The organism is Nonomuraea sp. NPDC000554, assembly GCF_040300065.1.
In the GTDB taxonomy this organism is placed as follows: Bacteria; Actinomycetota; Actinomycetes; order Streptosporangiales; family Streptosporangiaceae; genus Nonomuraea.
Genome location: NZ_JBEPDC010000013.1, coordinates 1 through 57,671, shown reverse-complemented (window position 1 = coordinate 57,671; position 57,671 = coordinate 1). Strand labels below are relative to the sequence as shown.

Sequence of the window (57,671 nt, the reverse complement as noted above, 5' to 3'; positions counted from 1 at the left end):
TGCACGCGGCCGCCGCCGTGGCGGGCGCCGACGAGGTCGTCGCCGACCTGCCCCACGGCTACCGCACCCTGCTCGACAGGCGGTTCAAGGACGGCCACGAGCTGTCGGGCGGCCAGTGGCAGCGCATCGCGGTGGCCCGCGGCTTCCACCGCGACGCTCCCCTGCTCATCTGCGACGAACCCACGGCCGCGCTCGACGCCCGAGCCGAACACGCCCTGTTCGAACGCATCCGCAGCCACTCCGACGGCCGCACGGTCGTCCTGATCACCCACCGCCTGGCGAGCGTCAGGTACGCCGACCGCATCTACGTCCTCGACCACGGCAAGATCGTCGAACAGGGCGACCACGAGACCCTGATGACGCTCGACGGCCTCTACGCCGACCTCTACACCCTGCAGTCCTCGGCCTACCGCTGACCCGGGCCGTCGGGGCCCGCCGCAGGTCGGGGAGCAGTGCACCCCGCGGCGGGTCGGGGCCGTCAGAGCGGTCTGCCCCCGGCCGGCCGTCGAGGCCGGACGTCAGGCGAGGGCGGCCTCCAGGATGCCGCGGACGAGCAGCTCGGCCGACGTCGAGCCGCCGTCCTCCAGCACCACCGCCACCGCCACCTGCGGCGCACCCGCCGGGGCGAAGGCGGTGACGAGGGTGTGGCCGCCCTCCGTGGTGGCCGCCCTGGCCGCCACGGCCACGTCCGGCACCGCCGCCGACGCGCCCGCCCACGCCGGGCCGGCGCCCGCCGACATCATCGCGGCGAGCTTCCCGGCCTGGTCCGGCTGGAGAACGGTGCGGTAGGGGGCCGGGTCGGCGCGGTTGATGATCGAGCCGTCCGCGAGGCGCACCTCCTCCACGAGGTACGGGCGCATCAGCACGCCGTCGTTCGCCACGGCCGCCGACATCATCGCGGCCATCAGCGGGGTGACGCTGTCGTCGTGCCGGCCGATGGCCGACATCGCGGTCTGCGGCCTGTCCAGGGAGTTGGCGGGGTAGGTGCTCGGCGCCACCTCCAGGGGGATGCGCAGGTCGTCGTTGAAGGCGAACGCCTCGGCCTGCTCGCGGATCGTGTCCTGGCCCAGCTGGAGACCGACCGAGGCGAACGCGGTGTCGCAGGAGAGCCGGAAGGCGGCGGCGAGCGACGGACGGCCGCTGCCGCACGGGCGGCCGTCCGGGCTCCACAGGCGCTCGTCGGTGCCGGGGAGCGGCAGGGCCGCGGGGGCGTCCAGCCTGGTGGTGGGGGCGTACTCGCCCGAGGTCAGCGCGGCGGCGGCCGTGACGATCTCGAAGGCGGCGCCCGGCGGGTAGGTCTGGTCGATCGCGCGGTTGACCAGGGGACGCGACGGGTCCCCGCTGAGCCGGGCGTCCGCCTGCGCCAGCGCCTTGGGGTCGAAGGTGGTGAAGGCGTTGGGGTCGTAGGACGGGTAGCTGGCCATGGCGAGGATCGCGCCGGTCGCCGGGTTGACGGCCACCGCGGCCCCGGAGCGTCCCGAAGCCTGGAGCCCCTGGTAGGCGGCCCACTGGACGCGGTCGCTGATCGTCAGCATGACGTCCGCGCCCCGCACGGTGCCGTCCGTGACCATCGACCGCACCCGCACCCGGGGGTCGTCGCCCAGCAGCGCGGCGTCCTGCGCCTGCTCGACGCCGGTCGTCCGGTAGAGGGAGTCGTAGCCGGTGACGGGCGCGTACATCTCGCCGCCGAGGTAGGTCCGCACGTACGGGTACGGGCCGGACGTCCGGAGGCTCCTTGCGATGGTCGTGCCGTCGTAGGTGAGGATGTCGCCGCGCGGGTGGTCGAACCGGCCGATCAGCGTCCGCTGGTTGCGCGGATCGGCGTTGAGGCTCGGCGCCTTGAACCCCTGGAGGTAGGTGGCGTTGGCCAGCAGGGCGAACAGCATCACGGCGCACAGCCGCGCGACCCGGCGCAGCAGGATGTTGATCCGTTTCGCCCTCGGTCCGGCCATGCTGCTGGTCTAACAACCGGACCTCAAAGGCAGGGCTACAGGACGCTGCGGTAGTAGGAAATCTTGTGATGGATGTACCGCTGGCGCTCGGCGAGCTTGGCGATCTGGCCCTGGACCCGGCGGTCATGCTCCTCGAGCAGCTTGATCCGGTCGGGCAGGGTGTGCTCGCCCTCCCGGGTGAGCTGGGCGAACCGCACCATCTCCGCGATCGGCATCCCGGTGTCGCGCAGGCACCGGACCATGCCCAGCCAGCCCACGTCCTGATCGCTGAACCGGCGCTGCCCTGCCGCGTTGCGTTCGACGGGCGCCAGCAGGCCGATCTTCTCGTAGTAGCGCAGCGTGTCGATGCTGAAACCGGTCTCCTCGACCACTTCGGCGGGTGTGTAGACACTCACGCGAACCAGCATCGCACCTGGAGCGCGCTCCAGGTCAACCGGTTGACATGGAATGTGCTCAGGTCGCACAGTCATCGGCTGCGCGCCCGCCTGGACGAGCCGCGCTGACCGCCCCGCGTCAGCCCTCTAGGACAGGTGCTCGGAGAGGTAGCGGCGGACGAGCCGCTTGGTCTCGACGATCAGGTCGGGGTCGCCGTCGGGGTGGACGCGGAAGGCGAGCTTGAGGACGGCGTCGGTGGCTTCGACCGCGACCAGGATCGCGCGGTCGAGGCTCGGCCCCGTCGGCACGTCGCCCGCGCTGGAGACGAGGTCGAGCACGAGGGACCTGAGCCGGTCGGCGACGATGACGTTGTTGTCGAGCGCCGCGTCCAGGGAGCGCTTGGTGCCTTCGAGCGGAGGCCCGCCGGGGGTGGGCAGCACCTCGCCGAAGTCCACCACGGCGAACCCGGGGGTGGTGCGCTTCATCTCGACGAACTCGTCGACGGCCAGGTCGACCAGGTCGGTCCAGTGGGCGAGGTCGGCGGTGGCGATCCGCTCGGTCACCCTGGTGAGGAAGGCCTCCAGGTTGCGCACCGCGAGGGCCCGTACCAGCCCCTGCTTGTCGGAGAAGAACTGATAGAACGTGCCGATCGGGACCTCGGCCCGGCGGGCCACCTCCTTGGTGGTCAGCGCGTCGTATCCGACCTGGTCGAGCAGCAGGGCACACTCGTCGAGCATCCGCTCGACCCTCTCCACGCTGCGGCGCTGGGCCGGACGGCGGCGCAAGGTACTCGTCATGCGACCATCCTCGCCTATTACCAGCTGGTACAGTCCGGGACTTTCCGGTCCGTTAACATGAGCCATACTCACAACGGAGGTGCTGGATGTTCCTGTGGGGCACGGCCACGGCCGCGTACCAGATCGAAGGGGCCGTCACGGAGGACGGCAGGGGCGTCTCCATCTGGGACACCTTCTCGCACGAGCCGGGACGCACCCGCGACGGGCACACCGGCGACGTCGCCTGCGACCACTACCACCGCTGGCCGGAGGACATCGCGCTGATGTCCGGACTCGGGGTGAACGCCTACCGCTTCTCGATCGCCTGGCCGCGCGTCCAGCCCACCGGCACCGGCGAGGCCAACCCGAAGGGGCTCGACTTCTACGAGCGGCTGGTGGACGGGCTGCTCGACGCGGGCATCACCCCCGCGCCCACCCTGTTCCACTGGGACCTGCCGCAGGCGCTCCAGGACCGCGGTGGATGGATGAACCGCGACACTTCCCAATATTTCGCCGAATACGCGGCGATTGTGGCCGACCGGCTGTCCGACCGGGTGAAGATGTGGATCACGCTCAACGAGCCGTTCATCCACATGGCCTACGGCTACGGCCTGGGCATCCACGCCCCCGGCCAGGCCCTGCTGCTCGACGCGCTCCCGGTGGCCCACCACCAGCTGCTCGGCCACGGGCTGGCCGTCCAGGCGCTGCGGGCGTCGGGCGCCGAGCAGGTGCTGATCACCAACAACTGCACCCCCGTCCGGCCCGGATCCGATTCCGAGGCCGACCGGGCCGCCGCCGACGCCTACGACGCCCTGCACAACCGCCTCTTCAACGACCCCGTCCTGCTGGGGACGTACCCCGACTTGTCGGCGTACGGGGTGGAGATGGACGTCCGCGACGGCGACCTCGACGTGATCTCCGCCCCCCTCGACGGGCTGGGCGTCAACTACTACAACCCCACCCGGATCGGCGCCCCCACGGACGACGGCCTGCCCTTCACCGACCTCGGCATCACCGGCCACCCCACCACCGCCTTCGGCTGGCCGGTGGTGCCCGACGGGCTGCGCGAGCTGCTGGTGGGCCTGCGCGACCGGTACGGCGCGGCGCTCCCGCCGATCCACATCACCGAGAACGGCTGCTCGACGGAGGACACCCTGGACGACCAGGACAGGATCGCCTTCCTCGACGGCCACCTCACCGCCCTCGACCAGGCCGGCGCCGAGGGGGTGGACGTGCGGGGCTACTTCGTCTGGTCGCTGCTGGACAACTTCGAATGGGCCGAGGGGTATCACCAGCGCTTCGGCCTCGTCCAGGTCGACTTCGACACCCAGCGCCGCACCCCGCGAGCCTCCTACACCTGGCTCCGCAACCGCCTCTCCCCCGACGCCTCCTGACCCGACGCCCCCTTCCGCTCCTTCACACCCGTTCGCGCAGCGGTGAGGGGGTGTCATAGGGCAGCCTGGCCGGGGTGATGGAGTCAGCAGCGGCAGTCGAAGGCGGCGGGGAGCGATGCGTGCGCCCGCCGCCACTCCTCCTCCGGTCGGCGGGCGCGGGACGGCCCGCCGTCAGAAGACGGAGACGTGCACGTGGTCGTAGTGGTTGGCCGTCACGCCGCCCCGGTCGGACATCGGGTCCCAGCCGCCGCCCGAGCGGATGTCGTAGTACCGCTGCTTCCAGATGATGTACATCACCCCGATGCGCGCCCCGTTCTGGATCAGCCACTCGGCCAGCGCGTCGCCGCGGTCGGCGTCGGCGCCGGTGGCCATCGTCCCGCCGCGGGACATCATGAAGTCGCAGGCCCGCCCCTTGCCGTGCTCTCCCGGGTCACCGGCGCGGAGGCAGCCGACGCCGTACAGCATGGGGAACTTCCCCATGATCTCGGCCCGCACCGCGATCATGCGCGGCGTCAGACCCTCGGACCCGCCGGGTTTCTGGATCCCGAACTTGGCGAGCAGGCGCTCGATCTCGCGCCGCTTGCCCTGCATGTTCTTGATCTCTTTTTTCAGCTTGTCGATCTTGTCGTCGGCGGCGGCCCTGGCCTTCTTGGCGTCTTCGACCAGGGTCTGGATGCGTCGCACCCGTCCGGCGCGCTCGTCGGCCAGGTACTGCAGGACGGCCGCGTGCCCGAGCATCTGGGACGGGTCGCCCGGGGAGGAGAAGAGCTGCATGCCGTCGAGGGGCCCGGTCATGTAGGAGTTCCGCGCGATCGTGGCGACGTCGGCCTTGGCCTGGACGAGGTCTTTCTGCAGCGAGGCGGACTTGTCGGTGGCCTTCTTGACCTGGATGCGGATCTCCTCCAGGCTCTGGATCGACCCGCGGTAGAGCACGTTGAGCTTGGCGGCCTGCTTGGTGAGCTTGCGCACCTCGCCGACGTCGGGGTCGGCGGCGGCGGGGAGGGGGAGCCCGAGCAGCCCGGCAAGGACGGCGACGATCACGGCGAAGCGCCCGAGTCTCACGCCCGTCCTCCCCTCATCGACGCTGCGCAACTATAGAAGATGATCTTGATAGCTGCCACCCGAACCATGGAACTCGTGCACCTTTGGCGACTTATCTGACACTTTGTGAGCTACCTGCCACTCCGAGAGGATTAAGGCACACATAAAGTTTGGGTCTTGTCGGGATCGCGGCCCCGGGTGAGATTTCGAGGAACTCGACTCTGCGAAGGGGCAGACCGTGTCTCGATTACTGACGCTCATCCCGGCCGTGACCCTGGGCCTGTGCACGTCCCTCGTCGCCCTGGAGGCCGGGGCCACGGTGGCCCCGCCGCCACCCGCCGACCGGATCGAGCTCTACCAGTTGGACGGTTCCCCGGGCACCGGCCAGGCGCTCAGGGAGAAGGGCTTCGACGTCGTCCAGCAGGAGACGGCGGGCGGCAAGGAGCACGTCGAACTGACCGCCGCCCAGGCCGACCTCGACGGCCTGCGCAAGCTCGGCCACCAACCCGAGCCCGTACGCAACCCGCAGGGCCAGACCCAGCTTGAGGCGACCACGGCGCAGGCCGCGGGCGGCTACACCGTCTGGAGGTCCTACTCCGAGCCGGGCGGCATCGCCGACCAGCTCAGGGCCATCGCCAACGCCAACAAGGACCTGGTCAAGATCCAGTCGATCGGCAGGACGCTGAAGGGCCAGGACATCCTGGCCGTCAAGGTCACCACGCTGGCCAGGGCGCTGCCCGACGGCGTCAAGCCCGCCACCCTGTTCTCCGCCACCCAGCACGCCCGCGAGTGGATCTCCACCGAGGTGGACATGCGGCTGCTGAAGTACGTGCTCGCCAACAGGACGGCGCTGAAGGACCTGCTCACCAGGACGGAGCTGTGGTTCGTCCCCGTCGCCAACCCCGACGGCTACGACTTCACCTTCACCGAGGGCAACCGCCTGTGGCGGAAGAACCTGCGCGACGTGGACGGCGACGGCAAGATCACCGTCGGCGACGGCGTGGACCCGAACAGGAACTTCCCCACGAACTTCCACTACGACGAGGAGGGCTCCTCGTCGATCCCCAGCAGCGAGACCTACCGCGGCGCCGGGCCCGCCAGCGAGCCCGAGACCGTCGCCATGGACGGCCTGCTCAAGAGGATCAGGTTCAAGGGCCAGATCAACTACCACTCCTACGGCCCGCTGCTGCTCTACCCACAGGGCTGGCAGATCGCCACGAAGACCGCGGACGACCCGATCTACCAGGCCCTGTCGGGGAACGACGCCAAGCCCGCCATCGCCGGCTTCGACCCGGACCTGAGCGCCGAGCTCTACACCACCAACGGCGAGACCACCGACCACGCCCACTTCAGGTACGGGACGCTGGCCTGGACCCCGGAGCTGGACGAGGGCTGCGACGGCTGCGGTTTCGTCTTCCCCGACGACGAGGCCCTGGTGCAGGCGGAGTTCGAGAAGAACATCCCGTTCGCCCTGGACGTGGCCGAGTCCGCCACCAACCGCTCGGAACCGGTCAGCCACCTCGGCAACACCACGCCCGACTTCGTCCTGGACCCGTTCGAGGTCAGCTACGGACGCGACCAGGTGGTACAGGTCGACGCCAAGCGCAAGCTCGGCCCCGTCCTCCTCAACTACCAGGTCAACGGCGGCAGAACCAGGGTCGCGCCGACCAGCGAGTGGCGCGGCGGCGAGCGGTACGGCGACGGCTACGACACCTACTACCACTGGATGCGCGGCAAGATCACCGGCACCAGGCCGGGCGACAAGGTGAAGGTCTGGTTCACCTCGCTCGGCAGGAAGAGCGCCGACTTCACCTACACGGTCGCCTCCGACATCGGCGGCAAGGTCCTGGTGCTGGCCACCGAGGACGTCACCGGCATCAGCCCCGCCCAGGGCGCCACCGAGGCCAAGTACGCCGGCGACTACGTCAACGCCCTCGCCGAGGCTGGCTACACCTCGGACGTCTACGACATGGACAAGCTGGGACGCAAGGCCCCACACCCGCTCGGGGTCCTGAGCCACTACAAGGCCGTGGTCTGGGAGACGGGCGACGACATCATCCCCAGAAGCACCGGCCAGGTGCCCGGCACCACGTCCAAGGGCGGGGTCGACACCGAGCTGGCCGTCCGCGACTACCTGAACGAGGGCGGCAAGCTGCTGCACGCGGGCAAGTACCCGTCGTACGCGGCCAACGCCAACGGCCAGTACTACTTCCAGCCCGACCAACCGGCCCAGCCGGAGTGCGCGACGCCGACGGACCCGCCGTGCATCCAGGTGTTCAACGACTTCCAGCAGTACTGGCTCGGCGCGTACGTCTTCTTCGACGACGGCGGCACCGACCAGACGACAGGCCGGCCGTACGAGCTCAAGGGCGTGGGCGGCCGGTTCGACGGCTTCGCGGGCACGCTGGCGCCGAGCCACACCAACTCCTACGTGGCGACCTCGGCGATCCTGCCCGCGCGGCAGTTCCCCCGGTTCGCGAGCTCGGCCCCGGTCAAGTGGGCGCGTCCCGGCGGGCCGTTCGACCCGCACACCGGTTCCTGGGACGTCTACAGCGGCATCGCCGACGTGTCGTGGAAGCGGCTGACCAGGACGATCGACCTGACCGGCAAGACGGGCGGCGACCTGTCGTTCTGGACCTCGTACGACACCGAGTCCGGCTGGGACTTCCTGACCGTCGAGGCGCACACGGCGGGCCAGGACGACTGGACGACGCTCCCCGACGCCAACGGCCACACCACGCAGGACACAGGAAGCAGCTGCGCCCCGCCGAGCGGCGGCGCGGGCTGGCGGACGATCCACCCGTTCACCCAGCGCTACCAGGGCCCGGCCTGCGAGCCGACCGGCACCTCCGGGTCGTGGAACGCCGCCAGCGGCAACTCCGCCGGCTGGCAGCAGTGGAAGATCGACCTGACTCCGTACGCGGGTAAGAAGGTGGAGCTGTCGATCTCCTACGTCAGCGACTGGGGCACCCAGGGCGCGGGCGTCTTCCTGGACGACTTCGCGGTCACGCTGGACGGCGCGACCGCGGAGCAGAGCTCGTTCGAGGCCGACCTCGGCGGCTGGACCGTCGCGGATCCCCCGGCGGGCTCGTCCGTGTCGATCAACAACTGGTTCCGCACGGACCAGGTGTTCGAGGAGGGCGGCGGCCTGGCCACCAAGAACACCGTCTACCTGGGGTTCGGCGTCGAGAGCCTGACCAGCCAGGCGGCGCGCACGGACCTGGTCAAGCGGTCGATGCGGCACCTGCTCGGCTGACCACGCAAGAGGGGTGCGGCCCACCCGCCGCACCCCTTCCGGCCCCTCCCGCGCCCTCTCCGCAGCCCCTCCCGTGCGTCCCCGCAACCCCCTCACCGCGCCTGTCGGCGCCCTCTTGCGTGCTCGGACAGAAGATGGTTCGGTCTGCTTGAGGCAGTGCGGCAGCAAGCAAGCATTAGGTCAAGCAGGAGGGCTCACGACATGCGCCAGCACGACACGCTGTTCATCGGGGGCGAATGGGTGACCCCGGCGGGCACCGGAACGATCGACGTCATCTCTCCCCACACCGAGGAGGTCGTGGGACGGGTGCCCGACGGCACCACCGCCGACGTGGACCGCGCGGTCGCCGCGGCCCGCGTGGCGTTCGACCTCGGCCCCTGGCCGCGCCTGACGTTCGCCGAACGGGCCGAGGCCATCGCCAGGCTGGCCGAGATCTACACCGAGCGGCAGGCCGAGCTGGCCGAGCTGATCACGGAGGAGATGGGCTCGCCGATCACGTTCTCGAACCTCGCGCAGGCTCCGCAGCCCCTCGGCATGCTCCAGTTCTACGCCGAGTACGGAAAGACGTTCGCCCAGGAGGAGCAGCGCCCCGGCCTGTTCGGGCCGACCACCGTGCGCAGGGAGCCGGTCGGTGTGGTGGCGGCCGTGGTGCCGTGGAACGTCCCGCAGTTCGTCACGATGACCAAGGTCGCACCCGCGCTGCTGGCGGGCTGCGCCATCGTGCTCAAGCCCGCGCCGGAGACGCCGCTGGACGCGTACCTGCTGGCCGAGATGGCGCAGGAGGCCGGGATCCCGCGGGGCGTGCTCAACGTCGTGCCCGCCGGACGCGAGGTCAGCGAGTACCTGGTCGCACACCCCGGCGTGGACAAGGTCGCCTTCACGGGCTCGACCGCCGCGGGCCGCCGCATCGCCGCCATCTGCGGCGAGCAGCTCAAGCGGGTCAGCCTGGAGCTGGGCGGCAAGTCGGCGGCGATCATCCTGGACGACGCCGACCTCGCGTCCAACATGGGCATGCTGGCGATCGCCTCGCTGATGAACAACGGCCAGGCGTGCGTCGCGCAGACCCGCATCCTGGCCTCGCGCAACCGCTACGACGAGGTCGTGGACGCGGTCGCGGCCATGGTCACCTCGCAGCCCGTCGGCGACCCCGCCGACCCCGCCACCGGCATCGGCCCACTGGTCGCCAAGCGGCAGCAGGACCGGGTCGAGGGCTACATCAGGATCGGGATCGACGAGGGGGCCAAGGTCGTCGTCGGCGGCCTCGACCGGCCGTACGAGCGCGGCTGGTACGTCGCCCCGACGGTGTTCGCGGGCGTCACCAACAACATGCGCATCGCCCGCGAGGAGATCTTCGGCCCGGTGCTGACCGTCATCCCCTACGAGGACGAGGCCGACGCGATCCACATCGCCAACGACAGCGACTACGGCCTGGCGGGCACGGTCTGGACGGCCGACGCCGACCACGGCATGGACGTGGCCCGCCAGGTGCGCACCGGCACCTACGGCGTCAACTGCTTCATGCTGGAGGCGAACGTCCCCTTCGGCGGCTACAAGGCCAGCGGGATCGGCCGCGAGCTGGGCCCGGAAGGCCTGAACGGCTACCTGGAGTACAAGACGATCTCGCGCCTGGGCTGAGCACGACCGCACCGGGAGCGACCGAACCGGGAGCGGGGCGGCGAAACCGGGAGCAGCCGCGCCGAGAACGGGGCGGCCTGAAGAGGACAGCCGTGCCAGGAACAGGGCGGGCAGGCCCGGTTCCGGCTGGGATTTGGTCGGCCGGGAAACGACCGAGGGCTCCGGCCGTGCCGGAGCCCTCGTCACGGATGGGTACCCAGCGCGCCCCCGCGACGCTGGGCTACCGCCCGATTACATGAAGTATGTCCCACGTCCACCGCCTCGGCGGTTTCCTTCCCCTAGGACTTTCTCCCGGCGGATATCTCCCTTCCGCCCTAGGTAGACGTTCGTTACTCAGGAAAAGTTCGAGGTGATCCATTTTCCGATTCGCCGGATGAGTTCGGGCGTCGCGGCGGACTCCGCGTGGCCGTATCCCGGCTCGATCCAGAGCTGCCTGGGTTCGCGGGCGCTTGCGTACAGCTGGTGCGCGTGCTCGACGGGGAAGAACGCGTCGGCGTCGCCGTGCACGATCAGCAGCGGGGTGGGCGAGATCAGCGCGGCGGCCTCGTGCGGCGGCATCGGGACCGGGTCCCACTGGCCGCGGGCGATCCTGGTGCGCTTGGCCAGCCGGGCGGCCCAGCGCCCCAGCGGCCGCTCGATCGCCCAGTGCACCTGGCGCATCGGCTTGGTGCCGCGGTAGTACCAGCGGGCGGGGCCGCTGACCGCCACCACGGCGTCCACCCCGCTGTGCAGGGCCGCGTGCCGCACCGCGACCGCCGCCCCCATCGAGAAGCCGACCACGGCGATCCTGCGGTAGCCGACCACGCGGGCGTGCCGCACGGCGGCCTCGACGTCGAGCACCTCCAGGTCGCCGACGGTGCTCTCGCCGCCCGAGCGGCCGTGCCCGCGGAAGTCGAACGCGATCACGCCGCCGAACCCGCTGAACACGTGCGCGATGCGGCGCGCGGTGCGCTCCCGCCACGAGCCGGTGAATCCGTGCGCCATCACGATGCCCAGATCAAGACCCCGATCGAGGCCCAGGCCGACCCGTGTGGACGGGGTGTGCGCGGCGTCGATGCGGACCCCGTCGCCGGTCCTCAGCATGACGGGGAAGTGCGGTGCGAACGGCATACCGCCGAGCCTACGATCCCCCTGCCCGGAGCCCGCGCCCGACCGTCCCGCTCATACGATCCCCTGGCCGGAACCCGCGCGCGACCGTCCCGCTCAGCCGCAGTGCCCCTCCACGCCACGGTCACCCTCGCCCGCCAGGTCGCCGGCGCCAGGCCGGTGCTCGGCCGCCCAGACCGCGATCTGGGCGCGGGAGGCGAAGCCGAGCTTGTCCATCATGTTCGCGACGTGCCTGGCCACCGTCGCGGGGCTGATCACCAGATCCGCCGCGATGGCCCGGTTGCTCAGCCCGCGGGTGAGCAACCCGGCGATCTCCCACTCCCTGGGCGTCAGCGCCGAGCAGCGGCCCTCGGGCGCCGGCGCGAAGGACGGCGACGGAGGCGGGCTCTCCCTGTCGAGGATGCGCCGGGCCACCTCGTCGGGGTGCTGCTCCCGGCCGCGGGCCCAGAGCGCGGCCACGCGGGTCTCGCCCAGCCTGGCCCTGGCGAGGGTGAGCAGCTCGTGCGTCCTGGCGCGGTTGCCGTGCTGGCCGATGGACTCGCGCAGCGCGCTCGCCGCCGCCGCGGCCAGGACGGCGCCGTCGAGGTCGCCTTCTGACTGCGCCAGCACCGACAGGGCCACCAGGACGCGCACCATCTCCCTGCGCTGGCCCGTCTGCCTGCACAGCACCAGGCTGGCGGCCACGTTCTCCCTGGCGGTGGCGTGGTCGTGCAGCTGGGCCGCCACCCTGCCGAGCTTGGCCAGGCAGCGGGCCAGCTCGGCCCGGTTGTCGAGCTCACGCAGCAGCGGCAGCGCGGCCGTGTGGTGCGAGCGGGCCGCCTCCAGGTCGCCCCTCGCCTCCGCGACGGCCCCGAGGTGGGTCAGCGCCCTGGCGATGGTCCACCGGTGCCCGGACTCCTCGGCCAGCGCCAGCGCCTGCTCGCCGAGCCGCTGCGCCTGGCGCACCTGGCCCTGGAACAGCGCCAGGTTGAGCTGCGCCATGCGGGCGGTCGCCAGGTTGAACAGGTCGTCGTGCGCGGTGGCGGCCTCGTCCAGCTCCTGGAGGTAGCGCGCGGCCCGGTCGCCCTGGCCGGTACGCAGGAAGACGGTCACCGCGACCGCGTAGCTGACGCCCAGCCAGTGGCTGTAGGGGTGCCGCCGCTGCTCCTCGATGCTCTCCACGATGAGCTCGGCGGCGCGAGCCAGCTCGTCGCGGGCCTCCAGCGCGTAGGCCAGGCCGCCCTTGGCCACGCCGACGACGTCCGGCGGCACCTGCGACAGGTCCAGCCCGAGCAGCCGTTCCAGCCAGTCGACGGCCTCCGCCAGGTCGCCGCGCATCGCCAGGATCGTCACCGTGGCCCGGCACAGGCGCAGCCCGAGGGGCGCATTGCCCGACTCCATCGCCCAGTCGACGGCCGCCCTGCAGTCGTCGAGCAGCGCCCTGCCCCTGCCGAAGTAGGCGAAACGCGCCGGCCACGGCATGCGGTCGGCCAGCGAGCCGGCCGTGAAGCAGCGCTCCTGCGCCTCGCAGATCAGCCTCAGATGCCTGTCGCGCAGCCACGCCTCCTCCCCCACCTCCCGGGCCCGCTCGACCGCGTACTGCTTGATGGTCTCCAGCAGGTGGTAGCGCCCGCTGGCGTCGTGCCGCTGCACCAGGGACTTGTCGACCAGCCCGTTGAGCAGGTCGAGCACCTCGCAGGCCCGCACCATGCCGCCGTCGGCGCACACCTGCTCGGCCAGGTCGAGGTCGAAGTGCCCGGCGAACACCGACAGCCTGCGCAGCAGCATCCGCTCCTTGGGCCTGAGCAGCTCGTGGCTCCACTCGACGGTGGCCAGCAGCGTGCGCTGGCGCTCGGGGGCCGTCCTGTCGCCGGTGGTCAGCAGCTGGAAGCGGTTCTTCAGCCGGTCGGCGATCCGTCCGGGGCTGAGCAGGCTGGTACGGGCCGCCGCCAGCTCCAGTGCCAGCGGCAGCCCGTCGAGCGCCCGGCACAGCCGCACGATGTCGTCCATGTCGTCGGTCACCGCGCGGGCCCCGACGGCGAGCGCCCGGTCCACGAACAGCAGCACGGACTCGGCGTGCGGGTGCTCCTCGTCGGGCAGCTCCAGCGGCGGCACCCGCCAGATCAGCTCTCCAGGGATGCGCAGCGGCTCGCGGCTGGTGAGCAGGAACCGCACCCCTGGGCAGTCGGCCATGAGCGCCGCCACCAGCCGCGCGCACCTGTCGACCAGGTGCTCGCAGTTGTCGAGGACGAGCAGCGCGTCCGCCTGGCGCAGCCGGGCCCGCAGCCCGTCGAGCACCCGTCCCGGAACCTCGTCGCGGACCCCCAGCACCTCCGCGATCCGGTGCGCGATCAGCTCGGCGTTGCCGATGCGGGCCAGTTCGACCAGCCACACCCCACCGGCGAAGCGCTCCACCACCTCGGCCGCGACGTGCAGCGACAGCCGGGACTTGCCGATGCCGCCCACCCCGCAGAGCGTGATCACGCGCTGCTCGCGCAGCAGCGCGGACAGCTCGGCCACGTCGCGTGCCCGTCCGACGAAACGGTTCGGTTCGGCGGGGAGGTTGTGCTGGACGTGCGCGGTCATCGGGTGCCCAGGTGTCGGCGGGAGGCTCACGCCTGCTCAGTCTTCCCTGGTTCGGGGGCCCGCACGATCACTTTGCGTGCACATCTCGCCACCCAACGGGTATGGTTCCCCGGCGCTCAGGTCGGCCCTGAGGTCGGGGAGGCTCACCACGATCCTGACGCGCGACTCGTCGGCCGCGTCGAGCGCGTGCGGCAGGTCGGAGATCATCACCCGGGCCCGGCTGGCGAGGATGTGCTCGCGCAGGCTGCCCGCCTCCAGCTCCGCCGGAACCGGCCAGACCGTACCGCCCGCCGCGATCACCGCGTCGGTGGCCACCAGCAGGCCGGGGCCGACGGGCAGGCAGATGAGCACCGTGTCGCCCGTGCGCACGCCCCTGCGCCGGAGCTGGACGGCCGCCGCGGCCGACAGCTCGTCGAGCTGGCCCTGGGTGATGCCCAGGCCCGTACCCGAGTCCACCATGACAATCCGCTCATCCATGGGCCCACGGTAAAGAGGACATCTCGTGCGTACATCGGGCGGAATATGCAGATGGCTATGCAGAAGTTCCCGAGTGCTCGGCGGCCCACACGGCGATCTGCGCCCGCGAGGTGTAGCCGAGCTTCTCCATGATGTTGGCGATGTGCCGTGCCACGGTCGCCGGGCTGATCACCAGCTCCGCGGCGATGCCCCGGTTGGACAGGCCGCGCGTCAGCAGGGCGGCGACCTCCAGCTCGCGCGCGGTCAGCAGCGAGCGCCTGACCGGTTCGGCGGCCACGGGGCCGCTCACCCTCAGCCGCTCGCCTTCCAGGACGCGCCGGGCCGCGTCGTCGGGGTTCACCGCCGCGCCCCGCACCCAGAGGGAGGCGGTACGGCCGTCGCCGAGCTTGGCACGGGCGCGGGCGCGCAGTTCCCCGATCCTGATCGTGGCCGACTGCTGGCCGATCGACTCGCGCAGCGCCGCCGCGGCGGCGGCCGCCAGCACCGCGCCCTCCAGGTCGCCCTCGGCCTCCGCCAGCACCGACAGCCCGACGAGGCAGCGGGCCACCCCTTGGCGCTGCCCGGTCTCCCTGCTCAGCGCCAGGCTCGCGGCCAGCCGCTCCCTCGCCGGACCGAACTCGTGCAGCATCGCCGCGACCCTGCCGGTCCTGGCCATGCAGCGCGCCAGGTCGGCCCCGCTGCCCAGCTCCTCCAGCCAGGGGACGGCCAGCTCGTACTGGGCCATCGCCGTGACCAGATCCCCGCGGACCTCGGCCACCGACCCGAGCTGCATCGCGGTCCGCGCCAGGATCCAGCGGTGGCCGTGCGTGTGCGCCCGCTCCAGGGCCTCCTCGCCGTACCGCTGGGCGTCGCGCAGCCGCCCTCGCACCAGCGCCACCGCCGACAGCCCGGCCAGCCCGGCGGCCTGGTTCCACGTGTCGCCCTTGGCCGCGGCCAGGGCCATGCCCTTCTCCGCGTGGTGGAACGCCTCGTCGACCCGGCCCATGCGCAGCAGCAGCATGACCGCGAGGCTGTGGACGACGCACACGCAGAAGGAGTCGTCGTCGCGCAGGCCGTCCAGGCTCTGCATGGCGTACTCCAGGGCTCGGCTCAGCTCGTCACGCGCCTCCAGCCCGTAGGCCAGGTACGCCTTGGCACGGGCCACCTGCTGGTCGGTGACCTGGCCGAGGTCCAGCGCCAGCAGCCGCTCCAGCCAGCCGACGATCTCCGTCACGTTGCCGCTGACGGGCAGCAGACCCGTGCTGGACGCGCAGAGTCGCAGGCCCAGTGCGGCGTTGCCGGATTCGACCGCCCAGTCGAGCGCCGCCCGCAGGTCGTCGAGGTGGCCGCGGCTCAGCGTCAGGGCTGCCAGCCGTTCCCGCCACGGGATCCCCTGCTTGAGCAGCTCCGTGGCGAAGTGGCGTTCCTGAAGCGCGCACAGCACCTCCAGGTGGCGTTCGCGCAGCACCTCGCACTCGGCCGCCTCCGCCAGCCGTCCGGCCGCGAAGCTCCTGATCGTCTCCAGCATCCAGTAGCGCCTGCGGGCCTCGTCGCACAGCACGAGCGACTTGTCGACCAGGCCGCCGAGCAGATCGACGATCTCCGGCTCGGAGATGGGCCGCTCCGTGCAGACCTGCTCGGCCAGGTCGAGGTCGAAGGCCCCGGCGAAGACCGACAGCCTGCGCAGCAGCACCTGCTCCTTGACCGACAGCAGCTCGAAGCTCCACTCCACGGCGGCGAGCAGGGTGCGCTGCCTGGCGGGGGCCGTGCGGCCGCCCGTGGTGAGCAGCGAGAAGCGGTCGTCGATGCGGTCGGCGATCTGGCCGGGGCTGAGCAGGCTGGTACGGGCCGCGGCCAGCTCCAGCGCCAGCGGCAGCCCGTCGAGCGCCCGGCACAGGCGCACCACGTCGGGCAGGCTGTCGGGCCCCAGCCGGGTGCCCGCCGCGGCCGCCCTGTCGAGGAAGAGCTGCACGGACTCGACGTCGCCCGCGCCCGGGCCCGGCGGTTCTGACAGGCCGGGCAGGTCAAGCGGCGGCACCCGCCAGATCAGCTCGCTCGCGATGCGCAGCGGCTCCCGGCTGGTGGCCAGGATGTTCAGCCGTCCGCACGCCGCGACCAGCGCCGCCACCACCTCCGCGCACCTGTCGACCAGGTGCTCGCAGTTGTCGATCAGCAGCAGGCCGCGCGAGTCGCGCAGCCTGGCCGTCAGGGTGTCGAACAGCGCGCGGCTGCCCTCCTCGCTCACGCCGAGCGTTCTGGCGATCTCCTGCATGACCAACTCGGGACGGGTGATCCTGGCCAGCTCGACCAGCCACACGCCGTCGGGGTAGCGCGGCAGCAGCCTGACCGCCACCTGCTGCGCCAGCCGGGTCTTGCCGATGCCGCCGACACCGCACAGGGTCACCACGCGCGTCTCGCCGAGCAGTTCGCACAGGTCGTCGATGTCGCGCTCGCGACCTACGAACCGGTTCGGCTCCGCGGGGAGATTGTGCCGGAGGCCGTCTGCCATGACCTCACAGTGTCGTACTCGGCGCGCTCTGTCACCGGTTTCTCACCATGACCCGGAGGAAGCCCGTTCCGTCAGGGCCGGGGGAATCCAGGCCCCGCAAGGGTTGCCCCGACGGAGCCGGGACAACCCAGGGCGCGAAGCGCACATTACGTCACCTTCTCCCTTTCGCTGACGGATCTTTCTGTGCTGCGGCAGAATGCGAACGTGCGTACGGCGTACAAGGTGTGCGGGTCTACCCCACTCCCGAACAGGCTGCGGTGCTGAATCGCACGTTCGGCTGCGTACGCCTGGTGTGGAACAAGACGCTGGCGTGGCGGCGCCACCGCTACCGCGCCGACGGGGCCACGACGTCCTACGCGCAGAGCGACCGGTATCTGACCGAGTTGAAGCGCGACCCCGAGTTCGGGTTTCTGTTCGAGGTCTCCTGTGTGCCGTTGCAGCAGACGTTGCGGCACCAGTACACGCCGTTCGTGAACTTCTTCGCCGGACGCGCCCGCCATCCCCGGTTCAAGTCCCGGCACGGCAAGCAGTCGGCGACCTACACCCGCTCGGCGTTCCGCTGGAAGGACGGGCGGCTGTTCCTGGCGAAGATGGACGCGCCGCTCGCGTTCGTGTGGTCCTGGCCCGAGGTGGACCCTGCCACGCTGAACCCGACGACGGTGACCATCTCCCGCGACCCCGACGGCCGCTGGCACGCCTCCCTCGCCGTCGAAACCGCCGTCGAAACCGCCGACACGACCGCCGTCGAAACCGCCGACACGACCGCCGTCGAGACCGCCGACGAGACCGCCGGCGAAGGCGGGCAGGTCCCGGCTGCCGGTTCGGCGGTCGGTGTGGATCTGGGCGTCAAAGACTTCGCGGTCCTGTCCACCGGGCAGCGCATCGCCAACCCCCGTCATCTGGAACGCAAGGCGAAGAATCTGGCCCGCTACCAGCGGCGCATGGCCCGCAAACAGCGCGGCTCGAACAACAGGAACAAGGCGAAGGCGAAGGTCGCCCGCGCGCACACCAAGGTCCGTGACGCCCGCGCCGACTTCCTCCACAAGACCAGCGCCCGCCTGGTACGCGAGCACGACCTGATCGTGATCGAGGACCTGGCGGTGCAGAACATGGTCCGCAACCGCCGACTGGCGCGGGTCATCTCCGACTGCGGATGGGGCGAGTTCCGGCGGCAACTGCAGTACAAGGCAGCCAGGCACGGGCGGCACCTGATCGTGATCGACCGCTGGTACCCCTCCAGCAAGACCTGCTCGACGTGCGGGCACCTGCTCGCCGAACTCCCGCTCAACACCCGGACGTGGCACTGCCCGTCCTGCGGCACCCGGCACGACCGGGACATCAACGCCGCCAAGAACATTCTGGCCGCTGGTCAAGCGGTGTCCGCCTGTGGAGCTGACGTGAGACACTCCGGGCCCTCTCGGATGCGGTCGGCTGTGAAGCAGGAAACTTCACTCGTGAGGGTGGGAACCTCCCTCCGTTAGGAGGGGGAGGAAGTCAAAGACCGAGAGAGCTGACGATCGCCCGCTCGTCGACGACCCGTAGCACCGGGTCTCCGAGCAGCTTCCTGGCCAGTTCGTACGGGGCCACCACGAGCGTGGCGGCGCGCTCGCCGGCCAGCACCCGGGCGCCGATCAGCGTCGGCTCGTGCGCGATCACCACCTGGGCGCCCGCCATCATCGCCAGGTCGGCGACCCGCAACCCCGTGAACGGCTCGCTCACCGCGCTGAGCACCACGTCGTCCTTGCTGATCAGCAGGCGGCTCGCCAGCCTGCGCAGGTCGGTCGCCAGCTCGTCGTGGTCGAGCACCCGGTCGCCGTCGAGGCTGAGCGCGGGCCCGGCGAGCGGCCCGAACTCGACCGTGCGCCCCCCTATCAGGTCGGCGAACTGGATCGCGCCCGGTGTCCGCTCGAAGGTGAAGACACGCTGGACGTCCACCGCCTCGCGGGTGTGAGGCCCCTGGGTGATCATCATGAGGGCGGTGCCGGTGGCTCCGAGGACGGCGGTGCCGCCCGCCCAGGCCACCGCGTGCACCGCCACGGTGAGCCCGACGCCGAGGGGCAGGTCGACGAGCACGCGGTCGCCGTAGCGCAGGCCGAACCGCCGCAACCCGGCCGCCGCGTGCGTGACCCGCCGCGCGAACGACGCGTACGACAGCACCTCGCCCGTTCTCACGTCGCTCACCGCCGGCTGGTCGCCGCGCACAGAGGTCATGCCCATAACCAGCTCTGTCCAGGTCATGCCGTCAATGTAGGGACCCCAGGAGTCGCTGACATGCTCAGCAATGTGTAACCGGCTATGTACGTCCGGATCACGCTCGTCCGCCATATGCACGCCAGAGCGCCGGTTCCAGCCTCTGGACCTGGTCACGCTCCCGCCATGAGTGGGATCAACTAGACTTAGAAGGTCCGCGACTTCGCGCGGCCCGCCCCCACGATCACAGAGCGAGACGTCATCATGCCTTTGAACAGCCGCGACGACCTGCGGAACATCGCGATCATCGCGCACGTCGACCATGGCAAGACCACGCTGGTCGACGCCATGCTCTGGCAGTCCGGGGCGTTCCGCGCCAACCAGGACGTCGACGACCGCGTCATGGACTCCAACGACCTCGAGCGCGAGAAGGGCATCACCATTCTCGCCAAGAACACGGCGGTCAGCCACGGCGGCATGACCATCAACATCATCGACACCCCCGGCCACGCCGACTTCGGCGGCGAGGTCGAGCGCGGCCTGTCGATGGTCGACGGTGTCGTGCTGCTGGTCGACGCCTCCGAGGGCCCCCTGCCGCAGACCCGGTTCGTGCTGCGCAAGGCGCTGTCGGCCAAGATGCCGGTGATCCTCTGCATCAACAAGGTCGACCGGCCCGACGCGCGCATCAAGGAGGTCGTCGACGAGGTCTACGAGCTCTTCATGGACCTCGACGCCACCGAGGAGCAGATCGACTTCCCGATCGTGTACGCCTCGGCCAAGGCCGGCCGCGCCTCGATGAACCGTCCCGACGACGGCGGCATGCCCGACTCCGAAGACCTGGAGCCGCTGTTCGACATCATCAAGTCGACGATCCCGGCGCCCACCTACGACCCGAACGCGCCCCTCCAGGCCCACGTCACCAACCTCGACGCGTCGTCCTACCTGGGCCGTATCGCGCTGTGCCGGATCCACCAGGGCGTGCTGCGCAAGGGCCAGCAGGTCGCCTGGTGCCGCACCGACGGCTCCATCCAGAAGGTCCGCATCAGCGAGCTGCTGATGACCGAGGCGCTGGAGCGCAAGCCCGCCGAGGAGGCGGGCCCCGGCGACATCATCGCCATCGCCGGCATCCCCGACATCATGATCGGCGAGACGCTGGCCGACCCCGAGGACCCGCGCCCGCTGCCGCTCATCACCGTCGACGAGCCCGCCATCTCGATGACCATCGGCACCAACACCTCGCCGCTGGTCGGCAAGGTCAAGGGCGGCAAGGTCACCGCCCGCATGGTGAAGGACCGCCTCGACAAGGAGCTGGTCGGCAACGTCTCGCTGCGCGTGCTCCCCACCGACAGGCCCGACGCCTGGGAGGTGCAGGGCCGCGGCGAGCTGGCGCTGGCCATCCTGGTGGAGCAGATGCGCCGCGAGGGCTACGAGCTGACCGTCGGCAAGCCGCAGGTGGTCACCAAGACCATCGACGGCAAGGTGCACGAGCCCGTCGAGCGGCTCACCGTCGACTGCCCGGAGGAGTACCTGGGCGCGGTCACGCAGCTGCTGGCCGTCCGCAAGGGCCGCATGGAGCACATGACCAACCACGGCACCGGCTGGATCCGGATGGAGTTCGTGGTCCCGGCGCGCGGCCTGATCGGCTTCCGCACCGAGTTCCTCACCGAGACCCGGGGCACCGGCCTCGTCCACCACGTCTTCGACTCCTACGAGCCGTGGTTCGGCGAGCTGCGCACCCGTAACAACGGCTCCCTGGTGGCCGACCGGTCCGGCCCTGTCACCGCGTTCGCCATGCTCAACCTGCAGGAGCGCGGCACCCTGTTCGTCTCGCCGACGACCGAGGTGTACGAAGGCATGATCATCGGCGAGAACTCGCGGTCCGACGACATGGACGTCAACATCACCAAGGAGAAGAAGCTCACCAACATGCGCTCCTCCACCAGCGAGGAGACGGAGAAGGTGATCCCGCCGCGCCAGCTCTCGCTGGAGCAGGCCCTCGAGTTCATCCGCGAGGACGAGTGCGTGGAGATCACGCCCGACGCGGTCCGCATCCGCAAGGTCGTCCTCGACGCCGCCATCCGCGGCCGGGCCGCCGCCCGCGCCAAGCGCGCCTGACCGGCGGCGCAGTGACAGGACGGCCTGACACGCACGACGTGCCGGGCCGTCCCCATCCACCCAAGTGAAGGCCCGGTAAGTGACGGGCCGTCCGCTCCACCTCGATCACGGCCCGGTACCTGACGGGCCGTCTTCCTTACCCCGGCTCACGGCCCGATACGTAACGGGCCGTCGTCCTTTACCGCAGCGTGACGGGCCCGTCAGCGCGGTGCGGCGCGGCCGATACGGAAGTGTGGCGTCGCCGACAGGCGTGCCGCAGGTGTGATCACACCGTTACCGTTCGAGAGGGAACCCCACCCGGCTCGCGTGGATCATCCATTCTGTGGGGAAGCTCCGGATGGTGGTCGCGTTCGGGCTGGCTGCGGTCTCGGTGGCGGCGATCGTCTGGTGCGCCCTGGCAGCCAGGCCCGTGGCGATGCCTGCCCCGACGGCCGAGACGCCCGTGCCCGACCCGTGGGAGCTGACCGCCGGGCGGACCATGCCCACGGTCGAGTCCGACCGCGGGGCCACGACCGAGGTCGTCATCGCCAGGGCCACCCCGTCCGACCTGAGAGGGGTGCCCCAGGGGCGGCTGGACGAGCGGCAGCGCCAGGTGAAGGTGACCATCGTGCACCAGCTGCGGATGGACACGTCCGACGACCTGGCCGAGACCCTGCGGCAGGGCACGGGCTTCCCCGAGGGCATCAGGCGGTTCACCGACAACGGGTTCGGCGCGATCAAGGTCTCGGGCACCGAGCTGCTACCGACCACCCGGCAGGCGCCCGTGCTCACCACGTCCGGCAAGCAGACCACGGCGAAGTTCACCGTCACGCTGCTCCGCCAGTACAAGCCCGAGGAGCTCATGGCGCTGGCCTTCAACGCTCCCGTCGGCAGGCCCCTCGTGGTCGTGCGCCGCACCGTCGAGGTGGTCACCGGCGAGTGGACCGTGCTGCAGGTGAAGGGCGTCGAGCCCGACAAGGAGGAAGTGGAGCGGCTGGAGTTCACCGTCGGGCCGTACCCGGTGACCGTCACCCTGGCGCAGGACTCCTACGGCTTCCCCGACAAGCAGGAGGAGGACGACTTCTCCTGGGCGACCGCGCTCGGCGTGCTCACCGCGATCGCGCTCGCCGTCTTCCTGCTGCGCTCGCTGGGCACGGCCTGGTGGCAGCGGGTCCCCAACAGGCAGCTGGCCGTCGGCCTGGCGCTGGCCGCGCCCACGCTGGCGATCCCGCTGGTCGCGGAGGCGTTCACACCGTTCGCGTACGTGATCCTGTTCGGCGTGGTGCCCGCCCTCGTGCTGTGGCACGCGAACAGGGTCCTGCCGACCAGCCCCTACTGGACGCAGCGGGAGGTGCTCGGCGCGAGCGCGCTCGGCGTGCTCGTGGCCCTCGGCATGCTGTCGTGGTCCTTCCTGCACGGGCAGGTCCCCGCCCCGACGCTGTTCGCCGCCGGAAGTGTCGCCGTCCTGGCGGCGGCCGGGTCGGCGGTGGCCTTCAGCGTGGACCTCGGCGTGCGGGCGGTGGACACGCGGCTGTCCGCGCTGGCCGCCGGGGCGGCGATCGGCCTGCTGGCGCTCGCGCTGTGGGTCAGGGCGCTGCTGAACGGCGTCTACCCGCCCGACAGCGTCCGGCTGGCGCTGGCGGCCGGCTGGGCGCTGATCCCGATCGCCGCCATCGCGGTGACCACGAGAACGTGGTCGCGGGCCGCGATCCTGGTGTCGGTGGCCACCAGCCTGCTCGTCCAGGGCTGGCCCATCGAGTGGCTGGACGCGGGGTCGTGGAGCCTGCCCCTGCCCGGCCAGGACGTCCCGAAGATCGGCGCGGTGCCCCTCGACCCGCTCATGCGCGGCGTGCTCGGCCTGCTGCTGCTCGGGTTCGCGATGCTGGTGCTGCGGCTCAGACGGCTCGGCGGCGCGATCACGGCCGTCGACCACCAGAGGGCGCGGGCGACGATGATCGTCTGCCTGATGGTGCTCTACCTCACCCCCCGGGGGAGTTTCACGCTGGCCGACAGCAACGTGCCGCTGCCGCTGCTGTCGATCACCGCGCTCGTCGCCTGCCTCGCCGCCCTGTGGCTGCTCTCCGGCGCCCGTCCGGCGATCGTCGAGCCCGCCACGTCCGACGAGCACCGGGAGCTGGTCAGGGCGGCCCTGCACAAGCGGCTGCTGCTCATCGCCGAGCAGGAGCTCTACCGGCTCGGACGGGGCAAGCTCGGCGCGGGTGAGCTGAGCATGGCCGAGTTCGACGCCCGGCGGCACGACCTCGAGCAGTCGCTGCGCGCGCACGGCCGCCACCCCGAGACCGCGTTCGCCACGGCGGCGGGCTGCACGCCGTGGCACAACGGCGTGCAGGCGTTCGTCGTCAGCCTGCTGCTGAGCCTGCCGCTGCTGCTCGTGTACGGCTGGCCGTCGGGGCCCGACCTGACGAGCTTCCTGTTCGACGCGCGCTACCTGCTCACGCTGCCCGCCTTCGGCTTCCTGTTCGGCTACTTCTACCCGCGCATCCGCGGCACCCAGCCGATGACCAAGGCCCTGTACCTGATGGCGGCGGCGCTGCTCACGGAGCTGTCGGGGTACCTGTCGACGCTGGCCGCGCCCGACCTCGGGGCCCTGGACAAGCTGCAGGTGGTGGCGATCGTGGTGGGTGGAGGGGCGCTGGTCTGCATCGGGCTCGGGCTGTACTGGGAGTGGCGTGTCATGCACCTGGCCGGGGAGCCGTGGGCCCGGGTGCGCAACGTCCGCAGCGTCCGCAGCCTGGCCACGCCGCTGGTGGCGATCGTCATCGCGGCGGGCACCACGGCCGCCACGTCGGCGGCCGGGCAGACGGTCGACCGGATTCTCAAGGGCGACCAGGGGACGTCGAGCCTGTCTCGCCTGCCCTGAACAGGACCGTGTAGCCGTCGCGGGCGAACCTCACCTGGTAGCCGGCCGCCACCAGGGTACGGACGCGCTCCTGCTGCTCGGTGAGCTCCTTGAACGGGAAGGTCCGGCGGCCGATGTCGGCCACGACCCAGGGCGCCCAGCGGGGTGTCCGGTCCCACAGCAGCACGGTGGCGCGTCCGGACAGGTTCGGCGCGAGGTTGTTGGCCGCCTCCACGAGCACTCCGTCGGGCACCGCTGCGACGGCCGCCGCAGCGGCCCGCTCCCGCTGGTCCAGCCGGTACGCCCCCGGGTCGGCCAGGCCCCGGAGCGCGAAGAACGGCACGCTCGCCACCGCGAACGCCAGCACCCCGGCCGCCCACCAGCGCGCCCACCCGCCCCAGGCGGCCTCCCCGCGGCGCGCCCGGAGGCGCCGCACGCCGTCGACCCCGGCTGCGAAGACGACCACCACGACGAAGGCGTTGTAGTGGTACTCGGGCACCCACCAGTTGGGGAACGAGCTGGCCAGCATCCGTTCCGCGAGCAGCGGGACGGCCATCAGCGCCAGCGGCGACAGCAGCGCCGCCAGCAACGCGACGCCGAGCAGCAACGCCAGCGTGACGAGCTTGACCGGCGGGCTGCCGAGCTGGGCGAGCACCGCGACGGGGTCGGTCAGCGCGGTACGCGCCACCCCGGGCATGTCGGAGCCGAGCGCGCCGTACGCCCAGTAGTAGTCGGCCCTGCCCCCGAACAGCGGGATGAGCACCTGCGAGGCCAGCCAGGTGAAGGCGAGCCCGCCGACCGCGAACGCGCCTCCCAGGGCCCGCCAGCCGCGCTGGAGGAGCAGCACCAGCCCGAACCCCGCGACCAGCAGCCCCATGTCCTCCTTGACGCACAGCAGGCCGAGCGCCGCCAGTACGACGGGCACCCGCCTGCCCGCCTGCCACCGTTCGAGCAGCACGGCTGTCAGCAGCGGCGCGAAGGCGGCCTCGTGGAAGTCGAACGCGACCGTCTCCACGACCGGCCACGAGAGCGTGTACGCCACCGCGACCAGGTGCGCGGCTCCCGGGCCGAGCGACCGCCTGGTGAAGACCCACAGCGGGACCGCCGCGGCGGCCAGCAGCACGGCCTGGGCGACGAGCAGGGTCCGCGGGTCGTCGAACACCCAGTACAGCGGGGCGAGCAGGGCCAGGATCGGCGACCAGTGGTCGCCGAGGACGCTGAACCCCGGCCCGAAGTCGTTGTGCACGCCCTTGACGATCGCGACGGGCAGCCGGAACTGCGAGTACGACCGCACCGCCTGATCGAAGATCACCAGGTCGTACGCGCTGGCCTTGAAGTTCGCGAAACGCAGCAGCGACAGCACGGCGTAGACGGCGGCCGCGACGCCCGCGACCGACCCGATCACCACCCGCTCCCGCCTCCCCGGCCGCCCACGGCTCCCCGACCGGTCGCCCTCCCCGTCAGGCCGCACGCTCCCGCCGCGACTCCCCGACCTCCCACCGTCACCGTGAGCCCTCTCTCCGCGCCCGGCCGCCTGCTCGCGGGCCCCGCGCGATTCGGGGGGTTCAGGGAGTTCCGCGGTTCCGGAGCGGTCGGAAGGTCGCGGGGGCTCGTGGCGCTCCGGTGAGAGGGAAGGGGGGCGCGCGGAATCACCCGTCCCGCTCGATGGGGGCCGGGTTTCGCCGTTCGTTGTCAGCGCGTCTTCGTCGGGGTGTGTCACCGGCGCGGCAGCTCGCTCCCCCTGACGTGGGTGCACAGCCACGCCACCAGCGGCCCGTAAGCCCGCCAGCTTTCGCGCACCCTGCCACGGACCTCCTCCGTGTGCACCCACGGCTCCGGTTCCAGGCGCAGCCCCGCGTACAGCGACCTGTGACGCAGCAGCTCGATCCGCGGGTGGTCTTCGGGGACGCCGCGCGGCCTGGTCTTCAGCCGGTCGCCTTCCAGCGTGTAGCCCGCCGCCGTCAGCTCGGCCACGATCGACTGCAGCGGCTTGCCGGAGAGGTCCTCGTCGACGGCGGCGCGGTAGCGGGCCACCTGGTCGGCGGCCTGGGTGTAGATGCCGCCCGCGATGAACAGCCCCGCCGCGCTGACCTCGACGTACAGCCCGATGCCGGGCATCAGGTCGATGAACGCCCCCTGGTGGGTCTTGTACGGCGACTTGTCCTTGGCGAACCGCACGTCACGGTACGGACGGAACAGCTGCGCAGTGCCGAACTCGTCGGCCAGCTCGTCGGTGAGGGCGAGCATCGGCGCCCGCACCGCGTCCTCGTACAGGTGCTTGTGGCGGGTGAAGTACGTCTTGGAGTTGTCCGCTTCGAGGCCCTCGTAGAACACGAACGCCTCGTCGGGGAAACCGGTGAAACCCATGCCGTAAGAGTGCCACGGACGGGCGACGGTTCAGCGCCCGCTGTAGCGCCTGCCGGGCACCAGCGGGTGGTTGAACAGCTCCGACACGGTGACGAAGGTGAACCCCTTCTTGGTGAACGTGTCGAGGATCTTCGGCACGGCCTCTACGGTGGTGCGGTGGATGTCGTGCATCAGCACGATGGCTCCCGACCGGGCCGTGGTGGCGCGCCTGGCCACGATGGCGGGCACGTGGTCCTGCCAGTCGAGGGTGTCGACGCTCCACAGGATCTGGGCCAGCCCGTCGCGGCGGGCCTCGTCGGCGACCCTGGAGTCCGTCGATCCGTACGGCGGGCGCATGATCTGCATCCGCACGCCGGTCAGCTGCCGTACCAGGCGCTGGGTGAACCGCAGCTGGCGCCGCAGCACGCCGTCGGGCACCGCGGTGAGCTGCGGGTGGCTCCACGAGTGGTTGCCGAGCTCATGTCCGTCCCTGAAGATCCGGCGTACGAGGTGCTTCTTGTCGGCGGCCACCATCTGCCCCACGACGAAGAACGTCGCCCGGACGTGCCGGGCCTTCAGCAGGTCGAGCAGGTGGTCGGTGTAGTCGCCCGGGCCGTCGTCGAAGGTCAGCGCCACGCACTTGACCCGCCTGCAGTTGACGTGCTGACTCGGCCAGGAGGGTTGGATGGCCACCAGGCGCCTGGCCAGCACGCCGGGGTCGATCCTGGCCGGCGGTATGGCGACCACGGGCAACGGCGCCACAGGTTCCGGGCTCCCGGCACAACCCGCCAACATCAGCAAGGCCAGCGGCAACCCCCACGCGCGCATGCTTCCCCCTGAAAGCGTCGGCGGGGATCACGGGTAGTCCTGGGCCGGGCCTCCCCGCAGCTCCTTGGCCAGGTCATCCCACCAGAGTGGAATGTGTGCCTGTAGCTCTGCGTAACGACGCGCCACTCTCATGGCGCATCCAACCGGATCCGTACCCAAATGCCGACGTTTCACCGCTCCTTCCTGCCAACGGTAAAAGCCGTCACCGTAACGGACGACCAGACCGATCCATACGGAAAGGGTCGCCTCGTCCCCCACTTCGTAGGCGGTGGTGACACCGAGACCGTGAAGCTCCGCGTGGAGCTTCTCCGTCGCGGCACTGGCCTCACTCACACGCCACCCCCAGCCGACGATTCGCCGCACACACCGGGATGTACCCACCAACGGGCACCAGCCGTCAAGGACATGGAGTAATCATGAAACTCCAGATGGTGATCTGGAGGCCATTCGACGTTATTGGTCAGGCACCTGTCTCGGTTCCGCTACCACCATCACGAGCCTGAGTTCCTCCTGCCCGCGGTTGGCGTAGCGGTGCGGCCTGTCGGCGGTGAACAGGACCGCGTCGTCGGCTCTGACCAGGTGATCCTTTCCGTACACGGTCAGGGTCAGCTCTCCCGCCAGGACGGTGAGCATCTCGCGGGTTCCCGCCGGGTGGGCGTCGCCGTCGTGGTGCTCGCCGGGGGCCAGCCGCCAGTCCCACAGCTCCAGGATCGTCGGCCGTTCCGCGCCGACGAGCAGCCTGGCCCGCACCCCGCCCTGGTCGAAGGTGACGACGTCCGACCTGTCGATGACCCTGACCACGGGCACGTCGGAGACCTCGACCAGCCCGGCCACGGTCACGCCGAGCGCGGAGGCGATCCGGGTGAGGGTGGAGATGCTGGGGTTCGTCCGGCCCTGTTCGATCTGGACGAGCATTCCCCTGCTCACTCCCGACCTGGCGGCGAGCGCGTCGAGCGTCAACCCCCTGTGCGAGCGCTGGGCGCGGACGTTGTTCGCGATCGCCTGAGTGATCGTCGCCGGATCTTCCATGCAGTGCAGTGTAGTGAATCCGATTTGCAGTATGTTGCACCCTATGTGTTGTACTAAGGGTGCAACACAGTGAACTGGACGGTGGAACGTGACAGCGGTGATCCTCGCGACGGCCTGCGCGGTGGTGTACGGCACGGCCGACTTCTTCGGCGGGCTGGCCACCCGCCGCTCCCGCGTGCTCTCGGTCGTGTCGCTCTCGCAGCTCGCCGGGCTGGGGCTGATCCTCGCCCTTCTGCCGCTCCTACCGGGCCACCTCAGCGAGGGGGCGCTGCTCTGGGGGCTCGGCGCGGGGTTCGCGGGCGCCGCCGGACTGGTGCTCTTCTACCGGGCGCTGGCCGCGGGCGTGATGTCGGTGGTCGCGCCGACGACGGCGGTGACCTCGGCCACGCTGCCGGTCGTCTTCGGGCTGGCGACCGGCGATCGCCCCGAACCGGTGGCACTGGTCGGCGTGGCGCTGGCCCTCGGCTCGGTGCTGCTGGTCAGCCAGGACCGGTCCGCGGCGAAGCGCGGCTCGGCGGCCTCCGTGCTCGCCGCGCTGGCGGCGGGGGCGGGGTTCGGCGGCTTCTTCATCCTGCTGGCCATGGCCCCCGACGGGTCGGGGCTGTGGCCGCTGGTGGGGGCGCGAATGTCGTCGATCACCATGGTGGTGCTGCTGGCCGTGGTGACGCGGCGCTCGCTCAGGCCGGGCCCGGGGTCGCTGCACATCATCGTCGCGGCCGGCGTCCTGGACATGGCGGCCAACGTGCTCTACCTGCTGGCCCAGCAGCGCGGGCTGCTCAGCCTGGTGGCCGTGCTGGTGTCGCTGTACCCGGCGAGCACGCTGCTGCTGGCGAGACAGGTGCTCGGCGAGCGGCTGCAGGGAATCCAGGTGGCGGGGGTCGCCTGCGCCCTCGGAGCGGTGGCGCTGATAGCCGTCGCGTAGGGCGGCGAGGTCGCCTGCGAGGGACGATCCGGGCTACATATCACGGGAGCCCGAATCCCCTCGGGGATACGGGCTCTGGATCAGCAGGCGGACGGCGGGATGCTCCGCGTCCGCCCGCACATGGGGTGGGGAGACCGACTAGGCGGCGCGCTGCGCGGGAAGGCGCACGGCGCCCTCCTCGTGGGCGTACTCCTCGAGCATGCCGCGGAGCTGGCGGCGGCCGCGGTGCAGCCGCGACATCACCGTGCCGATCGGCGTGCCCATGCGCTCGGCGATCTCCTTGTAGGCGAAGCCCTCGACGTCGGCCAGGTAGACGGCCACCCGGAAGTCCTCCGGCAGCGAGCGCAGCGCGTTCATCACGACGTTGTCGGGGAGCCGCTCGAGCGCCTCGGTCTCGGCGGACTTCAGGCCCGTCGAGCTGTGCGACTCGGCGGCGTGCAGCTGCCAGTCCTCGATGTCCTCGGCGGCGGACAGCTTCGGCGAACGCTGCTTCTTGCGGTAGTCGTTGATGAAGTTGTTGGTGAGGATGCGGTGCAGCCACGCCTTGAGGTTGGTGCCCTCGCGGAACTGGTGGTAAGACGTGTACGCCTTGGCCACCGTCTCCTGCACCAGGTCCTCAGCGTCGGCCGTGTTACGGGTCAGGCGCATCGCGGACGCGAAGAGCTGCGAGGTCACGGGCACGACGTCGCGCTCGAACCAGTCCTGACGCTGCTCATCGGTCATGGTGATCAATTCATTCCCCCTTGCGCTTTCCCCCGTTTCGGCACGAAGCCGTCCGACGGCGTTCTCATCGTGACAGACCCTACGTAAGGGCCTTGTTAGCGGATCCCGCCTGGTCAGAGAGGTGAACAGTCCATCTGCTCGCGGCGTGCTTGATCACGTCCACGGCCGGACAAGTCTCGTAATCGTAACACTATTTACCCAATCCCGCAGGAAGAGTGGCCAGAGTCACACCCGATAGCGTATAGGCATGGATTTCGTTGACCGTCACGACACCGGCGCGCGTCACTGGGTGGCGGAGGCCATCCGCAAGGTCGAAGCCGACGCCAACCGGAGTTGTGATACTCATCTGCACGTCTTCCCGTTGCCCTCGCACTGGGGAGTAAACCTCTACCTGAAAGACGAGTCGGTGCACCCGACCGGTTCACTCAAGCACCGGCTTGCCCGCTCGCTGTTTCTCTACGGCCTGGCCAACGGCTGGATCGGCCCCTCGACCACGATCGTGGAGGCGTCGAGCGGCTCCACGGCGGTGAGCGAGGCGTACTTCGCGCGGCTGCTCGGCCTGCCGTTCATCGCGGTGATGCCCGCGTCCACCTCGCCGGAGAAGATCCACCTGATCGAGTTCTACGGCGGCAAGTGTCACCTGGTCACCGACGCCGGCGCCATCTACGACGAGTCGCACCGGCTCGCCGCCGAGACCGGCGGCCACTTCATGGACCAGTTCACCTACGCCGAGCGGGCCACCGACTGGCGCGGCAACAACAACATCGCCGAGTCGATCTACGCCCAGATGTCGCTGGAGCCGCACCCCGAGCCGGCCTGGATCGTGGTCGGCGCGGGCACCGGCGGCACCTCCTCGACCATCGGCCGCTACATCCGCTACCGCCGCCACCAGACCCGCCTGGCCGTCGTGGACCCCGAGGGCTCGGCCTTCTACCCCAGCTGGACGTCGGGCGACCTGTCCGCCACCGCGGCCGGCTCCCGCATCGAGGGCATCGGCCGGCCGCGCGTGGAGCCGTCGTTCCAGCCGACGGTCATCGACCGCATGATCGCCGTGCCGGACGCCCGCTCGATCGCCGCCATGCACTGGGTACGCGAGGCGACGGGCCGCGACGTGGGCGGTTCGACCGGCACCAACGTCGCGGCCTGCGTGGACCTCATCCGCGAGATGCGCGCGTCGGGCACCGAGGGCAGCGTCGTCACCCTGATCTGCGACAGCGGCGACCGCTACAGGGGGACGTACGGCGACCCCGGCTGGCTGGCCGACCAGGGCTTGGACCTCGCGCCGCACCTGGCCGACCTGCGGGCCTTCCTGCCGTCCTAGGACGCCGCCCTGGCCGGGTCCACCGCGAAGAGCTTGGCCACGTCGTCCAGGATGGCGTGGGCGCCCTGGATGCCGACGGCGCTCATCCAGGTCAGGTCGCTGACATCGTGCTTGTCGCCCTTGAGCTTGCCCCACAGCGGGTTGCCCAGGAACTTCTGCTTGGGCCCGTCGGAGGACGGGTCGGGGTAGGTGGAGACGAAGACGTGGTCGGCGTCGAGGTCGGCGATGCGCTCCTGGCTGACGTCCACCGCGATCGCGTCCTGCTTGGTGGGCTGGCCCTGGGGGCGGGGGAAGCCGACGTCCTTCAGCACCACGCCCGAGTAGGAGTTCTCCACGTACAGGCGGGTGGTCGGCTCGCCGGCGAAGCGGACGACGGAGACCGTCGGCAGCTTGCCGTCCTTCTCCTTGATCTCCGTGCCGATCTTGGCGGCCCGCTCCTCGTAGGACTTGATCGTGGTCTCGGCGAGCTGCTCCTTGCCCAGCGCCTGCCCCATGAGGCGGAGGTTGTCCTTCCAGATGGCGCCGGTCGTCTCGCTGAACACGGTGGGCGCGATCTTCGAGAGCTTGTCGTAGAGCGCCTCGTGCCGGACCTTGGCCGAGACGATCAGGTCGGGCTTGAGCGCGATGATCTTCTCCAGGCTGGGCTGCTCCAGCGTGCCGACCGGCGTGGCCTCCTTGCCGTACTGGGCGGCGACAGCGCCGAGGTAGTCGGGGAGCTTGGTGTCGATCGAGCGGTAGGTGGTATAGCCGACCACCGGCGTCTGCAGCGTGAGCACCGCGTCCACGAAGCTCTGGTCGAGGGCGACGACCCGCTTCGGCTGTGTGGGGATCTTCGTCTCGCCCATCGCGTGCTTGACGGTGCGGAACGGCTCCGCGGGCTGCGCCGGAGCGGCAGCCTTCCCGGCCGAGCCGCAGGCGGCCAGGCCGGCCAGCAGCACGGCGCCCACCAGCGCACGCAACGGTCTCATGGCGATCCCTTTCCAAAAGATCTTAGTTAGGCAACCCTAATTTAGGTTAGCCCTGCCTAACCTGGCATACTTCATGACGTTCGGGCAAACGCTGAGGAGGAGACGGTGAGCGCAACCGCCGTGGCGCCCCTGCGCGGCATCCACCACCGGCGGGTCCTCGTCCTCTGCGGCCTGCTCGCGGCCGTGCTCGTGGCCGTGGTGCTGAGCGTCACGATCGGCTCCAAGCCGGTGCCGCCCGCCGACGCCTGGCACGCGCTCACCGACCCGACCGGCACCGAGAACGACATCGTCATCCGCTCCCTGCGCATCCCCCGCACCGCCCTCGGCGTGCTGGCCGGGCTGGCGCTGGGCGTCGCCGGAGCGCTCATGCAGGGCCACACCCGCAACCCGCTCGCCGACCCCGGCCTCCTCGGCGTCACCCAGGGGGCCGCGTTCGCGATGGTGGCCTCGATCATCCTGCTCGGCGCGTCCAGCCTGCTCGGCTACATCTGGTTCGGCCTGGCGGGAGCGCTGGTCGCCAGCGTCGGCGTGTTCGCCCTCGGCATGGTCGGCGGCAGGGGCGGCCCGACCCCCGTCACGCTCGCCCTGGCCGGCACCGCCGTCAGCGCCTTCCTGTACGCGCTCACCTCGGCCATCGTCCTGCTGGACGAGCAGGCCATGGACGTCTTCAGGTTCTGGCAGGCCGGCTCGATCGCCGCCCGCGGCCCCGACGTGGTCTGGCAGGTGCTGCCGTTCATCCTGATCGGGCTGGTGCTCGCCCTGGTCAACGCGCCCGGCCTCAACGCGCTCTCCCTCGGCGAGGACGTCGCCCGCGGCCTCGGTCAGAACATCGCGCTCACCCGGGGCGTCGGCGTCGCCGCGGTGACCCTGCTGTCGGGCGCGTCGGTGGCCGCCTGCGGCGCGCTGGCGTTCGTCGGCCTGATCGTCCCCCACCTGACGCGCCCCCTGTCCGGCACCGACCACCGCTGGCTGCTGCCGTACTCGGGGCTGGTCGGCGCCGCGCTGCTGCTGCTCGCGGACGTGATCGGCAGGGTCGTCGCCCCTCCGGGGGAACTGGAGGTCGGCGTGGTGCTCGCGCTGCTCGGCGCGCCCTTCTTCGTCGCGCTGGTCCGCCGCAGGAAGCCGGTGCGGCTGTGAGCGCGACCGTCCCGCTGCGGGTGGCGGGCCTGTCCTGGCGCGTACGCCTGCGCGGCCTCGCCGTCACCGTGACGGGCCTGGTGCTGCTCGCCCTGCTCATGGCGCTGAACATGCGCATCGGCGACATCCCGATGAGCGTCGCCGAGGTCGTGACCGGCACCTTCGACGTCTCCAGCCAGAACCACTTCGTCATCATGGAGCTGCGTCTGCCCAGGGCGCTCACCGGCGCTCTGGTGGGCGCGGCGCTCGCGCTGTCCGGCGCGATCATCCAGTCCATCGCCCGCAACCCGCTAGCCAGCCCGGAGATCCTCGGCGTCACCACTGGCGCCTCCGTCACGGTCGTGGCGGGCGTGGTGGTCAGCGGCAGCGCGTACGGCGGAGTCAGCGGGCTGCTCTCGACGATCGGCATCCCCGCCCTCGCCCTGCTCGGCGGCCTGCTCGGCGCGACGATCGTGTACGCGCTGGCCTGGCGGCGCGGGCTCGACGGCTACCGGCTGGTGCTGGTCGGCATCGGCGTGGCGGCCGTGTTCACGAACGTCAAGTACTGGCTGCTGACCGTCGGCGACGTGAACGACACCAGCAGGGCCATGGTCTGGATCAGCGGCTCGCTCAACGGCAGGGGCTGGGAGCACGTCGTCCCGGCGGCGCTGGCGCTGGCCGTGCTGGTCCCGCTCACGCTGCTCGGCACCCGCTCGCTCGACGCGCTGCGCTTCGGCGACGACACGGTCACCGCGCTGGGGGTGCGGATGAACCTGTCGCGCGCGCTGATGATCCTCGCGGCCGTGCTGCTGGCCGCCGTGGCGACCGCCTCGGCCGGGCCGATCGCGTTCGTCGCGCTGGCCTCGCCGCAGATCGCGCTCCGGCTGACCCGCTGCGCCCAGCCGCCGCTGCTGTCGTCGGCGATCGTCGGGGCCGTGCTCACCGCCGGGGCCGACCTGATCGCCCGCGTCGCGTTCTCGCCGCTCGAACTGCCCGTGGGAGTGGTGACCGCGGTGCTCGGCGCGCCCTACCTGATCCACCTCATCTGGAAGGCCCGCAAATGAGGCTGCAAGCCGTGGACGTCCGGCTCGGGTACGGCGAGCGCACCATCATCGACGGGCTCGACCTCGGCATCGAGACGGGCACGGTCACCACGATCATCGGCCCGAACGGCTGCGGCAAGTCCACCCTGCTGCGCGCCCTCGGCCGCCTGCTGAAGCCGCGCGGCGGGGAGGTGCTGCTCGACGGCAAGCGCATCGACCGGACCCCGACCCGCGAGGTGGCCAAGGTGCTGGGCGTGCTGCCGCAGGCGCCCACCGCGCCGGAGGGGCTGACCGTGGCCGACCTGGTCGCCAGGGGCAGGCACCCGCACCAGACCTGGTACCGGCAGTGGTCGTCGGACGACGAGAGCGCGGTCGCCGCGGCGCTGGACATGACCGGCCTGGCCGACCTGGCGGAACGCCCGCTCGACGAGCTGTCGGGCGGGCAGCGGCAGCGCGCCTGGATCTCCATGGCCCTGGCCCAGGGCACCGACCTGCTGCTGCTCGACGAGCCCACCACGTTCCTGGACCTGGCGCACCAGGTGGAGGTGCTGGAGCTGGTGCGGCACCTGCACCAGGCCGCGGGCCGGACCATCGTCATGGTGCTGCACGACCTCAACCTGGCCGCCCGCTACGCCGACCGGCTGGTGGCCATGCGGGAGGGCCGGGTGGTCGCGGCGGGCACGCCGCACGACGTGCTGACCGAGGACCTGCTGGCCGAGGTGTTCGACCTGGACGCCAAGATCATCCCTGATCCGGTGGCGGGGACTCCGCTGGTCGTGCCCGTCGGCCCTCGCTCCCGTCCCTGAGCGCCTCCACGTCCCTGAGCGGTGACCTGGTCACCGCGCCCGCGACGGCCAGCCAGCTCAGCCCGGCGAACGCCATGACCACGTAGGCGTTCCTGACGGCCGACTCGAACAGCCCCGCCGCCAGCGCGGCCAGCGGGATGGACGAGAAAGCGATCATGCGGGCGGTGCCGAGCACCCGTCCGAGGAGGTGGTCGGGGATCAGCCGCTGGCGGACCGTCGCGATGGCCACGATCATCGTCCCCGCGCCCGCGAACTGCCCCATCCAGGCCAGCCCGACCAGCACCGGCCCGCGCGCCGGGATCATCGCCAGCATCGACACCCCGCCCGCGACGGCCGACCAGCTGATCAGGCGCGCCGGCGGGCACCTGCGTACCAGCCGACCGCCCAGCAGCGCCCCGGCCACCGCGCCCGCCCCCTGGAAGGCGTAGACGGCGCCGATCTCGCCGGGCGTGAACCCGTGGTAGGAGCTCAGGTAGTAGACGAGGTCCGCGAGCAGCAGCCAGACCCCGAAGTTGCAGGCCAGCGAGATGAGCGCGGTCGTCAGGACGGCTCGCCCGCCGTGGAGGAGGAACCGCAGCCCCTCGCCGATGTCCGCCCCCACGGACGCGCGGCGGGCCCCTGACTCGTCCTGCACCCTCCCGCTGGGCCCGCCTTCTTGCCTCCTGAACCTTCCGATGAGCGCGATCAGCAGCGCGGACAGCAGGAACGTCCCCGCGTCCGCGTAGACCGCGACCTGGTAGCCGAACGCCACCACGAGCGCGCCGCCGGCCACCGGGCCCGCCATGTTGACCGCGTGCTCACCGATGTGGATCCGCGCGTTGGCCTGCGGCAGCCGCTCCGGCCGCACCAGCGAGGGCACCATCGCCCGGAACGCCGGCTGGTAGAGCGGATCGACCGCGGCCAGCAGCAACGCCACCAGATAGATCGGCCAGAGCTGCCGCACCCGCACGCTGACCACGACCGCGAGCACGGCGCTGATCGCCCCGGAGAGCGTGTCCCCGAGCAGCAGGACGCGCCCGCGGTCGAACCGGTCGGCCAGCACCCCGCCGAACATCGCCAGCGCCAGGTACGGCAGGTACTCCATGACGTAGACCAGGCCCGTGCCGAGCGCCGAGCCCGTCAGGTCGTAGACCAGCAGCGGCAGGGCGAGCCGGTAGATCCAGGTGCCCAGCGACGAGGTCAGGAAGGCCGCCAGCAGGAGCCAGAAGCCGCCGTCCACGGGGGGTCAGGCCCTGGCGAGCTCCCGCGCGATGTCCGGGTCGTCAGGAGCCAGCTCGGCGGCCCTGAGCAGGTCCTGTCTGGCCTCCTCGGCACGTCCCGCGGCCCGGTGCACCAGGGCCCGGTTGAACAGCAGCTCCGCCGTCTCCGCGAGCTTCAGCGCCCTCGTCAGGTCGGACAGGGCGGCGACGTGGTCGCCGGAGTCGTAGGCCAGCGCGCCGCGGCTCGCCCAGGCGGCCACCAGGTCGGGGTCGAGGTCGAGGGCCGCGTCGAAGGCGGCCACGGCTTCCGCCTGCCTGCCCTCGGCGGCCTCCACCTGCCCGAGGACGCACATCAGGTGAGGGCTGCGCGGGTCGAGGGCCAGCCCGCGTTCCACGTCCTGCCTGGCCAGGTCGTACGCGCCCGCCGCCGCGTGCAGGCCGGACCTGTTCACGTACGCGGGGGCGAACTCCGGGTCGAGCTCCAGCGTGTGGTCCAGGTCGGCGCGGGCGCCGTCGAGGTCTCCGGTGGCGAACCTGACCTCCGCCCGGTTGTAGTACGCCTCGGGGAAGGGCGGGCTGAGGCGGATCACGGCCTCGAAGTCGGCCAGCGCGTTGTCGTACCTGCCGAGTTTGTGGAGGAGGTTGCCGCGGTCGAGGTAGTAGTCGGGGTAGCCGGGGTCGGCGCCGATGGCGATCGCGTAGTCGGCCAACGCCTCCTGGGTGCGGCCCGCCATGGACATCAGCTGGGCCCTGTTGGCGTACAGCACGAGCCGGTGGACGGGGTGCTCGCCGCGCAGGTCCTGCTCGGCCAGGTCGATGGCCTCCTGCACCAGGGCGAGCGCCTCGTCCCGGCGGCCCCTGCGGACCTCCACCAGGGCCTTGCCGTTGAGGTCGAACCCGAGGTGGAAGGCGCGATCGCGGGGATCGGGCAGCAGCGAGGTGAGGGCGACGGCCTCGTTGATCCAGGCCAGGGCCTGCTCGGCGTCGCGCTGGGCGGGGTCGTGGTGGCGTACCAGCAGCATGGCCGTGCCGTACGCGATCGTGGCGCGGTGCTTGGGGTCGGTGCTCTCGCGGCGGGCCCTGTCGTAGAGGGCGCGGGCCTCGTCCTCGCGTTCGATGGCCTCCAGCGCACCCGCCACCCGCTCGACGAGCCGGCGCCAGCCCTCCGGGTCGGCCTCGTACGCCATGCCGCGCAACGCCTCCAGGCCCGCTTCGGCCATGGCGTGGTGGAAGCCCTCGTCACGGAACCGGTCGAAGTCGGCGCGGAGCGGGCCGGTTCCCGGTGCCGACCGGCCGCGGACGATCCGCAGCAGGCCGGGGTCGAGCCGCCGCCCCAGCACCTCGGCGAGCTCGGTGTCGGTCGGGTCCGCCTCGTCGAGGTTGTCGACCGTCAGGGTCAGGGGCCGGCTCCTGCCCAGGTGGTCGCGGACGAACTCGGCCAGCCCGTTGGCGATCCTGAGCGTGCGGCGGGCCCCGGGGATCAGGATGCGCTGCGCCCTCGGCAGGCTGTCGGCGAGCGACCGCCTGCGCACCGGGATCTCCAGGTGCGGCGCGGCGGCGCGGATCTCGATGTCGTGCGCGGCGACCAGGTCGGGCCACCGGTCCAGCGCCTCGGGGACGAGGCGGTCCAGCAGCGCGGCGCCGAATGTGTAGGGGCCGTGGAGCCTGCGGTCGGCGTCCAGAACGATCGTGTCCACCCGATGCCTCTTCCGTGGTCCGTCTCCGGTGCTGTCACGGCCGGCGCCCCGTCAGGGGACGCCGGCCCGGCCGGAGTCAGTGGCCGTGTCGCGGCGCGGCGGCGCCGGAAGGCTTCACGGTTCCAGGCTTGTGAACGACGACCTTTTTCATCGGGACCCTTTCGCGGTGAGCATGCCGAGATCGCGAGAATGCCCACGCAGGCGATCTCGGTGGCAACCGGTTCATGTGAACACACGCAAACTCGGCGATCAAGGCTTGTTCCGGTAAGCGATATTTCCCGTCTTTTTTCGGAAAGGGCCGTAAATGTAGAAGACATATCCGAAAACAGCGGGTTTAGTCGCCCAGAATTGCGTCCACGAAGACCTCGGGGTCGAACGGCGCGAGATCGTCGGGGCCCTCGCCGAGACCGGCCAGCTTGACCGGAACCCCCAGCTCCCGCTGGACCGAGATGACGATGCCGCCCTTGGCCGTGCCGTCGAGCTTGGTCAGCGCGATGCCGGTGATGTTGACCACCTCGGCGAACACCTGGGCCTGGCGCATGCCGTTCTGGCCCGTGGTGGCGTCGAGCACCAGCAGCACCTCGTCGACGGTGGCCTTCTTCTCGATGACCCGCTTGACCTTGCCCAGCTCGTCCATCAGGCCGGTCTTGGTGTGCAGGCGGCCGGCCGTGTCGATGATGACGGCGTCGACCTTCTCCTCGATGCCCTTCGCGGTGGCGTCGAAGGCCACCGAGGCGGGGTCGCCGCCCTCGGGCCCCCGCACCACGTCGGCGCCGACCCGGTCGCCCCAGGTCTGCAGCTGGTCGGTGGCGGCGGCGCGGAAGGTGTCGGCCGCGCCGAGCACCACCTTCTTGCCGTCGCCGACGAGCACGCGGGCCAGCTTGCCCGTGGTGGTGGTCTTGCCGGTGCCGTTCACGCCGACGACGAGCACCACGGCGGGCCGCTCACCGTGCTTCTGCACGTGCAGCGTGCGGTCGAGGTCGGGGTCGATCTGGGCGAGCAGCTGCTCGCGCAGCAGACCGCGCACCTCGTCGGGGGTGCGGCTGCCGAGCACCTTGACCTTGGTGCGCAGCTCCTCGACCATGGCGCGGGTCGGCCCGACACCCACGTCGGCCGTGATCAGCCGCTCCTCGATCTCGTCCCAGACCTCGTCGTCGAGCCGGTCGCGGGACAGCAGTTCGAGCAGGCCGCGCCCGAACGCGCTCTGCGAGCGCGCCAGCCTGGAGCGCAGCCGCACCATCCGGCCCGCGGACGGCGGCGGCACCTCCACCTCTGGCGGGACGACGACGGGCTCGGCGGGCTTGACCGGAGGCGGGAGGGTCGCCCCCTCAGCCTCCTCCGCCGCAGGAGGCCGCTGCTCCTCGGGGGGTGCGATCGTCTCGGGAGGCTCGGCGGGCGGCGCTGCCTTGCCCCCCGGCCGGAAAAGCAGGAAGAGGCCGCCGACCGCCAGCAGGGCGACGACGACCACGATCACTATGACGCCGAGATAACCATCCACAAGATGTCAGTTTTCCAGATCGCCCGCCATGCTCCAGCACAAGGCCACGCGGATCAGGCCGGCTCGCGTTCACGCAACCGCTGACTGACCACCTGTGTGACGCCGTCGCCGCGCATCGAGACGCCGTAGAGCGCGTCGGCGATCTCCATCGTGCGCTTGTTGTGGGTGATCACGATGAGCTGTGAGCTCTGCCGCAGCTCCTCGAACAGGGTCAGCAGGCGCTGGGTGTTGGTGTCGTCGAGCGCGGCCTCGACCTCGTCCATCACGTAGAAGGGCGAGGGCCTGGCCTTGAAGATGGAGACCAGGAACGCCACCGCCGTCAGTGAGCGCTCGCCGCCCGACAGCAGCGACAGCCGCTTGACCTTCTTGCCCGGCGGCCTGGCCTCGACCTCGATGCCGGTGGTCAGCATGTCGGCGGGGTCGGTCAGCACCAGCCGGCCCTCGCCGCCGGGGAAGACCCTGGTGAAGACCTGCTGGAACTCGCGGGCGACGTCCTCGTAGGCGGAGGAGAACATCTGCTCCACCCGGTCGTCGACCTCCTTGACCACGGTCATCAGGTCGCGTCTGGTCTTCTTGAGGTCCTCCAGCTGCGAGGTGAGGAAGGCGTGGCGCTCCTCCAGCGCGGCGAACTCCTCCAGGGCGAGCGGGTTGACCTTGCCGAGCTGGTTCATCTGCTTCTCGGCCGTGCGGGCGCGCTTCTCCTGCTCCTCCCGCACGTACGGGACGGGCGGGTCGCCGGGAACCGGGGCCTGCGGGCCGTACTCGGAGACCAGGGACTCGGTCTCGACGCCGAACTCGTCGAGGGCCCGCTGTTCGAGCTGCTCCAGGCGCAGGCGCTGCTCGGTGCGGGCGACCTCGCTGCCGTGGACGCGGTTGACCAGCTTGTCGAGCTCCTGGCCGAGCTCTCGGACGCGCACGCGCACCTGCTTGAGCTCGGCGTCGACGGCGACCCGGGCCAGATCGGCCTCGTCGCGCTCCCTGGAGGCGAGCTGGATGGAGGTCGCCAGCGCGGCGAGCACCTGCTTGGCGCCCTTGACGACCGCCTCCGCCACGGCGGCCTGCTGCCTGCGCCTGGCCCGCTGGGCGGCGGCCTGGGCACGATCCTGGCGTTCCCGCTCGGCGGCCCTGACGAGACCGTCGGCCCTGCCCTCGATGCCCCTGACCCGCTCCTCGGCGGTGCGGACCTGGAGGCGGGTCTCCATCTCGCGCTGCCTGGCCGTCTGGCAGGTGTCGGCCAGCTCGTCGCGCGCCTCGGTGGTGGGCTCGGCCTCCAGCTCCTGGCCGTACTCGGCCTCGGCCAGCCGGATCTCCAGCTCCGCCAGTTCCTCCAGCCCCTCGGCGCGGGCCTCCTCGGCGGCCTTGACGCTTCCGGTGAGCCGCGCCGCTTCGTCCTGTGCGGCCTTGGCCGCCGCTTCGAGCTGGGCGAGCTGCTTGGCCGCCGCGGCGTGGCGCTGGTCGGCCTCCCGCTGGCGGGCCCTGACCTGGTCGAGCGCGCCCTGCGCGGCGCTCACCCCGGCCTGCGCGGTTCCCGCGGCGCTCTGCGCCTCGTTCACGTGCGCCTGGGCGGCCTCCAGGGCGACCTGGGCGGCCTGCTCGGCCGCGACGGCCTCGTCCAGGGCGACGACGGTCTGCTCGGCCCTGCTCTCGGCCTCCTCCAGGTCGGCCACGGCGTCGTCGAGCGCGGCCCGCACCTGGAGCACCGACGTGCCGCCCTCGGAACCGCCGCTGGCCACATGGGCTCCGGCCACGTCGCCGCCCCTGGTGACGGCCCGCAGCCCGGGATGGCGTCGCACCACGTCGCGGGCCGCCTGGAGATCGTCGACGACCACGACGTCGCCCAGCACGTGGTCGACGGCCTCCCTGAGCGGCGCCGGCACGCTCACCAGCTCGACCGCCCACTGCCCGCCCTCCGGCGCGGGCCCGCGCCCAGCCCCGCCGTCGAGCACCGCGGACGCGCCGGAGCGGTCGTCGGGAAGCGTGCCGTCGCCCGGCTGGTCGCGGGCGATCAGGAGGGTCGCCTGGCCCGCCTCCTTGACCCGCAGCAGCTCCAGAGCCTCGATGGCGGTGCCGAGCGAGGTGACGGCGATGGCCTCGGCCACGGGGCCGAGCACGGCGGCGACCGCCGGTTCGGCGCCCGCCGTGACCTGCAGGGAGGCCGCCAAGGGGCCAAGGACACCCGCGAGGTCGGTCTCCAGCAGGGCCGCGCCGCCGTCGTCCTTGGCCAGCCCCAGTTCCAGGGCCTCGCAGCGGGCGCGCAGCGCGGCGACGGACCGCTGCGCCTCCTGGTCGGCGGCGCGGGACGTGGCGACGGCCGACTTCGCCGCCTGGAGGGAGGTCCGGGGCGCGTCGAGCGCCGACTTGGCCTCCTCGACGGCGGCGCGGGCCTCGTCGGCGGCCGACCGGGCCGTCTCCACCAGGGACTGCGCGGTGGCCAGCTCCTCGGCGAGCGCCGGGTCGGCGGCGGGCTCCTCGCGCTGCCGCAGCTCCAGGTCGTCCCTGGCGCGCTGCTCGCGCTCGCCGGCGTCGGCGACGGCGCGGTTGAGCCGGCCGATCTCCTCCTCGGCGGCCCGTGAGCGGCTGCGGACCGAGTCGACCTGGCCGCGCAGCCTGGCCAGGCCCTCGCGCCGGTCGGCGGCGGCCCTGGCCGCCATCGCCAGCCGCCGCTCCTCGGCGGCCAGCTCGCCCTCCGCCTCGGAACGCCGCTCGACGGCCTCCTCCAGCAGCTCCTGGGCGTGCTCCAGCTCGGCCCTGAGGACGAGTTCCCGCTCGCGGACCTCGGCGGCCTCGCGTTCGAGGTCTTCGGGGTCGCGCCCGCGCCGCTCGATGGCGGCGGCGTCGAGGGCGTGCCGGTGCCGCTCGGCGGCCAGCTGCTCCAGCCCGGTGATGCGCTCGCGCAGCGACGACAGCCGGAAGTAGGTCTCCTGGGCGGCGCTCAGCCGGGGCTGGGTCTCGGCCTCGGCTGCCTCCAGGGCGGCCTCGCGCTGCTGCCCCTCGGCCAGCTCGGCCTCGACCTGGGTGCGCCTGGCCAGGATCGCCGCCTCGTCGGCCGCCTCGCGCTGCAGGGTCTCGCGCAGGATGCAGACGTCGTCGGCGAGCAGGCGCAGCCGCGCGTCGCGCAGGTCGGCCTGGATGACGGCGGCCTTGCGGGCGATCTCCGCCTGGCGGCCGAGCGGCTTGAGCTGGCGGCGCAGCTCGGTGGCGAGGTCCTGGACGCGGGTGAGGTTGGCCTGCATGGCGTCGAGCTTGCGGAGCGCCTTCTCCTTGCGCTTGCGGTGCTTGAGTACGCCCGCGGCCTCCTCGATGAAGGCCCGCCGGTCTTCGGGGCCGGCGTGCAGCACCGCGTCGAGCTGGCCCTGCCCGACGATGACGTGCATCTCGCGGCCGATGCCCGAGTCGGACAGCAGCTCCTGGATGTCGAGCAGCCGGCAGGTGTCGCCGTTGATCGCGTACTCGCTCTGGCCGGACCTGAACATCAGGCGGCTGATCGTGACCTCGGTGTAGTCGATCGGCAGCGCGCCGTCGGTGTTGTCGATGGTCAGGGTCACCTCGGCCCTGCCCAGGGGTGGCCTGGACGAGGTGCCGGCGAAGATGACGTCCTCCATCTTGCCGCCGCGCAGCGACTTGGCGCTGTGCTCGCCCATGACCCAGGCCAGCGCGTCGACGACGTTGGACTTGCCGGAGCCGTTGGGGCCCACCACGCAGGTGATGCCGGGCTCGAAACGCAGGGCGGTGGCGGAGGCGAAGGACTTGAAACCGCGCAGGGTGAGGGTCTTCAAATACACGCGGGGACCCCCTTCTCCTGAGCGGACTTCGGGAAAGCCTACTGGTCCTCGCTGCCTGGCGTCGGCGGCTGCGGTCGAGTACGCGGCCACCTACGCAAAAGAGGGCCAAAGCTTTCCCGGACGAGCGCAAATAACAAGGGACGCCTCTCCGAGACGTCCCTGATCTTGCGCTCCGATCACTCTCAGGTGAGTGCCGGCTCGCGCTCCTGTATGCGGCTGAGCGCCTCGTCGCGGGTAGCCGCCGCAAGAGCGTCATTCGTAGCCTGAAGTCGGATGAGTTCTGCCTCCAGATCCCGGATTCGCTGCTGCAGACGGCGCATCTCCGAGACCATTCGAGGGTCAGGACCGCCGACGTGGCCGAGTAGAGCCTTCGCCATGGTAAAGGGTCCTCCACGCTGAGTGACCAGACTGGTTCGCGCACTTCAGTTCCGCGGGAGGGGTGCGCGTGGTACTTAACAAGAGTCGCACCGGCAGTGTGGGCGGTCAAGTCGAACGAACCGCTGAGCCCTGCCGACGGGCACTCTCGCCATATAACTATACCCTATTTGGGCCGTTTAACGGAAGGGCTACCTCTCTACAAACCCCCCCAAACTACCTCTAGGTTCGCTCCAACGTTCCACTACTCCATCGACCCTGCCTGGCGTGTCGCAACCCCTGAGCAGCTCAAGCAGCTTGACGCAGGCGTCGCGCGGCCCTTCGGCCACGACCTCCACCCGGCCGTCGTCCGTGTTCCGCGCCCAGCCCATCAATCCGAGCTCCAGGGCCCTGGCGCGAGTCCACCACCGAAAGCCGACTCCCTGAACCATGCCCCGCACCCAGGCGGTCAGCCGGACATTTTCGGCATTTTGGAGTGTTTTATCCATTTTTACTCTCCGTAATGGACGGCAATGAGCGCCATTTTCCCGCGCCTCACGCCACCAGGTCCCCCGCGCGCGACCGGATCGCGGTGGCGGCGGCCTCGTTGAACGCCCTGATCGTGGCCGTCTCCGCCGAGCGCAGCCAGGCCAGCCCGAGCCGCGACGGCGGCAGGCCGGTGACAGGGACGAAGACGATGTCGGGACGCCCGTGCTGGGCCGCCGTGGGCGAGCAGAACAGCATGCCGCCCCGGTTCAGTGCGACCTGGGTGAAGCCCTCCTGGCTCGTGGCGACCGTGCCCGCCGACGGAACCGGCCGGCCCTCCGGGGTCGCCGTGGGGGCGATCAGCTCGCGCAGCGGGCGCGGCGCGCGGGAATCCAGGCCGATCAGGGGGACGCCGGCCAGTTCCTCCGCGCCGACCGTCCGCCTGGACGCCAGGGGGTGGCGCTTCGACAGGCCCAGGCACACCGGGACGTTGTTGAGCGCGGGGCCCGTGACCACGTCCGGCTCCTCGACGGGGAGCAGGGTGAAGGTCACGTCCACCTCGCCGTCGCGCAGCCTGCTGAACGGGTCGGAGAGGAGCACCTCCGCGAGCACCACCTCGCACCTCGGGTTCCGGCGCTCGAACGCCCGCACCGTGGCCATCACGACGTCCGAGGGAGACCCCTGGAAGCCGACCCGCAGGACGCCCTCCACGCGGCGCGCCCCGGCCCTGGCCCGCTCCATCGCCGCCGCCAGGCCGTCGTAGGCGGGACGCAGATCCGCCAGGAAGCGCTCCCCGAGCGGCGTCAGCCGCACGCTCCTGCTCGTGCGCTCGAACAGCCGGGCCCCGATCCGTGTCTCCAGCGCGCGCACGAGCTGGCTGACCCGTCCCGGCGAGACGTAGAGGCGCTCGGCGGCCCGGGCGAAGTGCAGCTCCTCGCTGAGCACGACGAAGCACTCCAGTTCCCTGAACTCCATCTCACTCCTTAGTCCCACTAAACCAAGGGTTCGATCCTCGTCATTGTTCCGCCGGGCGGCCCGGCTGAAGGCTGGACGGCATGACGATCACCGTTGAACGAGCGAACTGGTTCGCCGTGTCCGCCGTCGCCGTGGGCACGTTCTCCGTCGTCACCAGCGAGATGCTGCCGGTCGGGCTGCTGACCTCCATCGGGTCCGGCCTCGGGGTGTCCGACGGGACGGCCGGGTTGACGATGACCGCTCCCGGCCTGGTCGCCGCGGTGGCCGCGCCCGTGCTGGCGGTCACGGCCCGCGGGGTCGACCGGCGGACCCTGCTGGGCGCGCTCATGCTGCTGCTGGCGGCGGCCAACCTGCTGACCGCGCTCGCGCCGGACTACTGGGTGATGCTGGCGGCCAGGCTGCTGGTCGGGGTGAGCATCGGCGGGTTCTGGGCCTTCGCGGCGGGGCTGGGCGTGCGGCTGGCGCCGGAGCGGTCGGTGGGCCGGGCCACCGCGCTGATCTCCGGGGGCATCTCCGTGGCGTCCGTGCTCGGCGTGCCTGCCGGAACGTTCCTGGCGCAGCTGGCGGGCTGGCGGGCGGCGTTCGCGGCGGTGGCGGTGCTGGCTCTGGGGGTCTTCGCGGCCATCGCGCTGACCGTCCCGCCGCTGCCCGCCGGGCCCGCCGTCCGGCTGAGGGACCTGGGGCCCGTCAGGGTCGTGATGGCCGTCACCGCGCTGCTCGTGACCGGCCACTTCGCCGCCTACACCTACGTCAGGCCGTTCCTGGAGCAAGTCTCGGGAGCGGGCGCCGGGCTCGTCACCGCCGCCCTGCTGCTGTACGGGGTCGCGGGCGTGCTCGGGAACTTCGCCGCCGGAGCGCGGGCGGCCCGCGCCCCCAGACGGACGCTGGTGACACTGGCCGCACTGATCGCCCTCGCGACGGCGGCCCTACCTCTGATCGGCCAGCCTCTGCCCGTGCTCGCCCTCTGGGGCGTCGCGTACGGAGGCGTGTCGGTCTCGCTCCAGCTCTGGGTGATCAAGGCCGGCGGCGGCGACGCGGCGATGGCCGTGTTCACCAGCGTCTTCAACGCCGCCATCTCGCTCGGGGCGCTGCTCGGCGGCAGGATCGTGGACGGGATCTCCATCCCGGCGGTGATGTGGGCGGGCGCCGCGCTCGCCTGCGTCAGCGCGGCCTGCGCTGGCATCTGGGGCAGGAGTACGACGAACGGTTCATGAACGCCTCCCGCCTGATCGGGGTGCCGCAGCGGGAGCAGGGCTGGTCGCGCCTGCCGTACACCTCCAGCGAGCGGTCGAAGTAGCCGCTCTCGCCGTTGACGTTCACGTACAGGCTGTCGAAGGACGTGCCGCCCTGCTGCAGCGCGGCCCCCATGACCGTGCGCACGGCCTCGACCAACTCGGCGATCTTCGGACGGGTCAGGGCCTGCGTGGGACGCGCCCAGTGCAGCCTGGCCAGCCAGAGCGCCTCGTCGGCGTAGATGTTGCCGACGCCGCTGATCAGCGACTGGTCGAGCAGGGCCCGCTTGATCTCGGTGTGCTTGGCCCTGAGCCTGCGGGTGAACTCGTCCTCGTCGAAGGCGGCCTCGAACGGGTCGGGGGCGATGTGCGCGATCGGCTCGGGAACGCCCTCGACCAGGGGCGAGAGCATCACGTGGCCGAACGTCCGCTGGTCGACGAAGCGCAGGTCGGGGCCGCCGTCCTCGAACCGCAGGCGGACCCGCAGGTGCTTCTCCAGCGGCGCGGCGGGATCGACCACGAGCAGCTGCCCGCTCATGCCCAGGTGGGCGAGCAGCGCCTCCTCGGCGCCCGACAGCGGCAGCCACAGGTACTTGCCGCGCCGCTGCGCCGACTTCACCAGGCGGCCCTTCAGGCGTGCGGTGAACTCGTCGGCGCCCGGCACGTGCCGCCTGATCGCGCGAGGGTGCAGCACCTCGGCCGAGGCGATCCTGCGGCCGATGACCCACATCGCGAGGCCGCGCCTGACGACCTCGACCTCTGGCAGCTCCGGCAACTAGCCCGCCGGCTGGCTCTCGCGCTGCTCGCGGCGGGCCCTGATGCGGGTCCAGGCCGCCTCGGCCGCCTGCTGCTCGGCCTCCTTCTTGCTGCGCCCGTTGCCCGTGCCGTACGACTCGCCGCCGACCCGCACCACCGCGGTGAACGACTTGGCGTGGTCGGGGCCGCTCTCCTCGACGTGGTACTCGGGCACGCCGAGCGCCTCGGACGCGGTGAGCTCCTGCAGCGAGGTCTTCCAGTCGAGCCCGGCGCCCAGCGACGCCGAGCGGACGATCAGCGGGTCGAACAGCAGATGGACCACCCTGAACGCCTCGTCGAGACCCTTGTCGACGTAGACCGCGCCGATCAGCGCCTCCAGCGTGTCGGCCAGGATCGACGACTTGTCACGGCCGCCCGTGCCCTCCTCGCCCCTGCCGAGCCGCAGGAACCGGCCCAGGCCCAGGTTGCGCGCCACGTCGGCCAGGGCGCGCATGTTGACCACCGCGGCCCGCAGCTTGGCGAGCTGCCCTTCCGGCAGGTCGGGGTGGTTGCGGTAGAGGGTGTCGGTGACCACGAGACCCAGCACCGAGTCGCCGAGGAACTCCAGGCGCTCGTTGGTGGGCAGGCCGCCGTTCTCGTACGCGTACGAGCGGTGCGTCAGCGCCCGCTCGAGAATGTCGGAGTCGAGGCTGACCGACAGCACTCGCTCCAGTTCGTCTCTGGCGACCTCCACGGCCACCGGCTTGGGACCCGCACCCACGTGCTTCCTCCTTGGACGTCCTCACAAGGCGCGACGGCTGCGGAGAATGCCCGAAAACGTGGTGGGCGTCGGGAGAACCCCGGCGTCCACCACGACCGCGGGCGAACCGCCACCGCACGCATTTGAGACGGTAACGCCGACCGGGGCACAATGGCACCCGGTCGGCATCACGTCAACTGCGAGATCAGGCAGACGGCTCGATGACCTGACGACGGTTGTAGGTGCCGCAGGTGGGGCACGCGATGTGCGGCTGCTTGGGCGAACGGCACTGCGGGCAGCTCACCAGGGCGACAGCAGTCGTCTTCCACTGGGAGCGACGGGCGCGGGTGTTGCTCCGCGACATCTTTCGCTTCGGGACGGCCACGTCACTTCTCCTGATCGTTATCGTTCTCGGTAACCAGACCTTGCAACGACGCCCACCGGGCGTCGATCTTCTCGTGCCGGTGGTCGTCGCCGGCCTCAGCCAGCTTGACCCCGCACTCCACGCAGAGCCCCTGGCAGTCTTCTCGGCAGACCGGGCTCAACGGCAGTGCGAGCACCACCGCGTCGCGGAACGTCGGCTCGAGGTCGAGCAGTTCCCCGTCGAGCAGCGAGTCTTCCTCCGAGGCGTCCTCGTCGGAGTAGAAGAACAGCTCCTGCAGGTCAACCACGATCTCCGAGGTGATCGGGTCGAGGCACCGCGCGCACTCCCCGGCGAGCGGGGTCTGCGCCGTACCCGAGACGAGCACGCCTTCCATCACTGCTTCGAGCCGGAGATCCAGCTCGACTTCGGCGCCCTTGGGGACACCGATCATGTCGACGCCGAGATCCGCCGGTGCCGGGAGAGTGAGGGCTAGCTCACGCATCGTGCCCGGCCGCTTTCCCAGGTCATGAGTGGAGATCACCCAAGGGGAGCGGGGGTCGAGGTGCTGAGTCATCCTGCTCTCGCTAGGCATGGCGAACTGTCGCCGTCGTACAAGGCCGAAATGAAAGGATACCAGGTGACCACTAGCCTCTGAGCCGCTCGATGAGCAGCTTGTGCACCAGATCTGGCACCAGGCCGGACACGTCCCCACCATACCGGGCGATCTCCTTGACCCGGCTGGACGAGAGGAACGAGTACTCGGGGTTCGTCGGCATGAACAGCGTCTCGACGCCCGACAGCCGGTAGTTGAGCTGGGCCATCTGCAACTCGTAGTCGAAGTCGCTGACCACCCTGATCCCCTTGACGATCGCGGGGATGTCGTTCTGCTTGCAGAAGTCGACCAGCAGGCCGTGAAACTTCTGGACCTTGACGTTCGGGTACTCCTTGGTCACGGTCTGCAGGATGTCGATCCGTTCGTCGACCGTGAACAGGCTGCTCTTCTCCAGGTTGATCAGTACCGCGACGGTCACCTCGTCGTACAGCCGGGCGGACCGGCCGATGATGTCGAGATGGCCATTGGTGATGGGGTCGAATGACCCCGGGCAGACAACGCGGCGCAAAACGCCTCCCCAGGTCTACGGGTTCCCGGCGGCGCGACCGTACCAAACGGATGCTTCGCCGTATCTACGGACCCTCTCCTCAAAGTACCCTTCGGGCCACACCAGCGACTTTCCCCGCGTCTCTCGTTCGAATGCCACCAGGGCCTCCCCTGCCAGCCAGCCGTTGTCGCGCAACAGCTCCAGCACCCGCGTGACGTCCCCGTCCGGCAGGACGTAGGGCGGGTCGGCGAAGACGATGTCGTACGGCTCGCCTTCCGGGGGCCTGCCGAGCACCCGCTCCACCTTGTCGGCCACCACCTGCGCCCCCGGCAGCCCCAGGGCGTCGACGTTCGCCCTGATGGTTCGCACGGCCTTCTGGTCGGACTCCACCAGCAGCGCGTGCGCCGCCCCCCGCGACAGCGCCTCCAGCCCCACCGCGCCCGACCCGGCGTACAGATCCAGCACCCGGGCCCCGTCGAGGCCGTGCAGCGAGTCGAGGGTCAAGAAGATTCCTTCTCGAGCCCTGTCGCTGGTCGGTCTCGTGCCGCGCCCCGGCGGGACGGCCAGCCGTCGCCCACCCGCGCTCCCCGCGATGATCCGAGTCATGCGAGCCATTGTTCCGCATATCGGTGCAGGTCAAGAGTGGACAAGTGTCGGCCTCGTCTACGCAAGGGTGATTCACATTGCCCGGACAGCCCCGCATGATGAGTTCTGCGGCCTCCGAGGTGACCCAGATGGAGGCCGACCGGCGTGATCGTGAGCCCTTCCGCACGCCGGTGCCCTCGGCACCTGACCCGAGGGGTGGGCCCAGCCGGGGACGGCATTCGGGGGGAGGCCGTCCCCGCGGCTGGGCCCAACAATCATGTTCAGGTCTTCTCCAGGTACCCGGCCCGCTCGTCGGCCAGCAGCCTGTCGATCTCCGCGCGCAGCCCCGCGTGCGACTCCAGCTCGGGATCGGACGCCAGCAGCGCCGCCGCCTCCGCGCGAGCGGTCTCGATCACGTCCTCGTCTCTCAGCAGCTGCAGCAGCTTCAGCGACGTCCGCTTGCCCGACTGGGCCGCGCCCAGGACGTCGCCCTCGCGGCGCTGTTCCAGGTCGACCCGCGACAGCTCGAAGCCGTCGAGGGTGGCCGCCACCGCGTCGAGACGGGCGCGGGCCGGGGTGCCCTCGGGGAAGTCGGACACCAGCAGGCACAACCCCGGCAGGCCGCCCCTGCCCACCCGGCCGCGGAGCTGGTGGAGCTGGGAGACGCCGAACCGGTCGGCGTCCATGATGATCATGACGGAGGAGTTGGGGACGTCGACGCCCACCTCGATGACCGTGGTGGCGACGAGCACGTCGAGCTCGCCCCGCGAGAAGGAGCGCATGATCGCGTCCTTCTCCTCCGGCGGGAGCTTGCCGTGCAGGACGCCGAGCCGCAGGTCGTGGAAGGGCCCCTCGGACAGCAGCTCCGCCACGTCGAGGACCGCCAGCGGCGGCCGGCGCTCCTCGTCGGAGGTGACCTCCAGGTCGCCCTCGTCGCCCTCCGTGTCGCCGATGCGGGGGCAGACGATGTACGCCTGCCTGCCCAGCGCCACCTCCTCGCGCACCCGCTCCCAGGTGCGCTCCAGGTAGTGCGGCTTCTCCGCCGCCGGGACGACGTGCGTGGTGATGGGCGCGCGCCCCGAGGGCAGCTGCGACAGCGTGGAGACCTCCAGATCGCCGAAGACGGTCATGGCGACCGTGCGCGGAATCGGGGTGGCGGTCATGACCAGCACGTGCGGGCGGTTGCCGCCCGCCTTCTCGCGCAGCGCGTCGCGCTGCTCCACGCCGAAGCGGTGCTGCTCGTCGACCACGACCAGCCCCAGGTCGGCGAACTGGACGTGCTCCTGCAGCAGGGCGTGGGTGCCGACGACGATGCCGGCCGTGCCCGAGGCGGCGTCGAGCAGCGCGGAACGCCGGGCGGCGGCCCCCATCGAGCCGGTCAGCAGCGTGACCGCGGTGCCGCCGAACATGCCGCCCTGCGCGAGATCGCCCAGCATGCCGGTGATCGAGCGGTGGTGCTGCTGGGCGAGCACCTCGGTGGGCGCGAGCAGCGCCGCCTGGCCGCCCGCGTCGACCACCTGGAGCATGGCGCGCAGCGCCACCACCGTCTTGCCGGCGCCGACCTCGCCCTGGAGGAGCCGGTGCATCGGGTGCTCCAGGGCGAGGTCGGCCGCGATCTCCTCACCCACCAGCGCCTGGCCCTCGGTGAGCGAGAACGGCAGCCGGCCGTCGAAGTCGGCCAGCAGCCCGCCGTCGCGCCGGGGCCGCGCCTTGGCCGGCCAGGCCGTGGCCGCCTGCCTGCGCTGCAACAGCACCGCCTGCAGCACGAACGCCTCGTCGAACTTCAGCCGCTTGCGGGCCCGCTGCACGTCGCCGAAGTCCTTCGGACGGTGGACGGCCACCAGCGCCTCGGCCAGTCCCTCCAGCTTCAGCCGTGCGCGCAGCGACTCGGGCAGCGAGTCGTCGAGCGGGCCGAGCGTGTCGAGCACCACGCCGATCGCGCGCCTGATCGCCCACGGCGTGAGGTCCTTGCCCGCCGGGTAGATCGGCACCGGCGCGGCCGCGAACTCGGCGAGCTCCGCGGCGCTGGCCTCGCTCTCCTCGAACAGCTCGAACTCCGGATGCGCCAGCTGCCAGCGCGGGCTGGTGCGCGACCCGAACAGCCCCACCTTGCCCGCGAACATGCCGCGCCGCCCCGGCTTGAGCCGCGACTCGGCCACGTGCGAGCCCTTGCCGAAGAACGACAGGTAGATCTTGTTGCGGTTGCCGTCGACGACCTCGACCTCCAGCCAGGTGCCGCCCCGGTTGCGCATCGGCTTGCGCATCAGCCTGGTGACCTCGCCGACCACCGTGACGTGCTCGTCGACCTCCAGCGCGTCGAGCGAGGTCAGCTCGCCGCGCTCGGCGTAGCGGCGCGGGTAGTGACGCAGCAGGTCGCCGACCGTCTCCAGGCCGAGCACGCTGTGCAGCAGCTTGGCGGTCTTCGGGTCGAGGGCCTTGGTCAGGGGCTCGTCGAAACGGCTCACGGCTCTATGTTCTACCGTCTGTGACCGACAGGATTCGTCCGACATTCATTCGACGCCGATGAGCAGCGGGTAGCCGCCCTGCTCCCCGTCGTAGACGACCAGGTCAAGCTCGGGCCTGGCGCGGTTCAGGTGCTCCTCGACGCGGGCCGCGAGGCGCGCGGGGGCGTCCCTGCCGGTGACGAGGGTGACCAGCTCGCCGCCGCCCGCCACCATCCTGTCGACCACCGTCGTGGCCACCGCGTCGAGCGTGCCGCCGATCACGGCCACGTCGCCGTCGATCAGCCCGAGGACGTCCCCCGGACGGCACACGCCCGCGCTGGTGACCGCCTCCCTGTCGGCCACCGTCAGATGGCCGTGCCGGGTGTGGCCCGCCGCGTCGGTCATCGCCACCACGTCGTCGTCGAAGCGGCGCAGCGGGTCGTGCACGGCCAGCGCCGCCAGCCCCTGCACGGTGGCCTTGGTCGGCAGCACACTGACGACGACCCCGTCCTCGCGGGCGATCTCCGCCGCCGCGGCGGCCACGGACCTGACGTGTTCGTCGTTCGGCAGCACCGCGACCTCGCTGCCCGCCTGTCTGATCGCCGCCAGCATCGCGGGAAGCGTGGGCGTGCCGCCGGGCGCCCGCCGGACCACCACCGCGCCGCCGTCCTCGAACAGCGCCGCGATCCCGTCGCCCGCGGCGACGGCCACCACGCCCCTGCCCGCGCTCGCCCGGTGCGTACGCTCCGCCAGGTAGGTGACCTTGATCCGGTGCGGACGTCCCGCCCGCAACGCGGCCTCGATCGCCGGGCCCGCCTCGTCCACGTGCACGTGGACGTTCCACAGCCCCTCCCCGCCCACCACGACCAGCGAGTCGCCCATCGCGTCGAGCTCCGCGCGCAGCCCCGCCACGGCGGCGTCGTCGGCGTCGAGCAGGTACATCACCTCGTAGCCCGCCCCCACCTCGGCCATCGGCGAGATCCGCGAGGTCGGCGCGGGCACCTCGTAGCGGCCGCGGTAGGAGCCGGTGACCACCTCCGCGAGCGCCTCCAGGACGATCGCCAGGCCCGCGCCTCCCGCGTCCACCACGCCGCTGCGGGCGAGCACGTCGAGCTGCTCAGGGGTGCGGCGCAGCGCCGCGCGGGCCTCCCCCGCCGCGCGCCGCGCGACCTCCGCGAGGCCGCCCTCCGCGTCCTGGACGGCCTGCGCCACGGCCTCCAGCACGCTCAGCACCGTGCCCTCGACCGGCCTGGCCACCGCCTCCCTGGCCAGGGTCGCCGCCCTGAGCAGCGCCGCCCGCAGGTCGGAGCCGTCCTTCAGGACCTCGGCCAGCCCGCGCAGCCCCTGGCTGACGATGACCCCGGAGTTGCCGCGCGCCCCGACCAGCGCGCCGTAGGAGAGCGTCTGCCAGGTCACCGCGGAGTCGACGCCGTCGGGCAGCGCCTCGACGGCCTCGGCGGCCGACAGCATGGTCAGGTGGAGGTTGGTGCCGGTGTCGCCGTCGGCGACGGGGAAGACGTTCAGCGCGTCGATCTCGGCTCTCGCGGCGCCCAGCGCGTCGGCGGCCAGGCGGGCCCAGCGGCGTACCGCGGGCGGATCGAGAACCTCCATCTGCGCGCTCCGACCTCCCCGCGTGCGCTACCGTTAATCGAGGAGGATATCGCCGCATTCGGCGCAGTCCAGTGCCCGTGGTTCGCGCCTAGGGGTACGGATCGGATATCCTCGTCTGGCTGGCCGGTTGTCCCGGCATGCCCTCCGCCCGGAAAGCATCACGCGGACAGGGCTACATCGACTGTTTTAAGGAGCGATACCGTGGCTTCCGTCTGCGATGTCTGCCGCAAGGGGCCGACCTTCGGCAACAACGTGTCCCACTCCCACCGCCGCACCCGTCGTCGTTGGAACCCCAACATCCAGACGGTTCGCGCGGTCGTCGGCGGCACGCCGAAGAAGCTGAACGTGTGCACCTCGTGCATCAAGGCGGGCAAGGTCACCCGCTAGTTCCGAGTTTCCCGGAAGCCCGTCGCTCACCACGAGCGGCGGGCTTCCGCCGTCTCCGGCGCAGGCCGCCTCGCGCGCCGGACGGACGCGGGGCGCCGTCCGGTCAGCGCCACTGCCAGGCGTGGTCCACCGGGCCGATGCCGTCGCCCAGGGGGAAGCCGCGGGCGATCGCGCCCGTCACGTACTCCTTGGCCCTGCCCACCGCCTCCGGCACGTCGTCGCCCAGCGCGAGCCGGGAGGCGATGGCGGAGGCCAGGGTGCAGCCGGTGCCGTGGGTGTGCCGGTTGTCGAGGCGGGCGGCGGTGAAGCGGTACTCGCTGGTGCCGTCGGTGAGCAGGTCCACGGGTTCGCCCGGCAGGTGGCCCCCCTTGATCAGCGCCCAGGCCGGGCCCAGGTCGAGCACGGCGTCGGCGGCGCGGCGCAGCCCGTCCTCGTCCTCGACCTTGACCGAGGTGAGCTGCTCGACCTCCCACAGGTTCGGCGTGACGACGGTGGCGACGGGCAGCAGCAGCGTCCGGATCGTCTCGACCGCGTCGGGCGCGAGCAACGCGTCGCCGTGCTTCGACACCCCCACCGGATCGACCACCACGGGCGCGTCGTAGGCTCCCAGCACCTCGGCGACCACCTCGACCAGGCCGGACGAGGCCAGCATGCCCGTCTTGACCGCCTGCGCGCCGATGTCGCCCAGCACCGAGTCGAGCTGGGCGCGCACGGCCTCGGGAGGCAGCTCCCAGTAGCCCTGGACGCCCAGCGAGTTCTGCGCAGTGACCGCGGCGATGACGCTCATGCCGTGGACACCGTGGGCGAGCATGGTCTTCAGGTCGGCCTGGATGCCCGCTCCGCCTCCGGAGTCGGATCCGGCCACGGTCAGCACGCGCGGAGGGGTCGAAGCCGTCATGTCCCCCATCCAACCACGTACCGGGCGGATGCCTACTTGACGGCGCAGTCCCCGCCGACCATCCCGCAGCTCTCCGGCTGCGTGGCCTTGCCGACGGCCGTGAACGTGACCTCCGCCGAGGCCCCGGACGCGAGCGGCGCAGCCAGGTCGATGATGAGCAGGTCGCCGTCCTGCGTCCACGTGGCGCCCGACACGTCGAGCACCTTCCCGGTGACCGGCAGCGAGACGGTGAGCGCGCCCAGCGTCCGCGGCGAGCTGTTGACCACGTCCAGGTGGGCCGTGTAGCCGGCCAGCCGCTGCTTGGCCTGGTAGTCGATGTTCACCGAGCCGGCGCCGGGGGCGGCGCTCGAATCGGGCGCGGTGGTGCCGTCGGTCGGGACGACGCCGCCGTCGTGGAGGACCGAGGGCTCGTCGGTCGGCGTCGCCGAGATGCTGTCCTCCGGAGTGGGCTCGACCGGCGCCCTCGTCGGCTTCGGAGACGACGTCTTCGTCTTCGACCTCGTCGGGGTGGGGCTCGGGGACGTGGTGCGGCGCGGCGTGCGGGCGGCGACGGTGGCCGTGGGCGACGGGGTGTTCTCCTTGGCGGGGGTGCTCTCCTCCTCCGTCGGCTCCTCGGTGGGCGTCTCGGAGTCCTCCTCCGTCGGAGTGTCGGACTGCGAGGACTGCGGCCCTGGCTGGTTGGACGCCTGCACCGCGGCGCAGGTGGCGCCGGAGCACTTCTCGGCCGCCGTGCTGGACGAGCCCATCAGCTTGACACCCGCGACGGTCCCGCCGAGCACGACGGCGACCGCGGCCACGGAGAGCAGGGCCACCTTGCCCTTCCCGCCGCCGCCGGAGGGCGCGTCGAGCACGTCGTGGTCGCGTGCCGCCTTGCGGCGGCCGCGGCGGCGTGGCTTGTCGTCCTCGTCGTCGGCCGACCACTCGGCGCCGCCCAGGAACCTGTCGCTGTCGGCCCACGCGGGGGCGGTCCCGTCGATCACGGTCGGCTCGCCGGCGACCTTGACGTCCCCCGGCTCGGGCGGCCTGCCGGGCCACCGATCCTCGAAGTCGCCTCCCGGACGCGTCCCGAAGGGGTCGGAGTCCCCCGGACGCGTCCCGAAGGGGTCAGAGCCACCCGGACGCGTCCCGAACGCCTGGGTCGCGTCGGGGCGCTGCTCGAACGCCTGCGTGCCGTCGGGAGGCGAGCCGAACGCTCCGGCGCCCTGGTCAGGATGCTGCCCGAAGGCTCCGGGACGGGCGAACGGGTCGGACGCGGGCCCGACGGAGTCCAGATGCTGGGTCGCCTCGGGGGCGTCCCAGTGCGGGGGACGCGCGAAGGCGCCCGTGGTCTCGAACGGCTGCTCGGCGTCCGGAGCGGGCCCGCGGGGCGGGGCGCCGAACGGCTGACCGGCGTCCGCACGGGGCGGCGCGCCGAACGGTTGACCGGCGTCCGGGCCGGTGCCCGCGCGGGGCGGCGGGGCGAAGGCCCCGGTGGTCTCGAGCGGGTCGGACTGCGGCTGCTGCGCAACGGGGTCGTCGCGGCGCGGCATCGGCGCCCACTGACCCGTCACCTCGACCTGGTCGGGAAGCGCAGGCCAACCGGGCTCTTCCGGCAGGTGCTCGTCCGGCCCCCAGAAGGCGCTCACCGAGTCGTTCGACTCGTCGTTCCCCTGTTCACGCCCGTCTTCGGATCCACCTGTGCCGTGGCGGCCCATGGCTGCCCTTTCTCCCGGTTGCAGTGGCCGCCAATCTTCATAACACCTTTGCTACGCCGTTGTCCCAGTATTCCCGGGAGTCACACCCCAATTCAGGAAAATTTTACGCAAATCCGGACAAGTCAGCTGCGGAAGTGGTCCCAGCCGCCGGGCCCGGCCTCCCGTCCCGGCACCAGCACGCCCCGACCTGCCAGGACCCGCCCCACCACGTGCCAGGACGGCGGCAGCCGGACCTCCTCGGGGAAGGTCGCCGCGAGCGCGTGATCCTCGCCGCCCGTGAGCACCCAGTCGAGCGGATCGGCCCCCAGCTCCTCGGCCGCGGCCGCCACCGGCTCCCCGATCTCGAAGGCGCCGGAATCGAGCTCGATCCGCACGCCGCTCGCCTCCGCGACGTGCCCGAGGTCCTGGAGCAGGCCGTCGCTCACGTCCAGCATGGCGCTCGCCCCGAGCCGGGCGGCCTCGGGCCCGCACGGGTAAGGAGGGCACGGCCGCTGGTGCGCCGCCACCGCCTCCCGCAGCGCCGCCTCCCGCTCCGGCGCCGCGGCCGGTCGCCGGGCC

The 57,671-nt window shown here is 71.5% G+C and carries 45 protein-coding genes and 2 pseudogenes (1 of these 47 running past the window's edge); 14 read left to right on the top strand and 33 right to left on the bottom strand.

Features of this window, described 5'->3' with window-relative positions; genetic code table 11:
- A protein-coding gene (locus ABT294_RS24250; RefSeq protein ID WP_350808526.1) for an ABC transporter ATP-binding protein crosses the window boundary here: on the top strand, positions 1-416 show its 3' end. Its footprint begins 1,447 nt before the window's first position; only the last 416 of its 1,863 coding nucleotides appear in the window; its start codon lies off the left edge, out of view; its stop codon occupies positions 414-416.
- Positions 417-518: 102 nt separating this feature from the next.
- Here ABT294_RS24250 and ABT294_RS24245 read toward each other — a convergent pair whose 3' ends face one another.
- From ABT294_RS24245 to ABT294_RS24235, 3 genes are all read right to left on the bottom strand, one after another.
- Entirely contained in the window at positions 519-1,952 is a 1,434-nt protein-coding gene (locus ABT294_RS24245; protein WP_350808525.1) for a penicillin-binding transpeptidase domain-containing protein, read from the bottom strand.
- Positions 1,953-1,987: 35 nt separating this feature from the next.
- Positions 1,988-2,347, bottom strand: a complete 360-nt coding sequence (locus tag ABT294_RS24240; protein ID WP_350808524.1) for a MerR family transcriptional regulator — start codon at positions 2,345-2,347, stop codon at positions 1,988-1,990.
- 126 nt (positions 2,348-2,473) lie between these two features.
- A complete protein-coding gene (locus ABT294_RS24235) occupies positions 2,474-3,124 on the bottom strand; it encodes a TetR/AcrR family transcriptional regulator (RefSeq protein ID WP_350808523.1) in 651 nt (216 codons plus the stop codon).
- 86 nt (positions 3,125-3,210) lie between these two features.
- Between ABT294_RS24235 and ABT294_RS24230 the strand changes: the two genes are divergently transcribed.
- Positions 3,211-4,497 carry a GH1 family beta-glucosidase gene (locus ABT294_RS24230; RefSeq protein ID WP_350808522.1) on the top strand — a complete coding sequence of 429 codons (1,287 nt, stop codon included), beginning with the start codon at positions 3,211-3,213 and terminating at the stop codon, positions 4,495-4,497.
- A 171-nt stretch (positions 4,498-4,668) separates the two neighbouring features.
- On the opposite strand, the gene ABT294_RS24225 is transcribed toward ABT294_RS24230, so the two are convergent.
- Positions 4,669-5,559, bottom strand: coding sequence for a VldE C-terminal domain-containing protein (locus ABT294_RS24225; RefSeq protein ID WP_350808521.1), 891 nt, complete (start codon positions 5,557-5,559; stop codon positions 4,669-4,671).
- A 217-nt stretch (positions 5,560-5,776) separates the two neighbouring features.
- Here ABT294_RS24225 and ABT294_RS24220 point away from each other — a divergent pair, with 217 nt between their 5' ends.
- Together ABT294_RS24220 and ABT294_RS24215 are read left to right on the top strand one after the other, a co-directional pair.
- Positions 5,777-8,794 carry a M14 family metallopeptidase gene (locus ABT294_RS24220; protein ID WP_350808520.1) on the top strand — a complete coding sequence of 1,006 codons (3,018 nt, stop codon included), beginning with the start codon at positions 5,777-5,779 and terminating at the stop codon, positions 8,792-8,794.
- A gap of 201 nt (positions 8,795-8,995) precedes the next feature.
- A complete protein-coding gene (locus ABT294_RS24215; RefSeq protein ID WP_350808519.1) occupies positions 8,996-10,429 on the top strand; it encodes an aldehyde dehydrogenase in 1,434 nt (477 codons plus the stop codon).
- Between the two features lie 333 nt (positions 10,430-10,762).
- On the opposite strand, the gene ABT294_RS24210 is transcribed toward ABT294_RS24215, so the two are convergent.
- The 4 genes from ABT294_RS24210 to ABT294_RS24195 form a co-directional block, all read right to left on the bottom strand.
- Positions 10,763-11,539, bottom strand: a complete 777-nt coding sequence (locus ABT294_RS24210; RefSeq protein ID WP_350808518.1) for an alpha/beta hydrolase — start codon at positions 11,537-11,539, stop codon at positions 10,763-10,765.
- A gap of 93 nt (positions 11,540-11,632) precedes the next feature.
- Positions 11,633-14,131: a LuxR C-terminal-related transcriptional regulator gene (locus tag ABT294_RS24205; RefSeq protein WP_350808517.1), complete on the bottom strand. Its 2,499-nt coding sequence runs from the start codon at positions 14,129-14,131 to the stop codon at positions 11,633-11,635.
- A 6-nt stretch (positions 14,132-14,137) separates the two neighbouring features.
- The gene (locus ABT294_RS24200) at positions 14,138-14,578 is read right to left on the bottom strand and encodes an AMP-binding protein (RefSeq protein ID WP_350808516.1); all 441 of its coding nucleotides are present in this window, start codon (positions 14,576-14,578) and stop codon (positions 14,138-14,140) included.
- 55 nt (positions 14,579-14,633) lie between these two features.
- Complete coding sequence (locus ABT294_RS24195; RefSeq protein ID WP_350808515.1) at positions 14,634-17,066, bottom strand: LuxR C-terminal-related transcriptional regulator; 2,433 nt, start codon at positions 17,064-17,066, stop codon at positions 14,634-14,636.
- 204 nt (positions 17,067-17,270) lie between these two features.
- Between ABT294_RS24195 and ABT294_RS24190 the strand changes: the two are divergent.
- A pseudogene (locus tag ABT294_RS24190) lies at positions 17,271-18,547 on the top strand (RNA-guided endonuclease InsQ/TnpB family protein).
- A gap of 13 nt (positions 18,548-18,560) precedes the next feature.
- Here the strand turns inward: ABT294_RS24190 and ABT294_RS24185 are convergent.
- A complete protein-coding gene (locus ABT294_RS24185; RefSeq protein WP_350808513.1) occupies positions 18,561-19,304 on the bottom strand; it encodes an AMP-binding protein in 744 nt (247 codons plus the stop codon).
- Between the two features lie 216 nt (positions 19,305-19,520).
- Between ABT294_RS24185 and typA the strand changes: the two genes are divergently transcribed.
- On the top strand, positions 19,521-21,371 hold the full coding sequence (typA, locus tag ABT294_RS24180) for a translational GTPase TypA (protein ID WP_350808512.1): 1,851 nt from the start codon (positions 19,521-19,523) through the stop codon (positions 21,369-21,371).
- A gap of 322 nt (positions 21,372-21,693) precedes the next feature.
- Entirely contained in the window at positions 21,694-24,231 is a 2,538-nt protein-coding gene (locus ABT294_RS24175) for a hypothetical protein (RefSeq protein ID WP_350808511.1), read from the top strand.
- Here ABT294_RS24175 and ABT294_RS24170 read toward each other — a convergent pair.
- The 4 genes from ABT294_RS24170 to ABT294_RS24155 all read right to left on the bottom strand — a co-directional run bounded on the left by ABT294_RS24170 (position 24,188) and on the right by ABT294_RS24155 (position 28,413).
- The gene (locus ABT294_RS24170; RefSeq protein WP_350808510.1) at positions 24,188-25,615 is read right to left on the bottom strand and encodes a DUF2079 domain-containing protein; all 1,428 of its coding nucleotides are present in this window, start codon (positions 25,613-25,615) and stop codon (positions 24,188-24,190) included. The genes ABT294_RS24175 and ABT294_RS24170 overlap by 44 nt on opposite strands.
- 311 nt (positions 25,616-25,926) lie before the next feature.
- On the bottom strand, positions 25,927-26,577 hold the full coding sequence (locus ABT294_RS24165) for a DUF2461 domain-containing protein (RefSeq protein ID WP_350808509.1): 651 nt from the start codon (positions 26,575-26,577) through the stop codon (positions 25,927-25,929).
- Positions 26,578-26,607: 30 nt separating this feature from the next.
- Positions 26,608-27,318 (bottom strand): polysaccharide deacetylase family protein, encoded by a 711-nt coding sequence (locus tag ABT294_RS24160; protein WP_350808508.1) that lies wholly within the window; start codon positions 27,316-27,318, stop codon positions 26,608-26,610.
- Positions 27,319-27,837: 519 nt separating this feature from the next.
- Positions 27,838-28,413, bottom strand: coding sequence for a helix-turn-helix domain-containing protein (locus ABT294_RS24155; RefSeq protein WP_350808507.1), 576 nt, complete (start codon positions 28,411-28,413; stop codon positions 27,838-27,840).
- An 88-nt stretch (positions 28,414-28,501) separates the two neighbouring features.
- Between ABT294_RS24155 and ABT294_RS24150 the strand changes: the two genes are divergently transcribed.
- Positions 28,502-29,335 carry an EamA family transporter gene (locus tag ABT294_RS24150; RefSeq protein WP_350808506.1) on the top strand — a complete coding sequence of 278 codons (834 nt, stop codon included), beginning with the start codon at positions 28,502-28,504 and terminating at the stop codon, positions 29,333-29,335.
- A gap of 138 nt (positions 29,336-29,473) precedes the next feature.
- Here ABT294_RS24150 and ABT294_RS24145 read toward each other — a convergent pair whose 3' ends face one another.
- Positions 29,474-30,058 (bottom strand): sigma-70 family RNA polymerase sigma factor, encoded by a 585-nt coding sequence (locus ABT294_RS24145; RefSeq protein ID WP_350808505.1) that lies wholly within the window; start codon positions 30,056-30,058, stop codon positions 29,474-29,476.
- A gap of 247 nt (positions 30,059-30,305) precedes the next feature.
- Between ABT294_RS24145 and ABT294_RS24140 the strand changes: the two genes are divergently transcribed.
- Complete coding sequence (locus tag ABT294_RS24140; protein ID WP_350808504.1) at positions 30,306-31,379, top strand: PLP-dependent cysteine synthase family protein; 1,074 nt, start codon at positions 30,306-30,308, stop codon at positions 31,377-31,379.
- Here the strand turns inward: ABT294_RS24140 and ABT294_RS24135 are convergent.
- A complete protein-coding gene (locus ABT294_RS24135; protein WP_350808503.1) occupies positions 31,376-32,347 on the bottom strand; it encodes an ABC transporter substrate-binding protein in 972 nt (323 codons plus the stop codon). The two genes, ABT294_RS24140 and ABT294_RS24135, sit on opposite strands and share 4 nt — an antisense overlap.
- 105 nt (positions 32,348-32,452) lie before the next feature.
- Here ABT294_RS24135 and ABT294_RS24130 point away from each other — a divergent pair, with 105 nt between their 5' ends.
- From ABT294_RS24130 to ABT294_RS24120, 3 genes are read left to right on the top strand one after another with little or no spacing between them, the layout of a single operon-like run.
- Entirely contained in the window at positions 32,453-33,484 is a 1,032-nt protein-coding gene (locus ABT294_RS24130) for a FecCD family ABC transporter permease (RefSeq protein ID WP_350808502.1), read from the top strand.
- Positions 33,481-34,527: a FecCD family ABC transporter permease gene (locus tag ABT294_RS24125; protein WP_350808501.1), complete on the top strand. Its 1,047-nt coding sequence runs from the start codon at positions 33,481-33,483 to the stop codon at positions 34,525-34,527. The genes ABT294_RS24130 and ABT294_RS24125 overlap by 4 nt, the downstream gene beginning before the upstream one ends.
- Complete coding sequence (locus ABT294_RS24120; protein WP_350808500.1) at positions 34,524-35,312, top strand: ABC transporter ATP-binding protein; 789 nt, start codon at positions 34,524-34,526, stop codon at positions 35,310-35,312. The genes ABT294_RS24125 and ABT294_RS24120 overlap by 4 nt, the downstream gene beginning before the upstream one ends.
- Here ABT294_RS24120 and ABT294_RS24115 read toward each other — a convergent pair.
- The 7 genes from ABT294_RS24115 to ABT294_RS24085 form a co-directional block, all read right to left on the bottom strand.
- Complete coding sequence (locus ABT294_RS24115) at positions 35,248-36,531, bottom strand: MFS transporter (protein ID WP_350808499.1); 1,284 nt, start codon at positions 36,529-36,531, stop codon at positions 35,248-35,250. The two genes, ABT294_RS24120 and ABT294_RS24115, sit on opposite strands and share 65 nt — an antisense overlap.
- 6 nt (positions 36,532-36,537) lie before the next feature.
- Positions 36,538-38,208, bottom strand: a complete 1,671-nt coding sequence (locus tag ABT294_RS24110; RefSeq protein ID WP_350808498.1) for a tetratricopeptide repeat protein — start codon at positions 38,206-38,208, stop codon at positions 36,538-36,540.
- 334 nt (positions 38,209-38,542) lie between these two features.
- Positions 38,543-39,706 carry a signal recognition particle-docking protein FtsY gene (gene ftsY, locus ABT294_RS24105; RefSeq protein ID WP_350808497.1) on the bottom strand — a complete coding sequence of 388 codons (1,164 nt, stop codon included), beginning with the start codon at positions 39,704-39,706 and terminating at the stop codon, positions 38,543-38,545.
- Between the two features lie 53 nt (positions 39,707-39,759).
- Complete coding sequence (gene smc / locus ABT294_RS24100) at positions 39,760-43,488, bottom strand: chromosome segregation protein SMC (protein WP_350808496.1); 3,729 nt, start codon at positions 43,486-43,488, stop codon at positions 39,760-39,762.
- A gap of 182 nt (positions 43,489-43,670) precedes the next feature.
- The gene (locus ABT294_RS24095) at positions 43,671-43,865 is read right to left on the bottom strand and encodes a hypothetical protein (RefSeq protein WP_350808495.1); all 195 of its coding nucleotides are present in this window, start codon (positions 43,863-43,865) and stop codon (positions 43,671-43,673) included.
- 189 nt (positions 43,866-44,054) lie between these two features.
- Entirely contained in the window at positions 44,055-44,351 is a 297-nt protein-coding gene (locus ABT294_RS24090; RefSeq protein ID WP_350808494.1) for an acylphosphatase, read from the bottom strand.
- A gap of 46 nt (positions 44,352-44,397) precedes the next feature.
- Positions 44,398-45,303: a LysR family transcriptional regulator gene (locus ABT294_RS24085; protein WP_350808493.1), complete on the bottom strand. Its 906-nt coding sequence runs from the start codon at positions 45,301-45,303 to the stop codon at positions 44,398-44,400.
- Positions 45,304-45,383: 80 nt separating this feature from the next.
- Between ABT294_RS24085 and ABT294_RS24080 the strand changes: the two genes are divergently transcribed.
- Complete coding sequence (locus ABT294_RS24080; protein ID WP_350808492.1) at positions 45,384-46,517, top strand: MFS transporter; 1,134 nt, start codon at positions 45,384-45,386, stop codon at positions 46,515-46,517.
- Here the strand turns inward: ABT294_RS24080 and mutM are convergent.
- From mutM to ABT294_RS24040, 8 genes are all read right to left on the bottom strand, one after another.
- Positions 46,465-47,310 carry a bifunctional DNA-formamidopyrimidine glycosylase/DNA-(apurinic or apyrimidinic site) lyase gene (gene mutM, locus ABT294_RS24075; RefSeq protein ID WP_350808491.1) on the bottom strand — a complete coding sequence of 282 codons (846 nt, stop codon included), beginning with the start codon at positions 47,308-47,310 and terminating at the stop codon, positions 46,465-46,467. The two genes, ABT294_RS24080 and mutM, sit on opposite strands and share 53 nt — an antisense overlap.
- Complete coding sequence (gene rnc, locus ABT294_RS24070) at positions 47,311-48,030, bottom strand: ribonuclease III (protein ID WP_350808725.1); 720 nt, start codon at positions 48,028-48,030, stop codon at positions 47,311-47,313.
- A 205-nt stretch (positions 48,031-48,235) separates the two neighbouring features.
- The gene (gene rpmF, locus ABT294_RS24065; RefSeq protein WP_033409409.1) at positions 48,236-48,415 is read right to left on the bottom strand and encodes a 50S ribosomal protein L32; all 180 of its coding nucleotides are present in this window, start codon (positions 48,413-48,415) and stop codon (positions 48,236-48,238) included.
- 1 nt (position 48,416) lies between these two features.
- Positions 48,417-48,968, bottom strand: coding sequence for a YceD family protein (locus ABT294_RS24060; protein WP_350808490.1), 552 nt, complete (start codon positions 48,966-48,968; stop codon positions 48,417-48,419).
- Positions 48,969-49,038: 70 nt separating this feature from the next.
- Positions 49,039-49,515, bottom strand: coding sequence for a pantetheine-phosphate adenylyltransferase (gene coaD, locus ABT294_RS24055; RefSeq protein WP_350808489.1), 477 nt, complete (start codon positions 49,513-49,515; stop codon positions 49,039-49,041).
- A 15-nt stretch (positions 49,516-49,530) separates the two neighbouring features.
- Entirely contained in the window at positions 49,531-50,100 is a 570-nt protein-coding gene (rsmD, locus tag ABT294_RS24050; protein ID WP_350808488.1) for a 16S rRNA (guanine(966)-N(2))-methyltransferase RsmD, read from the bottom strand.
- Positions 50,101-50,360: 260 nt separating this feature from the next.
- Positions 50,361-52,544 (bottom strand): ATP-dependent DNA helicase RecG, encoded by a 2,184-nt coding sequence (recG, locus tag ABT294_RS24045; RefSeq protein ID WP_350808487.1) that lies wholly within the window; start codon positions 52,542-52,544, stop codon positions 50,361-50,363.
- A gap of 45 nt (positions 52,545-52,589) precedes the next feature.
- Complete coding sequence (locus tag ABT294_RS24040) at positions 52,590-54,134, bottom strand: DAK2 domain-containing protein (protein ID WP_350808486.1); 1,545 nt, start codon at positions 54,132-54,134, stop codon at positions 52,590-52,592.
- 201 nt (positions 54,135-54,335) lie between these two features.
- Here ABT294_RS24040 and rpmB point away from each other — a divergent pair, with 201 nt between their 5' ends.
- Positions 54,336-54,521, top strand: a complete 186-nt coding sequence (gene rpmB / locus ABT294_RS24035) for a 50S ribosomal protein L28 (protein ID WP_043618345.1) — start codon at positions 54,336-54,338, stop codon at positions 54,519-54,521.
- Positions 54,522-54,624: 103 nt separating this feature from the next.
- On the opposite strand, the gene thiD is transcribed toward rpmB, so the two are convergent.
- From thiD to ABT294_RS24020, 3 genes and pseudogenes are all read right to left on the bottom strand, one after another.
- Positions 54,625-55,428: a bifunctional hydroxymethylpyrimidine kinase/phosphomethylpyrimidine kinase gene (gene thiD / locus ABT294_RS24030; RefSeq protein WP_350808485.1), complete on the bottom strand. Its 804-nt coding sequence runs from the start codon at positions 55,426-55,428 to the stop codon at positions 54,625-54,627.
- A 23-nt stretch (positions 55,429-55,451) separates the two neighbouring features.
- The gene (locus tag ABT294_RS24025) at positions 55,452-57,113 is read right to left on the bottom strand and encodes a hypothetical protein (protein ID WP_350808484.1); all 1,662 of its coding nucleotides are present in this window, start codon (positions 57,111-57,113) and stop codon (positions 55,452-55,454) included.
- 122 nt (positions 57,114-57,235) lie between these two features.
- Positions 57,236-57,671: pseudogene (locus ABT294_RS24020) on the bottom strand (thiamine-phosphate kinase); the annotation flags it as partial.

What these genes read in the sequence shown, in the direction of transcription:
- ABT294_RS24245 (WP_350808525.1), bottom strand. Translation starts at nt 1,952, where the DNA reads ATGGCCGGACCGAGGGCGAAACGGATCAACATCCTGCTGCGCCGGGTC.
- ABT294_RS24235 (WP_350808523.1), bottom strand. Translation starts at nt 3,124, where the DNA reads ATGACGAGTACCTTGCGCCGCCGTCCGGCCCAGCGCCGCAGCGTGGAG.
- ABT294_RS24230 (WP_350808522.1), top strand. Translation starts at nt 3,211, where the DNA reads ATGTTCCTGTGGGGCACGGCCACGGCCGCGTACCAGATCGAAGGGGCC.
- ABT294_RS24215 (WP_350808519.1), top strand. Translation starts at nt 8,996, where the DNA reads ATGCGCCAGCACGACACGCTGTTCATCGGGGGCGAATGGGTGACCCCG.
- ABT294_RS24210 (WP_350808518.1), bottom strand. Translation starts at nt 11,539, where the DNA reads ATGCCGTTCGCACCGCACTTCCCCGTCATGCTGAGGACCGGCGACGGG.
- ABT294_RS24200 (WP_350808516.1), bottom strand. Translation starts at nt 14,578, where the DNA reads ATGGATGAGCGGATTGTCATGGTGGACTCGGGTACGGGCCTGGGCATC.
- ABT294_RS24195 (WP_350808515.1), bottom strand. Translation starts at nt 17,066, where the DNA reads ATGGCAGACGGCCTCCGGCACAATCTCCCCGCGGAGCCGAACCGGTTC.
- ABT294_RS24185 (WP_350808513.1), bottom strand. Translation starts at nt 19,304, where the DNA reads ATGACCTGGACAGAGCTGGTTATGGGCATGACCTCTGTGCGCGGCGAC.
- typA (WP_350808512.1), top strand. Translation starts at nt 19,521, where the DNA reads ATGCCTTTGAACAGCCGCGACGACCTGCGGAACATCGCGATCATCGCG.
- ABT294_RS24165 (WP_350808509.1), bottom strand. Translation starts at nt 26,577, where the DNA reads ATGGGTTTCACCGGTTTCCCCGACGAGGCGTTCGTGTTCTACGAGGGC.
- ABT294_RS24155 (WP_350808507.1), bottom strand. Translation starts at nt 28,413, where the DNA reads ATGGAAGATCCGGCGACGATCACTCAGGCGATCGCGAACAACGTCCGC.
- ABT294_RS24145 (WP_350808505.1), bottom strand. Translation starts at nt 30,058, where the DNA reads ATGACCGATGAGCAGCGTCAGGACTGGTTCGAGCGCGACGTCGTGCCC.
- ABT294_RS24140 (WP_350808504.1), top strand. Translation starts at nt 30,306, where the DNA reads ATGGATTTCGTTGACCGTCACGACACCGGCGCGCGTCACTGGGTGGCG.
- ABT294_RS24135 (WP_350808503.1), bottom strand. Translation starts at nt 32,347, where the DNA reads ATGAGACCGTTGCGTGCGCTGGTGGGCGCCGTGCTGCTGGCCGGCCTG.
- ABT294_RS24120 (WP_350808500.1), top strand. Translation starts at nt 34,524, where the DNA reads ATGAGGCTGCAAGCCGTGGACGTCCGGCTCGGGTACGGCGAGCGCACC.
- ABT294_RS24095 (WP_350808495.1), bottom strand. Translation starts at nt 43,865, where the DNA reads ATGGCGAAGGCTCTACTCGGCCACGTCGGCGGTCCTGACCCTCGAATG.
- ABT294_RS24090 (WP_350808494.1), bottom strand. Translation starts at nt 44,351, where the DNA reads ATGGATAAAACACTCCAAAATGCCGAAAATGTCCGGCTGACCGCCTGG.
- ABT294_RS24085 (WP_350808493.1), bottom strand. Translation starts at nt 45,303, where the DNA reads ATGGAGTTCAGGGAACTGGAGTGCTTCGTCGTGCTCAGCGAGGAGCTG.
- ABT294_RS24080 (WP_350808492.1), top strand. Translation starts at nt 45,384, where the DNA reads ATGACGATCACCGTTGAACGAGCGAACTGGTTCGCCGTGTCCGCCGTC.
- ABT294_RS24060 (WP_350808490.1), bottom strand. Translation starts at nt 48,968, where the DNA reads ATGACTCAGCACCTCGACCCCCGCTCCCCTTGGGTGATCTCCACTCAT.
- rsmD (WP_350808488.1), bottom strand. Translation starts at nt 50,100, where the DNA reads ATGACTCGGATCATCGCGGGGAGCGCGGGTGGGCGACGGCTGGCCGTC.
- ABT294_RS24040 (WP_350808486.1), bottom strand. Translation starts at nt 54,134, where the DNA reads ATGGAGGTTCTCGATCCGCCCGCGGTACGCCGCTGGGCCCGCCTGGCC.
- thiD (WP_350808485.1), bottom strand. Translation starts at nt 55,428, where the DNA reads ATGGGGGACATGACGGCTTCGACCCCTCCGCGCGTGCTGACCGTGGCC.
- ABT294_RS24025 (WP_350808484.1), bottom strand. Translation starts at nt 57,113, where the DNA reads ATGGGCCGCCACGGCACAGGTGGATCCGAAGACGGGCGTGAACAGGGG.